49 protein-coding genes, 1 other RNA gene and 1 riboswitch (1 of these 51 running past the window's edge) are annotated in these 57,671 nt (G+C 43.2%); of the genes, 23 read left to right on the top strand and 27 right to left on the bottom strand.

What is annotated here, in order from left to right:
* A protein-coding gene (locus tag L990_RS19250) for an RDD family protein (protein WP_052180929.1) crosses the window boundary here: on the top strand, positions 1 to 395 show its 3' portion. Its footprint begins 1,357 nt before the window's first position; only the last 395 of its 1,752 coding nucleotides appear in the window; its start codon lies beyond the left edge, outside the window; it ends in the stop codon at positions 393 to 395.
* A 140-nt stretch (positions 396 to 535) separates the two neighbouring features.
* Here the strand turns inward: L990_RS19250 and L990_RS11165 are convergent, their stop codons facing one another.
* Positions 536 to 1,471: a carboxypeptidase-like regulatory domain-containing protein gene (locus L990_RS11165; RefSeq protein WP_047449038.1), complete on the bottom strand. Its 936-nt coding sequence runs from the start codon at positions 1,469 to 1,471 to the stop codon at positions 536 to 538.
* A 1,176-nt stretch (positions 1,472 to 2,647) separates the two neighbouring features.
* Here L990_RS11165 and nhaA point away from each other — a divergent pair.
* Positions 2,648 to 3,802, top strand: coding sequence for a Na+/H+ antiporter NhaA (gene nhaA, locus L990_RS11155; protein ID WP_047449032.1), 1,155 nt, complete (start codon positions 2,648 to 2,650; stop codon positions 3,800 to 3,802).
* 236 nt (positions 3,803 to 4,038) lie between these two features.
* Here nhaA and L990_RS11150 read toward each other — a convergent pair whose 3' ends face one another.
* Entirely contained in the window at positions 4,039 to 5,112 is a 1,074-nt protein-coding gene (locus tag L990_RS11150; protein ID WP_047449029.1) for a DUF5074 domain-containing protein, read from the bottom strand.
* 18 nt (positions 5,113 to 5,130) lie between these two features.
* Positions 5,131 to 7,020, bottom strand: a complete 1,890-nt coding sequence (locus L990_RS11145; RefSeq protein WP_047449025.1) for a TonB-dependent receptor plug domain-containing protein — start codon at positions 7,018 to 7,020, stop codon at positions 5,131 to 5,133.
* A gap of 112 nt (positions 7,021 to 7,132) precedes the next feature.
* A riboswitch (cobalamin riboswitch) is annotated at positions 7,133 to 7,327 on the bottom strand.
* Positions 7,328 to 7,746: 419 nt separating this feature from the next.
* Here L990_RS11145 and L990_RS19245 point away from each other — a divergent pair.
* The 4 genes from L990_RS19245 (at position 7,747) to L990_RS11125 (ending at position 11,789) form a co-directional block, all read left to right on the top strand.
* Positions 7,747 to 8,193 carry a S4 domain-containing protein gene (locus L990_RS19245; protein ID WP_052180928.1) on the top strand — a complete coding sequence of 149 codons (447 nt, stop codon included), beginning with the start codon at positions 7,747 to 7,749 and terminating at the stop codon, positions 8,191 to 8,193.
* A gap of 53 nt (positions 8,194 to 8,246) precedes the next feature.
* Positions 8,247 to 8,996, top strand: coding sequence for an adenosylcobinamide-GDP ribazoletransferase (locus L990_RS11135; protein WP_047449022.1), 750 nt, complete (start codon positions 8,247 to 8,249; stop codon positions 8,994 to 8,996).
* A gap of 79 nt (positions 8,997 to 9,075) precedes the next feature.
* Positions 9,076 to 9,414 (top strand): hypothetical protein, encoded by a 339-nt coding sequence (locus L990_RS11130; RefSeq protein ID WP_047449020.1) that lies wholly within the window; start codon positions 9,076 to 9,078, stop codon positions 9,412 to 9,414.
* A 137-nt stretch (positions 9,415 to 9,551) separates the two neighbouring features.
* Positions 9,552 to 11,789, top strand: coding sequence for a TonB-dependent receptor (locus tag L990_RS11125; RefSeq protein WP_047449018.1), 2,238 nt, complete (start codon positions 9,552 to 9,554; stop codon positions 11,787 to 11,789).
* Positions 11,790 to 11,883: 94 nt separating this feature from the next.
* On the opposite strand, the gene ffs is transcribed toward L990_RS11125, so the two are convergent.
* Positions 11,884 to 11,983, bottom strand: an RNA gene (gene ffs, locus L990_RS19700) — signal recognition particle sRNA small type.
* Between the two features lie 103 nt (positions 11,984 to 12,086).
* Between ffs and L990_RS11120 the strand changes: the two genes are divergently transcribed.
* The 3 genes from L990_RS11120 to gap all read left to right on the top strand — a co-directional run bounded on the left by L990_RS11120 (position 12,087) and on the right by gap (position 15,238).
* Positions 12,087 to 12,623, top strand: a complete 537-nt coding sequence (locus tag L990_RS11120) for a DUF4199 domain-containing protein (RefSeq protein ID WP_047449016.1) — start codon at positions 12,087 to 12,089, stop codon at positions 12,621 to 12,623.
* Between the two features lie 26 nt (positions 12,624 to 12,649).
* Positions 12,650 to 13,606, top strand: a complete 957-nt coding sequence (locus L990_RS11115) for a glycosyltransferase family 2 protein (protein WP_047449013.1) — start codon at positions 12,650 to 12,652, stop codon at positions 13,604 to 13,606.
* Positions 13,607 to 14,233: 627 nt separating this feature from the next.
* The gene (gene gap / locus L990_RS11110) at positions 14,234 to 15,238 is read left to right on the top strand and encodes a type I glyceraldehyde-3-phosphate dehydrogenase (RefSeq protein ID WP_047449009.1); all 1,005 of its coding nucleotides are present in this window, start codon (positions 14,234 to 14,236) and stop codon (positions 15,236 to 15,238) included.
* A gap of 56 nt (positions 15,239 to 15,294) precedes the next feature.
* Here gap and L990_RS11105 read toward each other — a convergent pair whose 3' ends face one another.
* Positions 15,295 to 16,545 carry an ABC transporter permease gene (locus L990_RS11105; RefSeq protein WP_047449006.1) on the bottom strand — a complete coding sequence of 417 codons (1,251 nt, stop codon included), beginning with the start codon at positions 16,543 to 16,545 and terminating at the stop codon, positions 15,295 to 15,297.
* Positions 16,546 to 16,680: 135 nt separating this feature from the next.
* Here L990_RS11105 and L990_RS11100 point away from each other — a divergent pair, with 135 nt between their 5' ends.
* The 8 genes from L990_RS11100 to L990_RS11065 all read left to right on the top strand — a co-directional run bounded on the left by L990_RS11100 (position 16,681) and on the right by L990_RS11065 (position 24,834).
* A complete protein-coding gene (locus L990_RS11100) occupies positions 16,681 to 17,199 on the top strand; it encodes an IS1096 element passenger TnpR family protein (RefSeq protein WP_047449003.1) in 519 nt (172 codons plus the stop codon).
* 5 nt (positions 17,200 to 17,204) lie between these two features.
* The gene (gene miaA / locus L990_RS11095; RefSeq protein ID WP_047448999.1) at positions 17,205 to 18,113 is read left to right on the top strand and encodes a tRNA (adenosine(37)-N6)-dimethylallyltransferase MiaA; all 909 of its coding nucleotides are present in this window, start codon (positions 17,205 to 17,207) and stop codon (positions 18,111 to 18,113) included.
* 60 nt (positions 18,114 to 18,173) lie between these two features.
* Complete coding sequence (locus L990_RS11090; protein WP_047448996.1) at positions 18,174 to 19,316, top strand: glycosyltransferase; 1,143 nt, start codon at positions 18,174 to 18,176, stop codon at positions 19,314 to 19,316.
* Positions 19,317 to 19,333: 17 nt separating this feature from the next.
* Entirely contained in the window at positions 19,334 to 20,080 is a 747-nt protein-coding gene (locus L990_RS11085) for a nitroreductase family protein (RefSeq protein WP_047448992.1), read from the top strand.
* Positions 20,081 to 20,170: 90 nt separating this feature from the next.
* Positions 20,171 to 20,605, top strand: a complete 435-nt coding sequence (locus tag L990_RS11080; protein WP_052180927.1) for a YybH family protein — start codon at positions 20,171 to 20,173, stop codon at positions 20,603 to 20,605.
* 200 nt (positions 20,606 to 20,805) lie between these two features.
* Positions 20,806 to 23,055, top strand: coding sequence for a glycogen debranching protein (locus L990_RS11075; protein WP_156121508.1), 2,250 nt, complete (start codon positions 20,806 to 20,808; stop codon positions 23,053 to 23,055).
* 258 nt (positions 23,056 to 23,313) lie between these two features.
* Positions 23,314 to 23,895 (top strand): hypothetical protein, encoded by a 582-nt coding sequence (locus L990_RS11070; protein WP_047448988.1) that lies wholly within the window; start codon positions 23,314 to 23,316, stop codon positions 23,893 to 23,895.
* Between the two features lie 216 nt (positions 23,896 to 24,111).
* Positions 24,112 to 24,834 (top strand): hypothetical protein, encoded by a 723-nt coding sequence (locus tag L990_RS11065; RefSeq protein ID WP_047448986.1) that lies wholly within the window; start codon positions 24,112 to 24,114, stop codon positions 24,832 to 24,834.
* A gap of 449 nt (positions 24,835 to 25,283) precedes the next feature.
* On the opposite strand, the gene L990_RS11055 is transcribed toward L990_RS11065, so the two are convergent.
* Positions 25,284 to 25,856: a hypothetical protein gene (locus L990_RS11055; protein ID WP_047448981.1), complete on the bottom strand. Its 573-nt coding sequence runs from the start codon at positions 25,854 to 25,856 to the stop codon at positions 25,284 to 25,286.
* A gap of 306 nt (positions 25,857 to 26,162) precedes the next feature.
* Here L990_RS11055 and galB point away from each other — a divergent pair, with 306 nt between their 5' ends.
* The gene (galB, locus tag L990_RS11050; RefSeq protein WP_081981686.1) at positions 26,163 to 28,763 is read left to right on the top strand and encodes a beta-galactosidase GalB; all 2,601 of its coding nucleotides are present in this window, start codon (positions 26,163 to 26,165) and stop codon (positions 28,761 to 28,763) included.
* Between the two features lie 83 nt (positions 28,764 to 28,846).
* Here the strand turns inward: galB and glpK are convergent, their stop codons facing one another.
* The 5 genes from glpK to L990_RS11025 all read right to left on the bottom strand — a co-directional run bounded on the left by glpK (position 28,847) and on the right by L990_RS11025 (position 36,433).
* Positions 28,847 to 30,358, bottom strand: coding sequence for a glycerol kinase GlpK (gene glpK / locus L990_RS11045; RefSeq protein WP_047449055.1), 1,512 nt, complete (start codon positions 30,356 to 30,358; stop codon positions 28,847 to 28,849).
* 255 nt (positions 30,359 to 30,613) lie between these two features.
* Positions 30,614 to 31,954, bottom strand: coding sequence for a porin (locus L990_RS11040; protein ID WP_047448979.1), 1,341 nt, complete (start codon positions 31,952 to 31,954; stop codon positions 30,614 to 30,616).
* Positions 31,955 to 32,033: 79 nt separating this feature from the next.
* Positions 32,034 to 33,326 carry a glycerophosphodiester phosphodiesterase family protein gene (locus tag L990_RS11035; protein ID WP_047448976.1) on the bottom strand — a complete coding sequence of 431 codons (1,293 nt, stop codon included), beginning with the start codon at positions 33,324 to 33,326 and terminating at the stop codon, positions 32,034 to 32,036.
* A 163-nt stretch (positions 33,327 to 33,489) separates the two neighbouring features.
* On the bottom strand, positions 33,490 to 34,833 hold the full coding sequence (gene glpT / locus L990_RS11030; RefSeq protein ID WP_047448973.1) for a glycerol-3-phosphate transporter: 1,344 nt from the start codon (positions 34,831 to 34,833) through the stop codon (positions 33,490 to 33,492).
* A 37-nt stretch (positions 34,834 to 34,870) separates the two neighbouring features.
* Entirely contained in the window at positions 34,871 to 36,433 is a 1,563-nt protein-coding gene (locus L990_RS11025; protein WP_047448970.1) for a glycerol-3-phosphate dehydrogenase/oxidase, read from the bottom strand.
* Between the two features lie 194 nt (positions 36,434 to 36,627).
* Between L990_RS11025 and L990_RS11020 the strand changes: the two genes are divergently transcribed.
* A complete protein-coding gene (locus tag L990_RS11020) occupies positions 36,628 to 37,389 on the top strand; it encodes a DeoR/GlpR family DNA-binding transcription regulator (RefSeq protein WP_047448967.1) in 762 nt (253 codons plus the stop codon).
* A gap of 64 nt (positions 37,390 to 37,453) precedes the next feature.
* Here the strand turns inward: L990_RS11020 and L990_RS11015 are convergent, their stop codons facing one another.
* Positions 37,454 to 38,152, bottom strand: coding sequence for an LrgB family protein (locus L990_RS11015; RefSeq protein WP_047448965.1), 699 nt, complete (start codon positions 38,150 to 38,152; stop codon positions 37,454 to 37,456).
* Entirely contained in the window at positions 38,140 to 38,481 is a 342-nt protein-coding gene (locus tag L990_RS11010) for a CidA/LrgA family protein (RefSeq protein ID WP_047448962.1), read from the bottom strand. Before L990_RS11010 ends, L990_RS11015 begins: the two co-directional genes overlap by 13 nt.
* A gap of 423 nt (positions 38,482 to 38,904) precedes the next feature.
* Here L990_RS11010 and L990_RS11005 point away from each other — a divergent pair, with 423 nt between their 5' ends.
* Both L990_RS11005 and L990_RS11000 read left to right on the top strand, forming a co-directional pair.
* Positions 38,905 to 39,279 (top strand): hypothetical protein, encoded by a 375-nt coding sequence (locus L990_RS11005; protein ID WP_047448960.1) that lies wholly within the window; start codon positions 38,905 to 38,907, stop codon positions 39,277 to 39,279.
* A gap of 71 nt (positions 39,280 to 39,350) precedes the next feature.
* A complete protein-coding gene (locus L990_RS11000; RefSeq protein ID WP_047448956.1) occupies positions 39,351 to 40,394 on the top strand; it encodes a radical SAM protein in 1,044 nt (347 codons plus the stop codon).
* A gap of 77 nt (positions 40,395 to 40,471) precedes the next feature.
* Here L990_RS11000 and L990_RS10995 read toward each other — a convergent pair whose 3' ends face one another.
* Positions 40,472 to 41,104: a cytochrome b/b6 domain-containing protein gene (locus L990_RS10995; RefSeq protein WP_047448954.1), complete on the bottom strand. Its 633-nt coding sequence runs from the start codon at positions 41,102 to 41,104 to the stop codon at positions 40,472 to 40,474.
* 236 nt (positions 41,105 to 41,340) lie between these two features.
* On the opposite strand from L990_RS10995, the gene L990_RS10990 reads away from it, so the two are divergent.
* Positions 41,341 to 41,715: a cyclic-phosphate processing receiver domain-containing protein gene (locus tag L990_RS10990; RefSeq protein WP_047448951.1), complete on the top strand. Its 375-nt coding sequence runs from the start codon at positions 41,341 to 41,343 to the stop codon at positions 41,713 to 41,715.
* 25 nt (positions 41,716 to 41,740) lie between these two features.
* Here L990_RS10990 and L990_RS10985 read toward each other — a convergent pair whose 3' ends face one another.
* The 12 genes from L990_RS10985 to L990_RS10930 all read right to left on the bottom strand — a co-directional run bounded on the left by L990_RS10985 (position 41,741) and on the right by L990_RS10930 (position 55,961).
* Positions 41,741 to 43,069 carry a sensor histidine kinase gene (locus L990_RS10985; protein ID WP_047448948.1) on the bottom strand — a complete coding sequence of 443 codons (1,329 nt, stop codon included), beginning with the start codon at positions 43,067 to 43,069 and terminating at the stop codon, positions 41,741 to 41,743.
* Positions 43,059 to 44,402, bottom strand: a complete 1,344-nt coding sequence (locus tag L990_RS10980) for a sigma-54-dependent transcriptional regulator (RefSeq protein ID WP_047448945.1) — start codon at positions 44,400 to 44,402, stop codon at positions 43,059 to 43,061. Before L990_RS10980 ends, L990_RS10985 begins: the two co-directional genes overlap by 11 nt.
* Positions 44,403 to 44,457: 55 nt before the next feature.
* Positions 44,458 to 46,791 carry an ABC transporter permease gene (locus tag L990_RS10975; protein WP_047448941.1) on the bottom strand — a complete coding sequence of 778 codons (2,334 nt, stop codon included), beginning with the start codon at positions 46,789 to 46,791 and terminating at the stop codon, positions 44,458 to 44,460.
* 30 nt (positions 46,792 to 46,821) lie between these two features.
* On the bottom strand, positions 46,822 to 47,517 hold the full coding sequence (locus L990_RS10970) for an ABC transporter ATP-binding protein (protein ID WP_047448938.1): 696 nt from the start codon (positions 47,515 to 47,517) through the stop codon (positions 46,822 to 46,824).
* A gap of 100 nt (positions 47,518 to 47,617) precedes the next feature.
* Positions 47,618 to 48,871 carry an efflux RND transporter periplasmic adaptor subunit gene (locus L990_RS10965; protein ID WP_047449052.1) on the bottom strand — a complete coding sequence of 418 codons (1,254 nt, stop codon included), beginning with the start codon at positions 48,869 to 48,871 and terminating at the stop codon, positions 47,618 to 47,620.
* A gap of 27 nt (positions 48,872 to 48,898) precedes the next feature.
* Positions 48,899 to 50,239: a TolC family protein gene (locus tag L990_RS10960; RefSeq protein WP_081981685.1), complete on the bottom strand. Its 1,341-nt coding sequence runs from the start codon at positions 50,237 to 50,239 to the stop codon at positions 48,899 to 48,901.
* Positions 50,240 to 50,475: 236 nt separating this feature from the next.
* Positions 50,476 to 51,084 carry a hypothetical protein gene (locus L990_RS10955; RefSeq protein WP_047448933.1) on the bottom strand — a complete coding sequence of 203 codons (609 nt, stop codon included), beginning with the start codon at positions 51,082 to 51,084 and terminating at the stop codon, positions 50,476 to 50,478.
* A 6-nt stretch (positions 51,085 to 51,090) separates the two neighbouring features.
* Positions 51,091 to 51,417 carry a PadR family transcriptional regulator gene (locus L990_RS10950; RefSeq protein WP_047448930.1) on the bottom strand — a complete coding sequence of 109 codons (327 nt, stop codon included), beginning with the start codon at positions 51,415 to 51,417 and terminating at the stop codon, positions 51,091 to 51,093.
* A gap of 110 nt (positions 51,418 to 51,527) precedes the next feature.
* Complete coding sequence (locus L990_RS10945; RefSeq protein ID WP_047448923.1) at positions 51,528 to 52,616, bottom strand: acyltransferase family protein; 1,089 nt, start codon at positions 52,614 to 52,616, stop codon at positions 51,528 to 51,530.
* Between the two features lie 160 nt (positions 52,617 to 52,776).
* Positions 52,777 to 53,232, bottom strand: a complete 456-nt coding sequence (locus L990_RS10940; protein ID WP_047448921.1) for a cupin domain-containing protein — start codon at positions 53,230 to 53,232, stop codon at positions 52,777 to 52,779.
* Between the two features lie 100 nt (positions 53,233 to 53,332).
* The gene (locus tag L990_RS10935) at positions 53,333 to 54,367 is read right to left on the bottom strand and encodes a hypothetical protein (protein ID WP_047448918.1); all 1,035 of its coding nucleotides are present in this window, start codon (positions 54,365 to 54,367) and stop codon (positions 53,333 to 53,335) included.
* A gap of 310 nt (positions 54,368 to 54,677) precedes the next feature.
* Positions 54,678 to 55,961: a hypothetical protein gene (locus L990_RS10930; RefSeq protein WP_047448915.1), complete on the bottom strand. Its 1,284-nt coding sequence runs from the start codon at positions 55,959 to 55,961 to the stop codon at positions 54,678 to 54,680.
* A 446-nt stretch (positions 55,962 to 56,407) separates the two neighbouring features.
* On the opposite strand from L990_RS10930, the gene L990_RS20010 reads away from it, so the two are divergent.
* Complete coding sequence (locus L990_RS20010) at positions 56,408 to 57,142, top strand: hypothetical protein (RefSeq protein ID WP_052180924.1); 735 nt, start codon at positions 56,408 to 56,410, stop codon at positions 57,140 to 57,142.
* Positions 57,143 to 57,388: 246 nt separating this feature from the next.
* Here L990_RS20010 and L990_RS20215 read toward each other — a convergent pair.
* A partial coding sequence (locus tag L990_RS20215; RefSeq protein WP_052180923.1) for a hypothetical protein occupies positions 57,389 to 57,671 on the bottom strand: 283 nt, incomplete at its 5' end.

Raw genomic sequence — 57,671 nt, 5'->3', positions numbered from 1 at the left:
ATAAAATTGTAGGATTTAGGCTTCCAAATGATAATCATCGGTATGCAATCTCTGATTTTGCGTTGCTTGATCGTCCTTTTTTGAGTGCTCGAGGAAAGGTGTTGTACGATAGCCAAATTATAACCTTTTATTTAGAAACAAAGGGGAGTGCTGCTGATTTGATTGCTGCAAAAAATATAGAGGGTGATATAAATTGGGCTGGCACGTTACCTCTTCAAATTAAATCGGCAGACTTAAATAGCTCTTATGAGAATGAAATTACAATGATTGCAAACAACTGTAGGAAAGATGAAAACATTAAAAGTATTCTTACTTTGAAAGATTCGCAGGGTTGCATATATCAGTTTATGCTTACTGTACAAGATAAGGAATGTAGTATTGAAAAGATAAATTAGCGGCGAATTTGAGTTGTCTATCTAGAATTAATATTGCTGCTAATCTCTTATTTTGGTAATATCAAATCTAAACAGAACAGGTTACCTTTAAAATATAAATCGACCTCCCCATTTTTACAGGGGAGGTCGATTTTTTAAGGCTAGCTCTTATTTAATGTAACTTTTACAAGCGTATTTTCTCCTTTTGTGATGTGGATGGTCATGGTTACGGTGGCGTATCCCGCTTTTTCGATGGTTATCGTATAGGTTCCTGGGGCTAGGTTTCTAACCCTAAAGCTTCCCTTTTCGGCGGTTTTCTTTATAAGAGGCTTTGCGGAAGCGCCGTTGGCGGTGGTGCCCTCTTTGGAAACAAGCGTGATGGTTGCCTTAGCACCCTTGATAGGATCGCCGCTAGCTCCGCACTGCACCTTGGTAATTAAGGATATGGTGGTGGTTCCCTTGTTGGGAATTATGCGGTTGATCTTGTATAATCGGTAAAATTCGGGCTGCGTATCGCGAAGTATCTCGATTACGGAGTCGAACTTGCCGAGTAATGCGTCGTTTGCCTTGAATAATTCTTCGATTTGCTTGGTGGTTTCCTTGTTCATGCTTTTTTCCATGCGAACGTTAGGAGCCATTGCGACATGCTTTGCGTTGAGGCTTCGGAGCGAAGCTATTGTTTCGGGAGTTACGCCGTAGGGATGCAGCAGCTCCAGAAGCGATTCGGCCTTGTTGCATATAAGATTTATCCGGCTGTTGAGCTCGTTGTCGTTGCCTCTATTTAAATCCGACTCGGTAAATCCAAATTCGTCTTTAAGAACCGTGTTGTTTGTGATGGTAGCGTAAGCGCAAATAAAGGAGCATAGGTTATACCCTTTTTTGGCTAACTCTTGGTGTAGATCGTGATTATGGTTGGCTAACCCGTGCTTTTTGATTGATTTTCCGCTTTGTAAATCGCTGATCTTGTTTAGATTCTCTTTGTATGGAGTGTAAATAGTGTCGAAGCCAGGAATTCGCTTGGTAATTTCGCGATTACTAACTAGCAGCTCGTCGATTGTTTGCTCCATTTCGAACTTGTTCTGTTGTACCTTTTTCATTTTACTATCAATTTATAGTTATTTTGGCTGTTACCTTAAGGCAAATTATGGCGATTTTGTTAAAAACTCAAGTCTTTAAAAGGTTTATCAAAATATTTACAAGCTAAAAAACACTAAAATACAAAGCAATACAAATTCTTTGTATTTATATTGGGGTTAAGATGCATTAAAACAGCGGTATACGTTGATGTTTTATTGAAGTTTGCTGATAAAAAAGAGAAATTAGATTACAAAACATGGAGTTCTTACGACAAAACATGGAGTTCTCATTACTTTGCAAGGCAAATAGTTTACATTGTATAGGAATCATGCATCAAAACATGCCTCTCTTCTTACAAAACATGGCGATTTCATTGCATAACATAGCAATCATATTGCATTGCAAGCCAATTTCATTACAAAACATGGCAATCATATTGCATATCATGCCAGTTATACTGCGAAATATGCCCATTATATTGTAAAACACAGCTATCAACTTATAAAATATTGCAGCTTGATTTTATTGCATGAGCATCAGGAAGGAAAGCACCAAAATCAAAAAGCAAAATATGGTAGCTTGCTTTTATTGTATGTACCTCTAATTGGCTTTTGGGGAGTCTTGCTGCTTTTTTACTTTATTCTGTGGGAGAAGTTGGGCCTTTAGCGTGGAATGGGAGATAGGCTAAAGAGTTTTTTTGAGTCTAGGAGGATGTTGTTGGAGGAGGTAACCTATTTAATAGGTATTGTGCCTACCTATAGAGGAGGGGTGCCTGCGATATAGGATCGCTTCCTAATAAATACGACCTGCTGAAGCCGCTTATTTGCGGGTCTGCTGCGCTTGAAGGCTACTATAAACGTGATTTGATCTGCTTGTCAGGAAAGTAGGGAGGCGATGCTACGCTGCGGCATGGGCCTGCTACGAATAGGGCTAGTGTAGCCATGTTTTTACTTTTTTTTAGAGGTTGCATAGCCTAACATGGTATGGTATACGAACATGTGGGCGAAATAATTGTTAGTTAACTGATTTTTGCTTCACAGCTAACGTTCTTTTATTAAATGCCGATATAGATGCGATGGGGCAATGTTGGCATTTTTTTTGGTAGGAGAAGATTAGGCTGCCGTTATCGCGTGCTGTATGTGGTGAAGGTGAAAATCGGATAAACTTAACAACAGAATAGACAAAGACGACTCTGCATGAAGGCGACAGTACTGTTTAAAGAATTTTTTAGCAGCGAAAAGGCGGGAGGCTTGATGCTTATCGGCTGTACCATAATATCGTTGATAGCTGCCAACACGGGGTGGGGGGATGCCTACACCGGATTTTGGGAAACCAACATTGGTGGACACTCGGTTGGGCATTGGATTAACGATGGGCTGATGGCGATTTTCTTTTTGCTGATAGGTTTAGAGCTAGAACGAGAAATATACAAGGGGGAGCTCTCGGATATTAAGGATGCGATGCTTCCTATTTTTGCGGCTATTGGCGGAATGCTGGTGCCTGCGGGTCTTTTCCTGATGCTTAACTACGGAACACCGGGTCAAGATGGGGCTGGAATCCCAATGGCCACCGATATTGCGTTTGCTTTGGGCGTTTTATCCCTTTTAGGGAAAAGAATACCGACCTCGCTAAAGGTGTTTTTGACGGCGCTGGCCGTTATCGACGATTTGGGAGCCATTTTGGTGATTGCCATCTTCTACTCGAAGACGTTGGTGTTGGCTAACCTGCTAACTTCGCTGGGAATATTTGCGGGACTCATTGTTTTGAACCGGTTGAAGGTGAAAAATCTGATTCCTTACCTTATAGGAGGGGTGGCCATGTGGTACTTTATGCTGAACTCGGGCGTACATGCGACGATTACGGGCGTACTGCTGGCGTTTGCCATCCCATTTGGCAGCGGCGATAAGAAATCGCCCTCGTACATCCTACAGCATATACTGCACAAGCCCGTTGCGTTTATGATACTTCCTGTTTTTGCGCTGGCCAATACGGCCATTAGCTTGGAATCGGGCGTTGTGGAGACGCTATCGCAGAGCTACAGCGTGGGTATTGCGCTGGGGCTGATTGTCGGTAAGCCGTTGGGTATTTTTCTGCTAACCTTGGCGGCGGTGAAGCTAGGCTTCTCGAAGCTTCCGAGCGATTTGAGCTGGAAGTCGATACTTGGGGTGGGGCTGCTTGGAGGAATCGGCTTTACGATGTCGATTTTTATAACGCTGCTGGCCTTCGACGATGCCACGATTGTAAATAATGCGAAGCTGGCGATTCTTTTATCGTCGCTAGCGGCAGGTGTTATTGGCTTTGTGGTACTTAGCCGCACGTTTAAGGAGGTTCAGCCGGAGGAGAACCTGTAAGGTTACTTAAGTAGAGCGTATTTTTTGTGTTAGATAAAAGCCATTTGCTGCTACAGGCGTAATCGCAAAGGCTATTAAGGGTAAAAGCGAGCCAGAAGCTACTTCGGGCTCGCTTTTTATGTTTTGCAGCCTTGTGCGACGATAAGCCTACAGGGCGCGACCATTTTGTGGCGGTGTGGTAAAAAGAAAGCCGAGCGTCCGCACGCTCGGCTTTGGGTATGTAAGGTTTGGGTGGGTTACTTTACGAAATAGCCTCCGTTGGGGGTTACACCAGCAGTATTATACTTGCTTTTCTCATTTAGAAGTACACCAGCAGTATTGTATTTAAACGCTTTGTTCGCTTTTTCTTTGATTCCAGCATTGGTAAATCCAAAAATTTCACCTGTAGATTGATTAACAGTGAACCCGTAGAAGTATTCATCAATAAATGGAGTGCTGGGGGCTTTGGTTGCTGTAATATCAATCTGGTAGATGCCCTTTACGCCATATCCTGCTCCATAATATAACTTGTTTTTGGCAGGGTTAGCGAAAAGTTGTGTTGGACGGAAATTTCCTAGATCTACTTTGGTGACAGCATAGGTGTTTTTATCAATTTTGCAAAGAGAAGAATTTGTGTTTTTGCTAGCATCGTTCCAGTCTTGGAATCCAGAGCAAATAACCCAGACATCACCATTAATGTCTTTTGCAAACATACGAGGGATATCTCCTACAGTTACAGTTTTTACAACTGTTTCTGTTTTAAGATCAACTATGGAAACGGTATTGTTGTTGCCTCCCATTCCACTACTGTTGGCAACAAACAATTTATCCCCAATAAGAAGAAGACCTTCTGGATCGACACCTACCTTTATGCTTTTAATAACCTTGTTTGAGGCTAAATCAATCACAACAATGGCATCATTATTCCATTCAGATACATATCCTTTCCCATTATAAACTTCCATATAACGAGGACTTCCTAGGTCTTCGATAGTTGCTTTTGATTTGAAGGTTTTAAGACTGGCAATTTCAATAGTTCCAGGGACATTCATGATGAAATATCCTAAACTATCAACAATTTTCATGCTCTGAAGAATATCTCCCATAGTACGTCCGTTTACCTTGGCGAATATGTCGTTTCCTACAGAATCTTTTTTCTCGAAATAGAGAGAAACACTAGCCGTTTTACTTCCCCAACTTCCTTCATTAGTTATAATCATGTCGTAAGGAAGATTAAACTTGATGGGCTCTGTAGATGGGCTATCCTTTTCGCAGCTGGTAAGCGAAGCTGCCGAAGCAAAAAGCAGGGCAGCAAACAAAAATTTTCTCATTGTTGTTGATTTATTTAGTTACTGATTTTCTCCAAGTTGAAGCGCTATCCCTATTTGGTAGGTTAGTAGCGGCATGGCATAGCTACGTTGCACCACGTAACTTCCGTTCCACACATTATCTATTCGTGCAAATGCGCGAATGGTGTATCCTTTTACTATTATGCTTTTTTCGGCTGAAATATTCGCTAGAGAGTAGGGGTTGAGCCATTCGCTACGATCATCCTTGTAAAACCTTCGGCCAACATAGCTTTGCGTGTACCTAATGCGAAAGTTTTGGTAGTCGGCATATATCGATGCTGCTGCTTTATAGCGAGGAACGTAGAAAAGTTGCTTCCCTTTATCTTGAGAATCATTGGTTTGGTCGGTTGTAAAGGTTATCGATCCAGATAAATCGGCTCCAACGGTAATTTTACTCCATCTTTTTTTGATTGTAGCAGCACCTTCTGCGCCTCTCGACCATACTTTTTTGTAGTTAACGGGACTCCAGAACCCATTTTCTTGTGGTTTCCACAAAATCCAGTTGCTTACCGTATTATTAAAGGCAGCAACCTTGATAGAGAAAAGGTAATCGTTCTTTACGAGGAGGTAATCAAGGTTTGCCTCTTGGCTATAGCCTGTTTCTGGCTTAAGATCGGGATTTCCGCCAGGTACCCAGTATAAATCGTTGAAGGAAGGTAGCCGATAGTTTCGAGAAGCGTTAGCCCTGAAGTAAAGACCCTTTAGTAGGCGAAGCTGTAGCCCTAATGAGCCTGTAATAGGCGTTGTTTCTCCTTTCACCGCTTCATATCTAACGCTTGCAAAAGCATCTAGGAGCTCATTTGGTGTTTTATACCTATAAACTGCGGACATTGCAGGGCGAAGTCGGCTCTTTGTATTCTTATAGTTTGTGGAATTTACCCTTTCTAGGTTGGTATAAATTCCACCTTCGATTGTTTGGTTGCTGTTTAAGCGAAAAATGGCTTCGCCTTCGAGCTGTGCTGTTAACGATCGGTGGTCGGAGTTGGCTCCATAGGGATCCCTGTAGGCTTGCCAATCATTAAATAGCGCAGATTTTATATTAAAATCAATGTTTTTTCTATTTGCCTGCCATTGTGTTGATATTCTAGAAAAAGTATAGTAGTCGTGCTGCTTACTTTTTGTCTGTCCAATGATGGGCGGATAGCGATTAAACGCATCTTGTCCCCAATAGGAGACTACCAGCTTATCTTTTTCGGTAAGCGCAAAGGTTGCTGTTTGCATTAAGCCTGCTTTGCGGTAGTTTGAGTTATTTTGGCGGAAGAGATTGTTTTGATCATCGCGGTACTTGTAGTTATTTTGGGCTTCTGTGTAGAATAGGCGGGAGGATAGAGCTACTTTTTTAGAACTGTAGCTGTATTTTGCCGCGGTGTAAGTTAGCCCATAGCTGCCAACCGATTGAAAAAATTCGCCACTATGGCCTCTTCCAAAATCTAACGTATTATCGAGATGGATTACACCTCCAATAGCACCACTTCCAAATAGGGCGCCATTCCCTCCCTGCTGAACGGCGATTTGATCGACAAAAAAGGTGGGGATATTTCCGAAATTTACACCACCATTCATGGTGCTTTGCAGGTTTATGCCATTCCAAAGTACGGCAGTGTGGGCAGCACTTAAGCCTCGCATAGAAACTGTTGAGGTAGCCCCCGGTCCGTAGGTATTTATGCTAATATTTGACTGGGACGAAAGCATATCAGAAAGAAGTAGGCTTTTCCCTTGCTGTATTTCGCCGGATGAAATTACCTTCATTGATAATCCAGACGAGTACCGTTTAAGTTTGGAGTTAACCACAACCTCTTTGAGGCGAACTGTGTCGGAAATGTTTGTTTTAGCAGGCGTGTTTTCGCCGGCTACGGAGAGAGCGCCTAAAAGCAGAAAGTTAAGCAGCATGCTTTACAAATGATTAAAATCGTTAGCGATTCAACCATTTATAAGCCAGCGGAAATAAAGAGAGAGCAGTAATATTTTTGAGGATATTACATCAAGCCTTTTATCCGAAAGCTATAAATGTTTGCATTCTGGCAGGTCTTCTGGCTTGTTCCCCTTTTGCTCGCCTTCCCATCATCAAGAAATGACAGTGGCCTGGATGGTTGCAAAAGGTTTGGATAGAACTTACAGCAGCGGTAACTGCTCGGGATTTACACCCGATTCCCTTTTCACTCCGTTTGAGGCGGAGACCAAAACTGGCGCAAATATAAATATTATTATAAAAGGGATATTCTGTTAAGCTGTTTTTTTAGAAGGATAGTCCGCTTTAACAGACGAAATGGACAAAAAAAAAGATCTTTTTCATACTTTTTTTGATTTGCTCTTTGATATGATATATAAGCGTTTATATTTGTAAGGCATTATTCAGAAACAGATGCAGGGTTTGAGGCGAAAGCCGAGAGCCTTGCATCTTTGTTTTTTGTGTAAGCCGCAATAGTATTAAATAATGTATAGCGGTTTTATTGCGGTTGTAAAGGGAAAACGGACAATTTAGTCCTGCTTATGGGACCTTTTGGTGGGGTTATAGGGCAGCCTGTGGGCGATGCTGCAGAGGTTAGGCTGAAATTATAACAATAATTCATTACCTTCGTGGCGTAATGTGCTCAATCACATTTGTAATATAAAGTTATGCGCCAAAGTAAAAAGGATGCAGTTCGTTTAAATAAGCTGATTAGCGAGGCTGGCTTTTGCTCTCGTCGTGAGGCCGATTTGCTTATAGAGCAGGAGAGGGTTACCGTAAACAGTCATACTGCAAAACCTGGGGATAGAGCGTTTAAGACGGATTTCATTAAGATAGACGGGGAGCCGCTTCGTTTTATTGAGAAAACCGTTTACGTAAAACCAAAACCTGAGTTTGCCTCGAAGCGAATTACCCGCAATTTGGGAAAGGCAAAGCCACAGCCCGAAAAGCAGGAGGAAAAAAAGGCTCGTAAGGAGCCACTATCAGCCGATAAGGCGCCCAAAAAGGAGAAACCACAAGCCTCTAAGGCTAAGCCCGCAGCGAAAACTGCCACTAAAGGGGAGCAACCTAAGAGTGGTGCGGCTAAGCTGTGGTTCTCGAGACGTAAAAAGTAACGGATACGTATAAATAACAAACAGCTGGGGTTAAGAAGTAACTGTCTTGCGAAATGTTCCGACGAATAGCAGCCGCAATATCGCTTTTTACTCGTATTCCTATCGCTCGATGGGCTACCATTTCGCATAGCGACTACGGACAAACGGCTCCCTACTATCCCATAACAGGATGGGTGGTAGGCGGGTTGACAGCTCTTGCCTTTTACCTTATAGACTACCTGTTTACGCAGCCTGTTACGGTAGCAATAACGCTAACATTCTCCGTTTTTTTGACGGGCGGATTGCAGGAAGGGGGGATAGCCTACTTTTTCGATAACTTAGGAGGACGACATGGCCAGCGCTTTTATAATCGCAACCGTTCTGATAAGTCTATCGGCATACAGGGGATTTTAGCCGTTGCGCTAAACCTGATTTTACAGTTTGCCATTCTTCAGGAGATGAGTCCTGCGCTTGTTCCTTGGGTTATACTGGTTGGCGATTCGTTGGCTAGGCTTTCTGCAATAACGCTTGTTGATACCAACCGATATTTTAGGCCTAAAGAAGGCTACAACACGGCTCCTGTTTTTCATAAGCTGGGGATTGACGGTTGGCTGGTGGCTTTGACGATAGGTCTGCTGCCATTTTTGCTGATCTTAAGACCAAAACTTTGGGTTGCGATTATCCCCGTAATAGCTGCGCGTATTGTTTTGGGATTCTTCTTTAAGAGAATACGAGGAGGTATTAACTTCGAGGAGTGTATGGCCACTCAGCAGTTTTGTTTGGTCTCCTTCTATCTGGGTATTTCTGCCATTCCGAACATTTAGCCCTTTTAATGGTTATAAGTGCCATCGATTGCTAATTCTTACTATCTTTAACGCTACATACATCAGCTGAAATTAAGGTATGTTTGCTACAGGAATTTTTGCACATAGCTTTTTGCTTCCATTTATCGGCATCTTGGTGCAGGTATTTGTGCTAAATTTCTGTGCCAAGCCATTATCTGAATTATCAGTACAGCCAGAATCTCATATTTCGGTTGTTTATAGCGCGGCTACCGTAGGCTCTTCTATGGATAGCCATTCCGTATACTTTTTTGGCGACCATCTGGCAGCGTGTTCTACGGAAGATAGCGTTGCTACCTACATAAATAAGGTACGAGTTGAGTATCCTCGATTGAATGAGGTATATGTAGGCTTGTTAGCCATTTCTATGCCCAGCTTACGGGCACCTCCCTTCTGTTAGCTTGTATTTTAAGGAGTCGCGAGGGCTAAAACCTTTGTCGACCTAGTTTTGTACAGTTAATTAAGATATAAACAATGCCGCATTGCACCCTTTAGAGGCAATCTTGCGGCTGTAATCCGTTAAATCGTAATATTCGGATGAAAAAAATGATGTTGCTACTGCTAAGCGCAGTAGCTTTTTGGGGGGGAGATGCATTTGGGAAGGATCGTGGTAAGGTTACCCCTTCGGATAGTGTTGAAATAACCAAGAGGCTGGAGCCTGTAATTGTTTACTCCCATCGTAGAGCCGAGGATTTGCACATTGTTCCGTTGTCTGTATCGGCATTTACGCCTTCTAAAATAGAGCGAGAGGGGATTGTTGGCATAAAAGATGTTACTGCCCGCATTCCAAACTTCTACATGCCCGATTATGGGAATAAAGTAAATTCTCCGATTTATATAAGGGGTATTGGGTCTAAGTTTAACACCCCTAGCGTTGCCTTTTATGTTGATAACGTTCCATACTTCGACAAATCAACTTTCGATTTTGACCTTTTTGATGTGAAAAGTATTGAAATCTTTAGAGGTCCACAGGGAACACTCTTTGGTCGGAACTCTATGGGAGGAACCGTTTCTGTTTATTCGAAAGAGCCAAGCTCTACAATGAGAAATAGGCTTGTTGCGTCTTATGGCGACTACAATTTTATGCGATTTCTCGCGTCACATTCTAATACCTATGGCAAAGTAGGTGTTGCTGCAGGAGTTTCGTATGCTAAAAGGGATGGTTTTTTTACGAACTCGTTTAATGGGAAGAAGGTTGATAACCTTGAGAATCTGAACACAAAATTTAGCGTTAGCTACAAGCCCAATGAGACATTCACCGTAAAGGTTATAGGTGGTTTTGGATTAAATAATGACGGAGGTAACCCTTTTAACGTTTATGATGCATCAACAGGGGCGTTTAAGGATGTGAATTTTAATGAGGAATCGTACTATACGCGGAATATGGTGAATGGTGCAGCTGTTTTAAGTAAGAAATTTGGTGACTTTGAATTGCGAAATGTAACCTCTTACCAGTATTTTCAAGATCATCAGCATCTGGATAATGACTACACCGCCGAAGATTTGTATACCAACGACTTCTTACAGTATCAAAACTTGATAACCGACGAGCTTGTCTTCCTTACGCCAAAGATTGGGAAATGGTCGAGCCAAACTGGAGCCTTTTTCTTTAGTCAGAAGATGGATAAAGGGTTTGATATAAAGAATGGGAATGATGTCTCTAGGTATATGGGCGTAAAAGATCCCTCTAAAACAAAGAATATTCCCAATGCAGCAGTAAACACGCAAACTGGCGAAAAATCAAATGGGATTGCATTCTTTCATCAGTCGCAATTTTCAGATGTTTTTATCAAAGGCTTGAATGTGTCGCTGGGTGGAAGGCTGGATTATGAGAATAAAAAGTTTGACTACTACAATGCCGTTAAGCTCCCTAATCCGATTGTAATTACTACACCTTCAGGGGTTATAAAAGTGCCTCTTCCTGCAAATGTTCCTAATCCAATGGTGACCACCAAGGACTATTCGAAAGATAAGCTGGTGTTCTTGCCTAAGGCAACTGTGTCTTATGATCTTTTAGGCCAAAATGTTTATGCCTCATGGGGCTTGGGATACAAAAGTGGTGGATTTAATACGTCGTACGATAAGAGTAATCCTAAAACCATTGCCTATAATCCTGAATTTGCCGAAAATGTAGAGATGGGTGTTAAAACTAAGTGGTTGGATAGCCGACTAATGGCGAATGTTTCTGTGTTTTATACAGATTGGCGCGATCAACAAATCAACGTATTCCTCCCTAGCGGAGAAGGTTTGATGATTACCAATGCGGGGCACTCGTTTACCAAGGGGGCTGAGCTAGAGGTTAATGCAATTCCTTTTACAAATGTTCAACTTTACGGTGCATACGGCTATACCGTTGCCAAATTTTTGGATTATAGAATGAATGACGCTACGGTATATGATGGAAACTACTTGCCATTTGTTCCGCGCTCTACGTTAAGTTTGGGTGGCTCGTACCGTATTAATCTTGATGATAGGGGAAATTCGACAATCGTGCTTGGAGTCGATTATGAAAGGGTTGGAAAGCATTATTGGAATGATGCTAACGCCTTTTCGAAGTTTGCTAATGCGCCTTCGTTTCAGAGACCTTGGTTTAATATAAATGCAACCGTGGGCTATACGTATAAAAATCTGAACTTGACATTGAGAGGAAAGAATCTAACGAATGAGCGTTACAATACGTATATGTATGAGTATGAAGTCGAGAAGTTTCAAAACCTTTATGCGCAAAAGGCAAAGCCACGAATGGTCTTTGTGGAATTAACTTATCGTTTTTAGAGAGGAAATAAAATAAAAGAGCTGCTTTATTAAGCAGCTCTTTTATTTTTGATTACTATCTGTTTCCCTTTTTTATTTGAGGTATAGACGCAAAAAAGGGTAAGCTACTTACATCGCACCGCTACAACCACCTACCCTTGCTACCTTCCGGTCCTGGGGGAGTTCAGCAGGAGCTGGTCGTGTAAGACTTACCCGGGCACAAAAGTACAATAATTTTATAAGTTCCAAAATTTATTCGCTGCACAATTACTTAATGTTTTATCTTTGGGTTTTATTAACCATTAATAGACTATTTGTATGGAAGATGCTGTGGAAAAGAAAATGTCTCCATTTAAGCATATGCTTAACACTGGATTGATCTTAGGTGTAGTTTCCATTCTTTTTACTGTTGTCACCTACCTTACAGGTGATATCTACAAACAAAATAACTGGGAGAATTGGGTCTCTTTGCTAGTTTCTTTCGTATTAGTATACTATTTCACGGTAAAATACAGAAAGGAAGAGTGCGAGAACTATCTTTCCTATGGGCAAGCCTTTAAATTTGGCTGGATTTCGATGATGATTAGTGCAGCTATATCTCTAGTATTCATAATGATCTTACAAAATGTAATAGAACCCGATTTTATGAGTAAGATGATGGATGTGCAACGAGAGGCAATGGCTGAGAAGGGAATGTCTGATGCCCAGATAGAGGCGGCGATTGCATTTGGAAAGAAGTTTCAATCTCCTGCAATAGTTATCATTGTTGGGCTGGTTTGGAGCATGATAATTAGTTTGGTTATTAGTTTAATTACTGCAATATTTGCCAAAAGAAACAGACCAGTTTTTGAATAGCCGGTCAAAACGGAAAATTCTGTTAGATGAGTAATTTAGATATATCGGTTGTAGTGCCGCTTTACAATGAGGAAGAGTCGCTTCCGGAGTTGGTTGATTGGATTGAAAAGGTGATGGTTGAGAATCGTTTCTCTTTTGAAGTTGTTCTAGTTGATGACGGAAGTACCGATCGATCGTGGGAGGTTGTTGAGGAACTTGCTTCTAAAAAGACGTTCATAAGGGGAATTAGTTTTCTTCGAAATTACGGTAAATCAGCCGCTTTGTATTCTGGATTTGATGCTGCTCAAGGGGAGGTGGTTGTTACAATGGATGCCGACTTGCAGGATAGTCCCAATGAAATTCCTGAGCTATACAGGATGATCATGGAGGATAAATACGACCTCGTTTCTGGATGGAAGCAAAAGCGGTACGATCCGATTGGCAAGCGTCTTCCTAGCAAGTTTTTCAACGCTACAGCTCGTTTTGTAAGCGGGATTAAACTCAATGACTTTAACTGTGGGCTAAAGGCCTACCGACGAAAGGTTATTAAAAGCGTGGAGGTTTACGGAGAAATGCATCGCTATATTCCTGTGCTGGCAAAGCAGGCTGGCTTTAGGAAAATAGGAGAGAAGGTCGTGGAACACCAAGCTCGCAAGTATGGCGTAACCAAGTTTGGATGGGAGCGATTTATTCACGGATTTCTAGATTTACTATCTGTGGTATTTGTTTCAAAGTTTGGTAAGAAACCAATGCACTTTTTTGGAACAATTGGCATTTTATCGTTTTTAGTAGGTGGAATTCTCTCCATTTACATGATTGCAGAGAAATTATACCTGCTGACAAACCACCTAAAAGTGCGCGAGGTGACCGATCAGCCCCTTTTCTATATATCTCTAACATTGGTGATAATAGGAGCTCAGCTGTTCTTAACAGGTTTTCTTGGAGAGCTTGTTGCGAGAAGTTCAACAGAGCGGAATCACTATCTAGTCGATAAAAAAATATAAAAGGCATTCCTAGAATGCCTTTTTTTTCATAGTTTGCCGATGGTTTTGAGCCGTTATTATTTAAATTAAGTTTAGGATGAGAAAGAGTTGTATTTCGTTGGTTTTTATTTTGTTGTCGATTATTGTGCTTACAACTTCTTGCCGTGAAGCAGTTCCATGCCCCGCGTATGCATCGGCTGCAGTGGTTAAATAGTAAGCTGTTGGAGAATTAGAGGGATACTTGGGAATTTGATTATCTGGGATTATTGTTTTTTGATAAACTTTTATAAAACGATTGTAATGAGAAAATTAGTCTTGTTGATGCTGGTGTTGACTTTACTTGTAGGGATTATCTCGTCTTGTACAACAACAAAAGATTGTCCTGCCTACCCACAGAAGCATACTAATAAGTAAAATTTAGGCTTAACGTAATTTAAACAAAACATAGACGGTCGTCTAATCGTTGTTTTATAACGTTTTTTGTGCTATTTTATGTAAATCAAAAGTTTGGTTGTTAGCGAATTACATTTGCTAATGTCTCTTTTTTTTGCTAAAATTGCGCAGCAATCGGAAAATTGATGTATCCCTCAATTTTTCTATTTTTGTGTATCGAAAACAGCAATTTATTTCTTTTATAACAATTAAGCTATGGCTAAAATTAAAGTTGGTATCAACGGATTCGGAAGAATCGGACGCTTGGCTTTCCGTGCCGCACAAAAGCGTAGTGATATGGAAGTTGTTGCAATCAACGACCTTATCGATGTTGAATACATGGCCTACATGCTAAAGTACGATTCAGTTCACGGTCGTTTTGATGGCACAGTAGAGGTGAAAGATGGACAGCTTATCGTTAACGGTAACGCTATTCGTGTAACAGCATGCAAGAATCCAGCAGACATCAACTGGGGTGCAGTAGGTGCTGAGTATGTTGTTGAGTCTACAGGTCTTTTCCTAACTAAGGAAGCTTGCGAGTCTCACATTGCAGGTGGTGCAAAGCGTGTAGTTATGTCTGCTCCATCTAAAGATGATACTCCAATGTTTGTAATGGGGGTTAACCACAAGAACTACAAAGGAGAGCAATTCGTTTCGAACGCATCTTGTACTACTAACTGTTTAGCTCCTCTAGTTAAGGTTATTAACGACAAGTTCGGTCTTGTAGAAGGTCTTATGACTACAGTTCACGCTACTACCAACACTCAAAAGACTGTTGATGCTCCATCTGCTAAGGATTGGAGAGGTGGACGTGCTGCTGCTGGCAATATCATTCCATCTTCAACTGGAGCTGCTAAGGCTGCTACTGTAGTTATCCCTGAACTTAAGGGTAAGCTTACTGGTATGTCTTTCCGCGTTCCTACTCTTGATGTTTCTGTAGTTGACCTAACTTGCCGTATCGAGAAGGCTGCTACTTATGACGAAATTAAGGCTGCCATTAAGGCTGCTTCTGAAAACGAATTGAAGGGTATCCTAGGATATACTGAAGATGCTGTTGTTTCTAGCGATTTCATTTCAGATCCTCGTACTTCTATTTTTGATGCAGAAGCAGGTATCATGCTTAACCCAAATTTTGTTAAGCTTGTATCTTGGTATGACAACGAGTGGGGTTACTCTAACAAGGTGTTAGACCTTATTGCTCACATGAACACTGTAAAATAGTCTACGCTATTATACGTTTAAGGCCGACATTTGTCGGCCTTTTTTATTTTAATCGGTTATTCGTACCTTAAAGATTCAATCGGATCGAGACGTGCTGCCTTTACTGCAGGGAAGTAGCCAGATGCAATTCCCACCAAGAAGCTAAGTAGCACCGCTACACCTATCCATGACCATGGAATTATAAATGGTGTATTTATCCCCATAGAAATAAGAAGCCCACCTAAAATTCCCAGTATGATGCCTAAAGCACCTCCTAACTGGCAAATCATAATTGATTCGAAAAGAAACTGCTGCTTTATATTACGAGATTTGGCTCCTATTGCCTTTCTAATCCCAACTTCTTGCGTTTTTTCGGCTACAGCAACTAGCATAATATTCATTAGCCCAACGGCAGCACCCAAAAGTGTTATAAAGCCGATGGCTGTTGCAACGTAGCTTACAATCGAAAGATTGTCTATCATAACTTTTACGATAGCGTCGCTTTTTATAATCTCAAAATCGGATGCATCCGTTGCTTTTAATTTTCTAATGGTTCTGAAAACTCCTTCTGCTTCAGTAGGTGCTTCTTTGGAGTGCATCGGATTGGTTGGAGTTACTAGTATGGAGAAGGTCGTTTTGCTCTTATCGCGAAGCGTTTTGCCTATAGAAACAGGTAGAATAACCATGCGGTCGGTTCCACCACCCATCATACCACCTTTGGACTTTAGTATCCCGATAATTCTATATTTGCCTCCTTCCGTGACGATAAATTCTCCTGTAGGGTCTTTTTTTTGTGGGTACAGTTTTTTTGCAATGTCCAAACCTATTATTGCTACGTGGTTGAGATTTTCTATTTCCGACTTCACAATATCTCGGCCTTTTTCTATTTCATACCCAGAGTTCCGGACAAAGTTCTCGTCTGCTGCAACAATGGAGTTGTTAGGATTTGTTTCCGTTCCGTTCCCTTTGACAATTTTGGCACCACCTAATCGCATATATATGCTTGTTGTTGCAGGAATCTTGAAGAGATCCTTAAACTTCAGCGCATCGTTGTAGGATATTATAGGGTTGTTTCTGATCCTTCCACGGGTGTTACCTCCCATTCTGATTTGAAAATCCCTGCTTTGAATGGTAAACGAGTTCGCTCCCATCATCGAAAAGGTGTTGCTAATTGAGCCTTTAATAGAGCTGATAGCCGTTGATATTCCAACCAAAGCCATTATTCCAATAGCAATAATGAGGATGGTTAGTATCGTTCTTAGAGGGTTGGACTTTATTGATAACCAAGAAATTCTAATGTTTTCTTTGAAAAAAGCACCTGCAAGCATAAGCGTATAGTTAATGCAGTTAGTATATCTTTATAAATGTACGAAAATGATTAATAAAACAAAGCTCTATAGGTGTGGTTTTCTTCCTGCATTATTTTATAATTTTGTCATTGAAAAATGTATAATAGAAGTTTTATGATATTTAAATTCAGGGCTTTGTCGGGGGAGGTTGAAGATTTCGCTCGCGACTATGAGATTTCAAGCGAAAGTACCCTTTTCGACCTTCATCAACTTATTCGGGAGGATTTGAACTACGACCCTGCTCAAATGGCTTCGTTTTTTACGGTAGACCACGATTGGAATAAGTTGCGTGAGTTTACGCTATTTGATATGGGCGATGAAAACGACAGCAATCACGAGGCTCCTGTTGCGATGGATGCTGTTACCCTTAACTCTATTATAGAGGAGAAGAATCAGAGATTGCTCTACGTCTTCGATATATTCAACGACAGGGGGCTTTTTATGGAAGTTCTTGATCGTAAAAATGCAGAGGAGGGGATGGAATCCCCAGCGGTTACCTTTTCTATTGGAGACGCTCCTTTTCAGATTGAGATTCCAAAAAGCAGCGGGTCTGTTTATGATGACGTGATGGATGATTTCAACGATTTTGAGTCGTACGAGGAGTATGATACCCGTTATGACGACGAATACTAGTACAAATGAGTAAAGGTACTCTAGTTGTACTAGTTGGTCCAACAGCCGTAGGGAAAACAGACTTAAGTATCTCCATCGCGAAGGCACTTGAAGCCCCTATTGTCTCTTCAGACTCTAGGCAGATATATCGTGAAATGAACATAGGAACAGCGGTGCCCGATAAGCAACAGCTGGCTGCTGTTCCTCACTATTTTATAGAATCTAGGTCTATATTTGAACCTTATACAGCAGGTATGTATGAGGTCGATGCAATTAATACCATTGATAAGCTCTTCGAAAAGCGCCATTTTGTTGTACTTACAGGAGGTTCCGGTCTTTATATCGATGCTGTTTGTTTGGGAATAGACGCCATTCCTGCAACTAATCCCGAAACAAGGGAGATGCTTAAGCTTCGTCTAAAAAATGAGGGGCTCACTTCTCTTTCAGATTGGCTTAAAAGGCTCGATGAAGAGTCCTATAATACTGTAGACATAAATAATCCGCAACGGGTTATCAGAGCATTAGAGGTGTGCATCATTTCGGGGATTCCGTATTCGTCTTTAAGGAAAAATTTTGAGAAAACGCGCAACTTTAAGATTATAAAAGTGGGCTTACAGCGCGATCGTGAAGAACTTTATGCGCGTATTAATTTGAGAGTTGACCTGATGATGGAGCAAGGGCTGCTCGATGAGGCTAAAAAGCTCTATCCAAACCGTCATTTAAACGCGTTGCAGACGGTGGGATACAGGGAACTATTCGATTACTTTGATGGCAAAATAACTTTGGAGGAGGCTGTTGAGCTAATTAAGCGCAACTCTCGTAGATATGCCAAACGTCAGATTACTTGGTTTAACCGTTATGATGATATTGCCTGGTTTTCGCCAGATAATTTTGATGGAATTGTAGCCCATGTGATGCAGAAGGAAAATGCTTAGCCTTGTTTCGTTTCATTTTTCCAATAATTTTTAGGACTTTAGCCAAAAATCTTCGAACTTATGTCGAAACCACTAGATATTGTTATTGTAGGACCTGCCCATCCCTTTCGAGGTGGGATTGCTGCTAATAACGACCGCCTTGCGCAGGAGTTTATGCGAATGGGGCACAGCGTTAAGATATATACGTTTAGCCTTCAGTATCCTTCGTTCCTTTTTCCTGGAAAAACGCAGTATACAACAGAACCTAAGCCCGAAGAGCTCGATGTGGAGGTTGCTGTTAACTCCATTAATCCCATAACATGGATAAACGTGGGGAGAAAGATACGTCAGCGTCGTCCCGATGTGCTGCTGATTCGCTACTGGCTGCCGTTTATGGCTCCCTGCTTTGGAACCATTGCCCGCATTGCGCGTGGAAATGGGCATACAAAGGTAATTTGTGTGGCCGACAACGTAATTCCTCACGAAAAACGCATTGGCGATCGATTCCTGTCGGAGTTTTGGGTGCACTCTACCAATGGTTTTGTGGTAATGTCGAAGAGCGTAGGCGAAGATTTGAAGACGTTTACCTACAACCATCCTGTTGGGTTTTGCCACCATCCTTTGTTCGACAACTTTGGTGCTTCAATACCTAAGGAGGAGGCAAAAACGCTGCTCAACCTTGATAAGGATACGAGCTACCTGCTTTTCTTTGGATTAATTAGGGATTATAAGGGGTTAGATTGGCTGCTTGAAGCGTTTGCCGACACTCGAATTCGAAACAAGAAGGTGAAATTGCTGGTAGCAGGCGAATTTTATGCTGACGCAAAGCCTTACTACGACCAAATAGAACGATTAGGGTTGGGAGATAGGATTCAGTTTTATCCCCAGTTTATTCCAGACCCCGAGGTTGCCCGTTATTTTTGTGCCGTTGATATGGTGGTGCAGCCCTATAAGCATGCCACCCAAAGTGGAGTTACCCAAATAGGCTACCATTTTAATAAGCCAATGCTGGTTACCAATGTTGGAGGGCTCTCGGAGATAATTCCTGATGGCAAGGTGGGTTATGTGGTGGAACCTTGCATTCCTGCAATAGCCGATGCCATTGTCGACTTTTACGACAACAACCGCGAGGCTGCGATGATGGCCAACGCGGAGCAGGAGAAGGGAAAATACTCGTGGAGCAAGATGGCCGACGAGATACTTAGAGTTTATGACCTTTCGTAACTAAAAGATATAAGATAATGGACGCTATATTTAATCACCGTTCGATAAGAAACTTTTCGGATAGAAAAGTGGAGAAGGAAACGCTAAACCGTATTCTAGAAGCGGGTGTTCGAGCCTCTACGACTGGAAATATGCAGGTTTATAGCATTGTTGTTACCACCGATAGCGAGGTTCGTACGGCTCTTAATGGATGTCACTTTAACCAGCCTGCTACTAAGGCGCCAGTTTTGATGACTTTTTGTGCCGACTTTAACCGTTTCAGCAAATGGTGCGAGCAGCGGAAGGCCACTCCTGGGTACGACAACTTCCATTCGTTTGTTGTGGGGGCCATTGACGCTCTTTTGGCTTCGCAGAATGTTGCTTTAGAGGCCGAGCATCTTGGTTTAGGCATCTGTTACCTTGGAACAACCACCTATACTGCCGATAAGATTATCGATTTGCTAAAATTACCACAAGGTGTTGTTCCTGTAACTACCATTGCCTTGGGATATGCAGCCGACGCGCCTGGATTAACAGATCGTCTGCCTTTAGATGCGGTAGTACATTGGGAAACCTATAAAGATTTCACCCCTGCCGATATCGATAGGATTTACGAGGAGCGCGATAGCCAGCCTTTGACAAAAAAGCTGCTCGAAGAGAATGGTAAGGAGACTTTAGCGCAGGTATTTACCGAAAACCGATACACCAAAAAGGATTTTGTAGCCATATCGAACCTGCTGTTAGAGGTTTTAAAGAGGCAAGGATTCATGAATAACGAAATGTAAGAATATTTGAAAAAGAGCGCTACGGCGCTCTTTTTTTTTATTGACAGCATTGGCAACTTTCCCTAAATTTAGGTCAACAAAACTATCGGTATGAGGAGATTATTTCTGCTAGTAATGCTTTTTTGCCTAACGGTTGCTGGTTTTGGGCAAGATGTGAGAAAGAAGGCGATATCGGAGATAGTGGCAGCCGAAGCTGCATTTCAGAAAATGGCGCTAGATAGCGGAGTAAGGGCCGCATTTGCCCATTTTGCGGCTCCAGATGCGGTGTTAAACCGCAACGATGTGCTGCTCGTTGGGCGCGATGCCATGATCGGATACATGAAGAAGAGCACGGCTATCAACGTTACCCTATTTTGGAAGCCCGATTTTGCCGATGCATCCAACGATGGGACATTGGGCTACACCTATGGCAAGTACAAATTTAGTGCAACCGACTCTACAGGTAAGAGGATAGAGTCGGAGGGGGTATTTCATACCGTGTGGCGCAGGCAACCCAATGGGGAGTGGCGCTTTGTTTGGGATTAGCCTCCTTTATGCATAAAGTAGACGGGCGTATGTAGTGCTTTTGGCCTCATTCGTCACAGGAAAAAGATATAGCCGTTTTGGTTGGGATAGTAACCGCAACCGATGTGCTAAATTTGTAGATAAAGCAATGTTTGGACGAGCTTGCTGCCATATGGAGCATTTATGCGGCAAGCGATATCAATAAAATACCTATTTGCCTAATGAAAAAGAAAAAAATAGCAGCTGCCGCCCTGGTGTTAGCGGGGTTGGCGGCTTCGGGACAACCTTCGCAGAAGGCAATTTTTACATCTACCAACTTTTCGATATTCCCCGATTTGGTAACATGGAAAAATGAGCGGGCCTTTATTAAAGGCGACACCCTCTTTTCCACCTTTAAGGGCAACGACGAGCCGTTATATAGCAGCACCGTTGAGGCCTACAAGCGCAGCATCGTATTAAAGAACAAGGCGTATCCTATTTTGCGGTCATCGGTTCCGATGGTTGATGCCCTCTACAATATGACGCTTAACGAGCTGGATTTACTCCGTACCAGCGATGGCTATTTTGATACCGGAAAGAGCTGGGGAGGCGTTTGGACCAGAGATTTGAGCTACGCAACCATTTTAGGCATTGCCATTGCCGATCCGGATGTGGCCAAAAAGGGCTTAATGCGCAAAACAAAGGATGGGCATATAATCCAAGATACCGGATCGGGAGGCTCGTGGCCCATTTCGTCGGATAGAATGACCTGGGTGCTGGCCGCTTGGGAAATTTACAAGTACACCGGCGACGAAAGCTGGCTAAAAACCATCTACCCAATAGTAAAAAACAGCGTAGAGGCCGATTTAAAGACGATATACTATCCCAATAGCCTTCCAACTGGCGAATCATCGTTCCTAGACTGGCGCGAGCAAACCTACCCGCAGTGGATGATGCCCGTAGATATCTACCGTTCCGAAAATTTGGGAACCGCGGTGGTGCACTACCAAACCTACAACATTTTGGGGATGATAGAGGGCGCTATGGGCGTAAAAAGCAGCAAGTACGCAAGGCTCGCCGAGAAGGTGAAGGTCCGCATCAACCAAAAGCTATGGATGAACGATAAGGGATACTACGCGCAGTATCTTTACGGAAAGCATTACCTATCGCTATCGCCACGTGCCGAGGCTTTGGGCGAGGCATTAGCCGTAATTTACGATGTTGCCGATAGCCATCGAGCCCGCACCGTGGTGGAGAGCACCCCTATTACCGAATATGGCATCACCTGCATATATCCGCAGATTCCAGAGGTTGGGCCCTACCACAACAACAGCGTTTGGCCATTTGTACAGGCTTTTTGGAACCTCGCAGCGGCCAAAGTGAAGAACGAAAAGGCGCTGGAGTACGGCATGGCCTCCATCTACCGTGCCGCATCGATGTATCTTACCAACAAGGAGAACTTTGTAGCCTCCACGGGCAATTGCCATGGAACCGCCATCAACTCCGACCGCCAGCTGTGGAGCGTTGGCGCCAACATTGGCATGACCTACAAGATAATATTTGGGATGAACTTCGAGCCTAAGGGTATCGTATTCTCCCCATCCATACCACAGGCGTACGCAGGCAGCTACACGCTTACCAACTTTAAGTACCGCAAGGCTACCGTAAATATTACCATTAGCGGTTTTGGCGACGAGGTGGCCTCGTTTAAGGTTAACGGGGTAGCGCAAAATCCGATGCTAGACGGTAACGTTGCAGGTGTACAGAATGTAGAAATTGTGATGAAGAACAAGCCTTTTGGATCGTCGAAGGTGAACCTACAGCCGGTAGCATACGCCCCAGCAACTCCTAAGCTGCAGCTGCAGGGAAGCATGCTACAGTGGGAGGCTAACGATGCCGCCCGCGAGTTTGTGGTATACCGTAATGGAGCAAAAGTAGGCACAACAAAGCAAAGCAGCTTCGAAATAAAGCCGATAGATGCCTACTCGGAGTACCAGGTAATGGCGGTTGATAAAAACGGCATGCAATCTTTCCTAAGTAATCCAATACAGGTGTTCCCCGCCGATAAAACCTACGTTGTTGAGGTCGAAAATTTCAACCGAAAGTCGGAATTACCCTACACCAGCTACGATGGTAGCGGCTTTGTAGAATCGTCGAAGAAGGTGAACCCAGCTATATCGTTCCCTGTAAATGTAGAGGCCGATGGCCAGTACCTTGTTTCGATCCGCTACTCGAATGGCACCGACAGAATGTGCTGCGGCAACAGCGCTGCGCTTCGAACCCTATCGGTTAACGGAAAAAGGCAGGGCACAATGGTATTCCCTATTGTAGAGCAGGATGCATGGAGCGACTGGAGGCCATCGAACCAGCTGGGGGTGACCTTAAAGAAGGGTGTAAACACCATACGGCTATCGCTCGAGAAGCATAACGAGAATATGAACGGCCAGGTAAACATGCTAATGGTTGACAGCTTTAAGGCCGTAAAGCTGTAGCAGCAGGTTTCGACTTTTTACATTCTTTATAGTACCTTTTTTTTGGCAGCACCACCCATTGGATGGTGCTGTCTGCATTTTTTTACGTACCGCGAAAGGGGGAGTGCCGCTGCCATATGTTGGTCTGCAGCGGTTTCCTGTTTATGGATGGTCGTAGCAGGTATTTATTCCTGTTTTCGAAAGTTTCGGTTTTTCACCTAAAATAAACCGTAAACAAACCTTAAATTTGTGCTGTGCGAATATGGAAATATTTTAATCATGAGTTCGATCTTTATAGCAAAAACGAAATTAAACGGCCATAGCTCATCAATAGTGGCCAAGGCGGGGGAAATATTAAAAAATGTTGAGCGGAAGTTTGGACCAAGAGATATGTCCTACACCCTACTAGGGGTAGAGATTAGTCCCAGTAGCACCCCCTTTCTGGTAGTATGCGAGGAGTCAAAGCATGTAATAATGCAGATAACCTCGGGTTGTATAATGGACTTCAACAGGGCTATTTTTCAGATTAGCCACGGGATGATCCATCTGCTTAACCCCACCGCACCATCGGAAAGAACCGTTTTGGAGGAAGGCTTAGCCGCCTACTACTCGCTAGAGTACTCGCACGAAAACGGATTGGTGGAGTGGATTATAACTGATGCCAAGCAAAAGGCGGTAGTTGGGGTTATGGAGGAGCTCATGAGCATCGATAAGGATATAATTAGGAAGCTAAGAAAAGAACAGCCAGTTCTTTCGAAGATAGATAAAAACCTTCTATTGAAGGTTAATCCAGCCATATCGACCGAGTTGGCCGATAGGCTTTGCGTTAGGTACGACAACTTTTCGGTTAAGAAGATGTAAGAAAGTGTCTACACTGTCAGTAGACAATTAATTAAGGGGAGGGTGGGCTGCAGCGATTGCAGCGCACCTTTATTTTTTTTAGGAAGAAAAAAATATCAAAATTTATTTGGAAATTAAAAATTTTGTAAATTTATACACGGAGAAGGGTGAGGTTGCTACTTCTTAAGCCGCCTCGATGTGCTGTAGTTTTTTATTAACATCAAAAAATAGTTGTCTATGGACAATAAAAAAGACTATGAAGATTGTGCAGCAGCGATAATGAGCATTGAAGATGCTGCCATTCCAAACATCCCTGTTCGTTACTTTATTCAGGAGGCCGAAGATCTTTACCTCTGGTGCCAAAAGGATAAGCAAGCCTTACTTAAGGCGGGTTTAAGCTGGGAATTTGTAACCTGTATTCCTCAAAGAGCTGGTGCTTTACGGTACGTTCAGTCGGAATTGTTGCAAAGTAGCGATGAGGCTAAGACGGAATGGAAGGAACGCTCGCCCTATGCTTATGGATTACGAGATGATCTAGTTCATGATTGTATGTATGCCTTCCGCAACATCCCCGAGGTGCTTGTAAAGGTGCAGGCTATTGCCGAAGGTACAGGTCATGTTGATATGATACAGGATTTAAGCGATTTGAGTGCGTTGGGTAAAACCTATTCAGTTCCTCTTATTGCAATTGGTGTTGATATGGCGCTTTTTGATGAGGCAGGTACGCTTTCGGCTGAGATGGCTGGGGTGTTGGCACGCCTAAACGGTTCGCGTAGGGGAACCAATGCCAATATTGATATTAGGAATAAGGCTTATACCTACCTAAAGCAGGTGGTAGACGAGGTTCGTCGCTGTGGACAGTACGTTTTTTGGAGAAACGAAGAGCGTAAGGTGGGGTATGTTAGCATCTATATGAAAAATAAGGTGGCAAAATCCAAGGGGAAGTCATCAGATAATTAAAGGTTTGGTATTCTGAAGAATCCTCGGCAGGTAGTTAGCACCTGAACCGAGGATTCTTTTTTTGTGCCCTCCGCATTCTATTTATATGGTGCTGGTTACCATTTATTAATGCCTACAGGTTATATTTTCGTGCCTAGTTACCCTTAAAATGGTGACAGTTACTACTTTTATTCCTATCGTAATGGATTTATAGCTGGCGGTTACCATTTTTTTGTAGCCGGTTACCATTACTGGCGCCTTGAAAACGGTAACCAATGCTGTAAAAACATTAACCACCGTATAGAATATGGTAACCAATGGAGTAAAACTCTTAACCAAAAGATAAAATATGGTAACCAGCTACACATAACTGATTACCTGCGAAATTTACTTAAAGATGTGGCAGGAATAAATGCTACCTAGGATTCAAAAAATAACATTGAGTAGGCTAATATGGTATACAGCCCTGCTTATACCTTTTCCATTATTAAGTGCATTTCTAAATAGGATATTTTATTTAGCAGCTCCTCTTCTGAAAAATCGAATATGGATTTTATGTGGGGTTCGGAGCCACTTTTAATTTCTTTTGTGTAGTCGTCGAGAATTGTTTCCTTGTAATAGTAGAAGAAGAATTTTTTATATCTCATTTCTATGTTGCCAGAGTAGTAAACGGTTTGATTATTACTGCCTACAAGCTTCATTACTATGGATAATTTGTTTCCTACAATCGTATAAATTCCTTTATACCTTAATACTTCGTTCCCGTTATCTTTTACGCCTGTACAGGTCATGTTATCATTAAAGGTAATGATAAGATCGATTAATGGTTTACGTATGGCGAGTGTTTCATACTTATCTGCGATTGCGACTTCTTCTTGTTTATAGGCATCTTCTATATGAATGGTAAAATAGTTTGCTAGATTAAATTTCCAAGTTCCAACTATTTCGGGATAAGGATGTGGAGTTACCTTTTCGTAATCGACTTTAGTGCACGAGGAGAATGATAGAGTGATAATTGTAAGCAGGAAAAGAAGCTTATTCATTGTTGGCTATAGATTTTAATTAATGCTTTTAGATGATTCGAAATGAGTATACTATTATTGGTTGTGGTGCATTTAAATTCTAGCTGCTTCGCTCATCTACTTATTATTGCCGTAAAAAGCCATTTTACGTTGGGGTGCAAAGTTAGAAAATTAACCCTTTAAACGAACCTGTATCATCACGGAGTGGGGAGTTAGCGTATAAATCGAGCTTTTGGCTCTTTTTTATTGCTGCTATTCTGATTAATGCCCATAAGTTTATACATTAGCCTATGCAAATACGCAGCTATCGACTAAACACTAGGTTCAATGATACTTTCTTTTGATAAAAAAATAAACCAACAACGGCTGCTTTTAGCCCTGTTGCTTTTGGTAGGGCTACCTGCCTTGGCTAGCAGCGCAGCAGTTGCTCCCAGCAAGGTGGCTGAGGGGCATAAATCGGCTAAGGTCATTCAGCGAATGGGATCGGCCTCGTACGAATCGTTTGATGGGGCTTGGCTTTTTTCACGTTTTGGGCTTCAGGCAAACGGAACTTCGCTTGCAGAGCCAAGGGGGCTCGAAAATCCGTTATTTGATGATGCCGACTGGAAAAAGCTGGATTTGCCTCACGATTGGGCCATTGATGGGCCATTTCGTATAGAGCTAACTGGCGAAACGGGCAAGCTACCCTTTAAGGGCATTGGCTCGTACCGTAAGCACTTTACCATGCCAGCTGCCGATGCTGGTAAGCGAATATTTCTTGATTTTGATGGGGCAATGGCCTATGCCGAAGTTTGGCTTAACGGTCATTACTTGGGAACTTGGCCCTACGGCTACAGCTCGTTTAGAATGGAGCTAACGCCGTACCTAAAATTTGGGGAGAAGAACGTGCTTGCTGTTAAATTGAACACCGAAAAGTGGGATTCGCGCTGGTACTCTGGAGCAGGCATCTACCGTCATGTATGGATGGTAAAAACTAATCCCGTACATGTTGGGCATTGGGGCACCTATATTACCACGCCATTAGTAACTAACGCTTCGGCATCGGTAAAAATGGATGTAACACTCGATAACCAAGGCCCTTTAACCGTTGAGGCTACTATTAAAACTACCATTTACGAGCTCGAAAGCGGTAACCGTATTGGTAAAAAGGTGTCGAGTTTTGGTAATGCTGTAATTAAGCTCGATGCTGGTAAAAGCGTTGCCACTACGGTTAATGCCGTTATTACCAATCCCAAGCGATGGGACATTATATCGCCCAACCGCTACCTTGCGCAAGCTACCGTTACCGTTAATGGGAAGGTGGTGGATACCTATAATACTCCTTTTGGTGTTCGGACGCTAGAGTTTACGCCTCGAAATGGATTTTTGCTCAATGGGCGTAGGGTGGCGATTCAGGGAACCTGCAACCACCATGATTTAGGTGCCTTGGGTGCTGCAATAAACACCAGCGCGCTGCGCCGTCAGCTTACCATTTTAAAGGAAATGGGATGCAACGCGCTTCGAACTTCGCACAATCCACCTGCACCCGAGCTGTTGGAGCTTGCCGACCAAATGGGTTTCCTTGTTTGGGACGAGGCCTTTGATACCTGGAAGGTTGGAAAGAAAAAGAATGACTACAATAAGCTATACGACGAATGGCACGAGCGAGATCTTAAAGCTTTGGTACGCCGAGATCGTAACCATCCATCGGTTTTTATATGGTCGATAGGTAATGAGGTAATGAACCAGCGCGATGTTGAGATGACAAAGCATTTGGCTGATATTGTTCGTATCGAAGATCCTACCCGTCCAGTTTCGAACGGTTACAACGACCCCGATGGTGCGCGCGAGGTAGGTGCGGTTGTGGGTATCGACCTTATGGGGGTTAACTACTTCTTCGACCAGCAACCCCGTTGGGATGTTGATCCACGCTATGCCAGTAAGCCTACCATGGGGAGCGAAACATCCTCGTGCGTATCGTCTCGCGGCGAATACTTCTTTGGTAAGGACTCCCTTTACCAGCATTGGCAGATTACCTCGTACGATTTAGCTAAGCCCGATTGGGGTTGCACGCCCGACCATCAGTTCCGAACTAACGCAAAGTTCCCCCATCTTTTGGGCGAGTTTGTTTGGACTGGGTTCGACTACCTTGGCGAGCCAACGCCCTACAATTCGGACGAAACGAATTTGCTTAACTTCCGTAATGACCCTGCCAAAAGAGCCGAACTGGAGGCTAAACTGGCTGAGTTGGGCAAAAATAGAGCTCCGTCGCGCAGCAGCTACTTTGGGATTGTAGATTTAGCCGGATTTCCTAAAGATAGATTCTACCTCTACCAGGCGCATTGGCGTCCGGACTATCCAATGGCGCATATTCTTCCGCATTGGAACTGGCCCGAGCGGGTAGGAATGGTAACGCCCGTTCATGTATACACCTCGGGCGACGAGGCGGAGCTATTTCTTAATGGGAAGAGCCTTGGGCGTAAGTATAAGGTAGCAGGGCAAGATTTTAGGCTGGTATGGGATAACGTTGCTTACCAACCGGGAGAACTTAAGGTGGTAACCTATAAAAATGGAAAGGAGTGGGCGTCCTCCACCACCAAAACTACCGGTGCTGCTACTAAGTTGGGCCTATCATCCGATCGTTCGGCCATTGCGTCAGATGGTGCGGATCTTGCATTTATTACTGTTAGCGTGCAGGATAGGGATGGGATTACCGTTCCACGTACGCATCCGCTTATAAAATTCGAAGTGGAGGGGGCAGGAGAGATTGTGGCCACTGATAACGGCGATGCTACCAGCTTTATTCCATTTAGTAGCCACGAAAAGGAAGCTTTTAATGGACTTGTATTGGTAGTTGTTAAGGCAAAAAAGGGTGCTAAAGGAACATTTAAGGTAAAGGCATCGAGCAATGGCTTAGCGGTTGGCGAAACAGTGGTAACTATTAGGTAGCATTTACTGTCCCTATATAAAAGGCAAGCCGATGGCCACCTAAAAGTGGTAACCATCGGCTTGCTCTACTATGTGGCTATGTCTTACTGCTCATCGTCGAGGTCTACCCAATCTTGGGCGCGCTCTACAGCCTTTCGCCACTTTAAAAGGTAGCGTTCGGCGCTTTGTCGCTCCATTTTGGGCTCAAAAATACGATCAACCTTTTGCTGCAGGCTTAGCTCCTCTGTATTTTTCCAGTAACCAACGGCTAGTCCTGCTAAGTATGCCGCGCCAAGTGCTGTCGATTCTAGAATAGCTGGTCGGATAACCTTTCCACCTAGTATATCGGACTGAAATTGCATTAAGAAGCTGTTGGCAACGGCACCGCCATCTACACGGAGCTCGTTGATAAGGCACCCAGAGTCTTCGCGCATGGCATCGAGCACGTCGTACACCTGATAGGCTATTGCTTCGAGGGTAGCGCGGGTAATGTGCGCTGCGGTTGTCCCTCGGGTTATGCCAATAATGGTTCCGCGCGCATACTGATCCCAGTAGGGGGCTCCTAAACCGGTAAGTGCCGGTACAAAGTACACGCCGCCGTTATTTTCCACGCTTAGGGCTAGGCTTTCGCTCTGCTCGGACGAGCTGATAATACCTGCGCCGTCTCTGAGCCACTGTATGGCGGCTCCTCCAACAAATACGCTGCCCTCTATGGCGTAGGTTGTTTCTCCATTTATTTGCCAGGCCACGGTGCTAAGCAGGTTATTCTCAGAGATTACGGGTTTGTTTCCTGTATTAACCATCATGAAGCAGCCTGTACCGTAGGTGCTTTTGGCCATTCCCTCGTGTAGGCACTGCTGCCCAAAAAGGGCGGCCTGCTGATCGCCAGCAACGCCACAAATTGGTATGTGGGTGGCAAAAAGTGTTGATGCCGTATCGCAAAAATGCTCGCTGCACGAGCGAACCTCTGGGAGCATTGCGCGGGGGATGTCGAAGAGCCTTAAAAGCTCCTCGTCCCACTCTAAGGTGGTAATGTTGAAGAGCATTGTTCTGCTGGCGTTGGTAACATCGGTAAGGTGATGCCTTCCGCGGGTAAACTTCCATATTAGCCAGCTATCTACCGTTCCAAAACAAAGCTCGCCGCGTTCTGCACGCGCTCTGGCGCCTTCTACATGGTCGAGTATCCACTTTATTTTGGTTGCGGAGAAGTATGCGTCAACAATTAACCCTGTTTTTTTGTGTATGGTTGTTGCGTGGTGCTCCCTTATGTCGTCGCAGATGCTGGCGGTTCGCCTATCCTGCCAAACGATGGCGTTGTAAATGGGGTTGCCCGTTTCTCTTTCCCACACGATGGTAGTTTCTCGCTGGTTGGTTATTCCAATGGCGGCAATGTCTAATCCAGAAAGCCCTGCTTGGGCAATAACCTCGGCTGCTACCGAGGCTTGGCTCGACCATATTTCGTTAGGATCGTGCTCTACCCATCCTGATTGCGGAAAGTGCTGCGTAAAGGTCTTTTGCGACGAGGCTATTGGCTTGCCGTCGTGGTTAAAGATGATGGCGCGCGAGCTGGTAGTCCCCTGATCGAGAGCCAGAATATATTTTTTTGATGTATCCATAGTTGGTGCCGTTAGGTTGTTATTAACTAATGCTGCAAGATACCTATTTGACCGTTTCGCCGCTAAATTTTTGCGGGTATTGTTTGTTGCTGCTTGTAGTAGGGTGGTGTTGGGAGGGATGCGATTGAAAAAATCCCCGTTGAAAAGCATGTCTCAACGGGGAATGTCAAAATTCAGAAATTTATGGTTTGCAGCTTCCTTAATAAATCAAGTAATTTCTGACTGGATATAGTGACAGCGTCTTTAATCCTTATTCTAGAACTTAAATTGTACGCGTAGCTGAAGCATACTTATGTTCTCGTCGTCGAATTTGTAGCTATCCACCTTCGATAAGGTGTAGTGAAGCATTGCTCGTACGTTAGAGGTGAAGTTATAGTTCAAACCAAGTGTAAAAGTTTGAAGCTTGCCACCGCCAATGCTAGGAGAGGATGCTGGATAGTCTGTAATACCTGTCGCAGCAGGGAAAAACTTGTTTTGAGCCTTCCAGTAGATGTCGCCATTCTTTACATCGTTAAGCGAAGTGTAGCTGTAGCGGCCTACAATTTCAAGAAGATTATCTCCAGAAAGAGCTTTAAGCAGCGCATTGTCGGTATCGTACTTGTAAGCCGCGTTGCCAGATAGAAGATATCCTAATTCTAGGTAAGCACCGTTAAAGTTGAGGCTTGTAAGTTCAGGATTACCTTTTTGCCAGCTAGCAAGAGAACCCCAACTCCAAAGTGAGCCTAGCTGATTTTCGAAAAGTAGCTTGTCGGGGCGGCTACGATCGATTCTAGATCCAATATATTCTCCTTGAGCAAAGAAACGAGGAGTTACAGCAAGAAACTCTGCACCATATTTGAACTCCTTGTCGGCCCACTGCACGTTGGCGTCAAGAAATTTTACGCTTGGGTCAACATTTGTTTCAAGGCCCGAGTTGATGTGGTAGTATTTGGTAAATACACCAGGGTTTCCTTCAACAACTCCAGTTTCGATCTTCTTAAAACGGGCAACCGCACCAACATGAATGGCTAGGTTGTCGTTGTTAACGGGTACGTACAGGTAACGTCCAGAAGCGGCAAAACCTTGGTCGCCTACTTCCTGCTTGTTATACATGTTTTCTGAGTAAATTCCAGTTTCGGTAAAGAAGGAATTGCCTCTGTGCTTGTAGGTAATGCCTAGGTTACGTCCTGGAGCCAACGCGTTTACAGCTGCCGAGCGGGTGATGAAGTGTAGATCCGATTGGCTGGTAAGCGAGCTGATAGAGAACGATTCGGTTGCATATCCTACTCTTAACGAATTCTTTTCGGTGAAGTTGTAGCGTAGGAAAACGTTCTTTTGGGTGTAAACGCCTTTGCCAAAATCGGCATCGAAGTAGGCATCCCACTTTCCGTGTTGGATGGTCATGCGAATGCGAGCATCTGGAATGGTAGCACCCGACTTTAGAGGGGTAACATCATCCATAAAGTAGGCTCCGTCCATAGAAACTCGAGTTCCGATGGTAATTTTTGTCTTAGAGAGCGAGTTGTTATCGCCTTCTCCAAACTTAACCTCCTGTGCTGATGCCGAAGTGATGAGTAATCCAGCGGCAATAGCTGTATATATCATTCTATTTTTCATACAAATAATATTTTAACAAATCGGGTGAATCTTTCCGTCCATATAGGTGGATGTCATCATCGAAATGGTTTGGGTTTTATTAGTAACCTAAGTCGTTAAGTACTTCAGTTGCCGACTTTTCTTTTCCAACAGGGCGAACCTTTTTGCCAAAGTAGTAGTCGAGAGTAATGTCTGCACGGTTGGTAAACATACCATCAACGTAAGGAAGGGTAATGCCGTCTACCACGGTGCCATAGTTGTATTCGCCGAAGAACTGAGCCATTTGCTCGTATGAGTCGAAAGAATATGCGTGAGTTCTCATTCCTGATTTGTGGATAAGACCTGCTTGCCAAGGTTTAAGAAGGTTTGGATAGTTGTTTGGCGCACCAGGAATGCTTGGTCCCATGAAGTGTGCTCCATTCTGAATTCCAAAATTGATGAATTCGGCGTAGTTGCGAGGTTCATCTTTAGGCATGTCGGTAGCACCGTTGCCCAACCAAAGTAGGTAGCAAGTAGGAACTTTACCCTTGAACACCTTGAATAGATTTCGTAGGCTCTCTTGAGAGAATGTTTGAAGGATAACCTTTCCGTTGGTATTTCCGATATTAACACGGTTAGTGCGGCCTTTGCTATCGGTAATAAAATGGTCAGTGCTAGTTGCTGGTTTGGTCGCAACATTCCATCCTAGCTTATCTAGTTCGTTGTAGGTTGCTTGCTCTATACCTGGATTTACCCAAGGCTCTTTTGTTTCAATGTAGATACCGGGGCGGTTTCCATTATCAGCCGGATCATCTTCATATTGGAAGGTGTAGGTAGCCTTACCGTTTACTTCTGTTTTTGTATAAAGGCGGTTTCCGTTTGCATCTCTCTTCATTCTTTTCCCTTGGGCGTACATAATGAGGTCTTCAAGAGTCGAGATGTACTGTTTTTGTGACTTAAACCCGGGGCGTGCTTGCTCTGGTTTTGCATCGTTAAACCAAGATCCAGCATCAAGTTTCATCAATTCTTCATAAGTGAAGGAACTTGCAGGTTGGTTTTCTCTTTCAGGATAGATGTTTTCGATGTTAGAGGTTCTTCTTAAATCGTAATCGTGTAGAGCCAAAATAACACCATCCTTAGTCATTTGAAGGTCGGCTTCGATGTAGTCGGCACCAACGTTTCTAGCCCAACGGAATGCGGCTTCTGTTTCTTCTGGAACCCAAAAGGTAGAACCGCGGTGGGCTATAACTGTGTTTACAGGCACATAGTCGCGTACTTTTTGCATCTCAGATGAAAGTTTTTGTACGCTAACATCCTTCCAATCTTGTGTTGGATCTGCGAATTTCTCGCTTTCGCACGAAACGAGGGCTAAGGAGCCTGCGAGAACGTACATGAATGCTAGATTCTTTTTCATGTTTTTTGATTTAAATTCGGTTATTAAAGATTTCGTTGAGGTTGCTTAAAACTAGGTGACGGTTTGTTTCTGTGAAGCAGTAACAGCAATTAGCATGTTGGGGGAAAATCGCTATTACTGCTTTTGTATACATAACCGCCTATTTTTAATCAACAGTTAGTTGCTATTTTTTACCATTGTTTATTTCGATCTCTTTTTTCCAAGAGAATCCCATAAAAATGATAGAGAGTATACATGCTCCGATTAGCATTATGAAACCACCGTTCCATCCAGTCGAGTCTACGATATATCCCATTGCGACGTTGGCAAGGAGCGATGTTCCAAGCATGTATCCAAAAAATCCGGTAAATCCGGCAGAGGTTCCTGCTGCTTTTTTGGGTGCAAGATCGAGAGCCTGTACCCCGATAAGCATTACTGGTCCGTATATCAAGAAGCCAATAGATATCAGCGCGATGCTATCTACCAATGGATGGCCAGCAGGATTTAGCCAGTAAACTAGAACGGCAATGGTAACCAAGAGCATGAAGATCATGGTAGTCATGGCTCGTTTTCCCTTAAAGAACTTGTCGCTGATATAGCCGCATACTAAGGTTCCTGGGATGGCTGCCCATTCGTAGGCGAAATACGCCCAGCCTATTTCCTTAATGGAATATCCTTTTACTTCGCTTAGGTAGGTTGGAGCCCAGTCTAAAACCCCATATCTAACCAAGTATACAAACGCATTTGCTAGTGCTACAAACCAAAGCACCTTGTTGTTTAATACGTAAGTAAAAAGGATCTCCTTGGTGGTTAACTCTTTTTCTGAGTTTTCGTTGTAGTAGGCAGGGTAGTCGTTTTTGTACTCCTCAATAGAGGGTAGTCCACACGACTGGGGTGTATCTCTTACCAAAATGAAGGAGATAAGAGCAATCACAATGGCTATGACTGCAGGAAAGACAAATGCGCCAGCCTGCCAAGTTCCAAACCAAAGAACACCAACGGCAAACATAGGTCCGATAATTCCTCCACCAACGTTATGAGCAACGTTCCAGATTGCCATCTTGGTTCCCCTTTCCTTGTGCGAGAACCAGTGGGTCATAACTCTACCGCATGGAGGCCATCCCATTCCTTGTGCCCATCCGTTTAGGAATTGGAGCGAAAACATGATCGCAATAGACGATAATCCAACCTTGGTTCCCATAAAAAGGGTGATTACCGCAGAAATTAATAGACCTAAAGAAAGAAATTTACGGGCATCACTACGGTCTGATATGCTGCCCATAAGGAATTTGCTTAACCCGTAAGCAATAGCAACACCAGACATGGCAAGGCCTAGATCGCCTTTGCTAAAGCCTTCCTTAACCAGCTCGGGCATGGCAAGCGAGAAGTTTTTCCGAACTAGGTAGTAACCTGCGTATCCGATAAAGATTCCGATAAAAACCTTTAGGCGATGCTGCCTGTATGTTCTGTCTATATCTGCTTCGTTTATCCTTGGCTTATGTGCCGCTGGCAGTAGAAACGATTTCATAGTTGGTTTTGGTTTGATAGTTAAACCTTGGGTTCATTTATGCTAGATATTGCTTAGCAAGCTTGGTGTAAGCAGTAACCTGATTCTCGACCCACTGCTCGTCTTGTCCAAGTTCTTTTGCTAGGACTTGAGCAACTTTAGGAGCCATGGCAATACTCGAACTTGCATCGAGGAATAAGACCCTCACACGACGTGCAAGTACATCTTCTACGGTTCTTGCCATTTCGGCACGAGCAGCCCATACGACCTCGGAAGCTTTATACTCGAAATTTGGATGCAGCTTCTCTCTATACTCAGGATGTTCGTTTTCGAGCTTTTGAATAAACTCAACGTCGGTTCCGTAAACGTATAGGTGGTTGTTTAGATCTGGATTTGGCTTGTAGCCGTGAATCTTCAGATTCTTAGTTTTACATTTCAGGTTGGCTAGGTTTCCAACTTTAATAGATTCATTGATGGTATCCTCCGCCATCTTTCTAAAGGTAGTCCACTTCCCTCCGGTGATGGTGATGAGACCGCTTTCCGAAGTGATGATTTTGTGGCTACGAGAAATTTCTTTGGTGCTTTTTCCTTCACCTTTAGGTGCAGCAAGAGGTCGTAAACCTGCGAAGATAGAGAGCACATCTTTGCGGGTTGGCTTTTTAGTAAGGTACCTTCCGGCTGTATTAAGGATAAATTCAATCTCTTTTTCGAGTGCTTGAGGCTCTAGCTCTGGCTTTTCGCGGAGGGTGTCGGTTGTTCCAACTACCACTTTGCTATGCCAAGGCACTGCAAATAGTACGCGACCATCGTCTGTTTTTGGAATCATAATCGCGTAATCGCTATCTAGGAACGACTTGTCGAGTACAAGGTGTACACCTTGGCTTGGGCGAACCATGTCGTGAGCTTCTGGTGTGTCCATTTGCATGATTGAGTCTACAAATACCCCAGTTGCATTAACAACAACCTTAGCCTTGATGTCTAAATTTTTGCCAGTTTCTAGATCGGTGGCTTTTACGCCAACAATTTTGCCTTTTCCATCTTTTAAAAGGCCTGTTGCCTTTACGTAGTTTGCAACGCAACCTCCATTTTCAACGCACGACTGTGCAACGTTTATAGCCAAGCGTGAGTCGTCAAATTGGCCATCGTGGTAGATAACTCCACCGTATAAGCTTTCGCTTTTTAGGTGTGGAAGTTTCGCTAATGTTTTCTTTTTACCGATATGTAACGATCTTCCTAAGCTTAGTCTTCCTGCTAGGAGGTCGTACATTGTTAGTCCGATAGTATAAAAAGCACCTTCCCACCAGCGGTAGTTAGGAATGATGAACGATTGGTTTTTTACAAGATGAGGGGCGTTTCTTAGTAGTAATCCTCTTTCGTGTAACGCTTCAAGAACCAAGGCTACATCTCCTTGCGCAAGATACCTTACACCTCCGTGTACCAGCTTTGTGCTGCGGCTTGAAGTCGCTTTGGTAAAGTCGTCTTGCTCAATAAGTGCAACTTTAAACCCTCTTGTTGCGGCATCCAATGCTACTCCTAGACCCGTTGCTCCACCTCCGATGACAACAACATCCCAGCTATTATTTGTTTCGCTAAGTTGTTTTAGTTGTTCTTCTCTTTTCATTGTATGCTAATTTTCTTGTTGTTTTTCGTGCTGCTTTCTAATTAGAAAGAAAACTTGTGCAATTAATGAAAAAATAATAATACAAACAAAACAAAACGAAAATAAAACGAAACTAAGTGAAAAATATTTTCAGATGCGGATTTGTAGTATTTTTTGCTATATTTGACTGGCTGTTAAAACTAAAACCATAAAAAATGACAATATCGGAGCGACATAAGTATATTTTAGATAAAGTTTCGAAGTATGGAATAGCGTATGTTAATGAGTTGAGCGAGGAACTGAATGTTTCATCCGTAACAATACGAAAGGATTTGAAGTTTCTTGAAGAAAAGAAACTGCTATTCAAAACACATGGCAGCGCTAGTTCTATTGATCCATATATCAACGACCGTTCGGTTGTTCTTAAAGAAGGTATGCAGGTTGAGCAAAAAGCAAGCATTGCCCGAAAGGCCGTAGACCTAGTTGCTGTTGACGATACCATTATAATAGCATCTGGAACAACAGTGCTTCAGCTGGCAAAATCCTTGGGCTCAATCGATCGCTTGACGGTAATTACCTCGTCTACCAATATAACCGTTGCGCTAACTAAATTTTCTAATATCGAAATTGTTCAGTTGGGAGGAATTGTTCGCCGATCGTCAACATCGGTTATAGGGCACTACGCAGAGCAGATGCTGTCCAATTTTGCTTGCAGTAAGCTTTTTTTGGGGGTTGACGGTATTGATATTGATTTTGGCCTTACCACCACCAATATGCAGGAGGCGCATCTTAATCAAATAATGATGACCGCGGCGCAAAAGACAATTGTTTTAGCAGATTCAACTAAATTTGGGAGAAAGGGATTTGGAAAAATTTGTGATATAGATATGGTTGACATTATTATTACCGATAGCAACGTGAATAGAGGCTTGGTGGAGAAAATAGAGGAGCGAGGTGTGAAAGTTTTGATTGTATGATACGCTTATGATATGAGAAAAGCGACAAGGGCTAAAGCCAGTGTCGCTTTTTTTTATCTTATTATTATAGAAATAATCTTACAAGCGGCATCATTAGTGCGGTTGCAGCTCCCATTAGGCCAATCGCAAGTCCGCTGATGGCTCCTTCAATTGCTCCTAACTCCATTGCTCTGGCGGTTCCCATGCCGTGAGCGGCCGCTCCAAGTGCTAAACCACGGGCAATCTTGCTTGTGATGCCTAGCTTGTCAAGAATAAAGGGGCCAACAATTCCACCAAATATTCCTACGGCAACAACAATAACGGCTGTAAGCGAAGGTATACCCCCAAATTTCTGGGAGATGCCCATTGCAATAGGTGTTGTAACAGATTTAGGTTGTAGCGTTGCAACGAGCATTTCGTTAGCTCCCATTGCGTGTAGCACCCAAGTTACACTCACAATGCCTACCACTGCTCCAACAAAAACGGCGGTAAGTATGGATGCTAGATTGCCTTTTATATGGGTAACTTGGTCGTAAAGGGTTACTCCAAGCGCAACAACTGATGGTCCGAGAAGGAAACTTATAACATGGCTGCTGTTGTCGAATGTCGTATACTCTACCTTAAAAATCTCCAATACAGCAATGGTGACAAATATGCTAGTAAGCAAAGGGTGTAGCAAGCTGATTTTTGTTTTCTTAAAGAGCCAAACAGAAGCGGTGTAGGTTCCAAAGATAAAGGCAAGGACAAAAGCTTGCGATTCAAATAAATTTTTTACTGTCTCCATTTTTCCATTTTTTGTTGAATCCAAGCAACTGCTACAATAATTAGGACGGTACTAATTATGCTTGAAATAAGGATTGATGCCCAAAACTTTTCGAGGATGGCGGTAGCCGTAATGACCCCAACTCCAGCAGGCAAAAAGAATAACGCCATATTGCTTGTAAGCGTGGTGGCGCTTGGTCTGATATCATCAGCCTTTACAATTTTAAGTAAAAGCGATGCAAAAAGGAGGAGCATTCCGATAACACTTCCTGGGATAAAGCCTCCAATGAGGTCGCTGAGTAGGTTACCAATGGTTAAGAACAAAAAAATTACAAAAAGTCCGTAAATCATATTTGGTCGATTAATCCTCACAAAGTTAGCGTTGATCTAACAAGGATGTTATTGCTCTTTAAATTGATTAACAAACTGCTGGGAAGAGACTCGTATTTTAACTGTTTACATTGGTTTCTTCATTTTAATACTGTCTTTATTAGTTTTTTTGCATAAATAGTTAGTTTGTGGATAAATGTTTTGGTTAAAACTAAAAATAAGCTATTATTGTAATACTCTATACATTGAAACAAATACTTGAATAGTTAAGTTTTACGCTGATTTACTGCCGCTGTGTTTGATGTCTAAAATCTTCTTGTTGGGAATTTTTTATTTGTTGTTTTAATATTGTGTGCAGCAGCTGTTGCTGTTGACCTATTTATATGCAATAAATGGAGAAGCCGAAAACCATAGAGAGTAGGCAGCATTTTAACGAGAAGTGATATGGACAATTTAAAAGCAAACATTGTAATTAATGCGCGTATTTTAGACAAGTTCAAAGGTTCTGTTCGTATTGTAGACAAAAGGTATTGGGCAGGAATTCCGGCTATTGATGCTAAGATTCTTGAAAAGCTTAGGGCTAAACTTCCAGAGATTGTAGGGGACAAGGAGATTGCAGAAATGTACGATTTCGCAGTTGTTGCTCCTACTCGAGAATTTTCAAAAGATTTTAAGGATTTGGGTATTAAGGAATTTTCTGTACGCATTAAGGAACTTAAAAGCGTGCGGGGGATTCCAGTGCCTTGGCATCTGTTAAAGAACGCAGGGCTAGATTACAATAAGATTAACGTTGTGTTGGTGCCTAAGGCTGTTCGGTAAGAATGGATTAAAAAGGAGCCAGCATATCGATGGCTCCTTTTCTTGGTTTCATAATCTTAATATCTAGGTAAATGGAAGATCAAGGATTTGAGGATATTCCGTTTCTCAGTAATGTAGGAATGATGCTTACGTACAAATGTACAATAGCATGCTCTCATTGCATTGTTAAGGCAGGTCCGAACAGGAAGGAGGAGATGTTGCTGGAGGATGCCTTTAGGTGGATTGATGAGCTTCGATCGTATAGGAATGGTTATATTAGGGGAATCTCGTTAACAGGAGGTGAACCTTTTTACAATGTAGAAAACCTTGCTGCCATTTCATCCTATGCTGCTAATCGACGATTTGTTGTGTCGGTGGTGAGTAATGCCTATTGGGCCGAAACTCGGGAAGAGGCCTTGAGGGTGCTTTCTCGTTGTAGCTCCATTCAAATGCTTTCGGTAAGTGCCGATGTTGGTCATCAAACTTTTATTCCTCTTGCCAATGTTCGTAATGCTATTTGGGCCGCCAAAAAAAGGGGGATACTATATGATATAGCAGTTGCTACTCCATCAGAAGCAGATGTGGAGTATCTTAGGCTTAGGGATGAACTTCTTGATTTTGTGGATGAAGATCAAATTCATGTGACGGTGACACTCCCAGTTGGGCGTGCTTCCGAAACGATGGATGATGGCCAGCTTGTGCTATCGTCAGAGCCTTCAAAGGCGGCCTGCTCGATGGCCAGCTACCCAATCATTTTCCCAAATGGGAATGTGATTGCGTGTATAGGACCTCCAATAACCCTACCTGCTGGGCATCCGTTGTTTTTAGGGAATCTAAAAAAGGAATCGTTGGCAGCGTTGTTTGACAGGTCAGAAACAAATATAATACTCCATGCTATTCGCACCTTTGGACCAAGGGTGTTGGTTAATCTTTTATTGGAAAGCCGTTATGCTCATTTGCTACCTCGGCAGTATGTGGAGGATGCAACTTGCGATGTTTGTTTCCGGCTGTTTAGTAGTAGGCATATAGTGGAGGCATTAACAAGCCTGATAGCAGATCCTGAATTTATTAATAATGTAGCCTACGGACGGAACTATTTTTTGGGAGAGAAGGAGATGCTTGGTTTGATACAATAGCATAATCGTTAGCCAAAAAGCGCATTGATGAGGAAATTTCGTCAATGCGCTTTTTGTATTGTTAGGGTAGATGCTGGTTATTGGATTAGGACTACCGTCAAAGTTGCTATTGTTGTAAGCGCTGCAGCTAGTGCAATTATCTTTTGTAGTAATGTAAGGTTTGCATTTATTCCGTGCATGCGCTTGAATCCGGTAAACATAGATTTGCTTACTTCCATCTCTCGATTGTGTAGGTGGCTGGCTCCAAGCCCCAAAAGGTGGGAGATGGCCAGTACGATAAGTAGGTTTACTAAAAGTTCATGCGTTTCTTTATGCCCTTCATAGTTGCTGAATAGGGCGGTCCCAAAAAATGCGCTATCATCCGAGAGTGCGGTAACTAGACCTGTTATGGCTACAGCGATGCCATCAGCAATTAGAAGAAGCATAACTAGTGCTGCTAGCGGGTTGTGTCCCGTATATTTACGTTCTTCTTCCTTTGGATTTAAAACTAGCGCTTTAATTCTTCTCAGCGATATTGGGAAATCGGTAAAGCGCGAATACCGAGGTCCCATTACGCCCCAAATGATGCGAAAAAGAAGAATTACTCCAACGCTAAGCCCTATGGCAGCATGTACTTGTATGTAGTCGCTGAGGCTGTAGGCCAATACAAACCCTGTAGCGATGTACCAGTGAAAGATTCGGCTGGGTTGTGTCCAAACAATCGTTTTCATCAGCAAAAAATTAGGAAGATGAATAAATAGGGGCCAGATGATGTTATATTTTAATTTATTTAAAAATAGTTAAAATAAATCAATTTTAAACGATATGGTTTAAAATATTGATGGGGTTCTCCTAAATATCTTCAAAAAGAGAATGGAGATTATTAAGATAAAAAGGAATGTTACCTTTGCCGCTCCTCAATGTGATGCATGCATTGGCACGACTTTGACGGTAATAAGCTAATGCAATGAAGACATATAAAGTTTTTTTAGACGACTATAGAGACCCTCGTGACTTATATCCTCAAATGGATAACGAAATTTACCTAGAGCAAAATTGGCTGGTTGTTCGTAGTTACGAAGAGTTTACCACTTATATTGAAGAGTACCATCGCCGAGGAGCCTTTCCTCGTTTTATTTCATTTGATAGCCGTATTGCAACATTGCAGTTTGTTGATGTTGATGCCGATTCTGTCGAGTTGTTTGTGGAGCGTACAGGTGCTGATTGTGCAGGTTGGCTTGCTGATTTTGCTGCCAGACATCGGCTAAGTTTACCTCTATATGCTGTTCACTCTGCTAGCGAGGAGGGAGAGCAGGCAATTGCATCGAAGCTAAGATTGTAAATAGGTCAAATGATTTCGTTTTACATTATATTTCAATAGTGAATCGGGTATTTCCATGGCTTGAGGTAAAGTTTAGGCAGCCCTTGTGTGCCCGAATAATTTGTTTCGAGTAGCTTAATCCAATACCAGAACCGAAATCTTTTGTTGTAAAGAATGGGGTGAAGATTTCGTCAGCAATTCCTTGCGGTATTCCTGCTCCATTATCTTCGACAGTAATCGCTACTTTACCATTCTGAGGGTAAGCGTTTATTTTTATAGCACCACCTTTCGAGCCAATAGCTTCGATTCCGTTTTTTATTAGGTTAAGCATAACTTGTACGAGCATCGACTCATCTGCTACGAATTTGAATGTTGATGTTGGAGGCTCTACGGTAATTGATATTGTGCTGGAACGATATGGCGATGCTAGGATGCTAATTCGGCTCATGAAATCTTCAATGGCAATCTCATGGAGTTCCAACTTTGGTATTTTGGTAAGCATTCGGTAGGAGTTTACAAAGCTAACAAGCGAGCGGCTTCGTTCTTCTATAACATTAAGTCCTTTGATTGTGGTCTCTATAAGTGGCTGGTCGGGCTTTTCCTGATTTTGCTTCCATGACGTATAGAGTGACTCCGATAGGGAAGTAACGGGGGTAAGCGAATTTGTTATTTCGTGATTTAGTACTCGAATAAGCTTAACCCATGCTTCAATTTCTTTACGTTCGAGTTCCCCTCTAATATCCTGAAGCGTTAGCAGGTAGAACGGAGTGTTGGAAATAAGGATAGGTGTTTTTTGTAGCACTATTTGTACGCTTACCTCTTTTATTGTGATGGATAGAAGCTGCTTGCTACTTTCAGGTAGCAACAGAAGTTGTGTTGACAGCTCATTGTAAACCTTATCTAGCTGATGGAGGTGGGTAAGCACCGGTATTTGAAATAGTCGAAGTGCTGCTGCGTTTGCTTGGCGGACAATTCCTTTTTTGCTAAAAAGAATTACGCCAACTTCAACCTGCGATAGAATGTGCTCAAAGTACTTTTCTTGGAGTTGGCTATCGACTTTCACTCGGTTAAGATGTTTATTTAATCGGTTTAAGGCTTCGTAAAGTTTATCAACCGTAGGATTTCCAATTTTAGAGGGAAATAGAATGCTGGTGTCGTTATTTTCTACCGCTTTAACAAAATAAAATACCTGTTCGTTTATCTGCTGTATAAATCGGCAGAGTTTTAGGATTGACAGGATTAGAAGCAGCAACAGTAGCCCTATAGGCACTATACCCCAATGTAAAACTATTGCTGTAGTTGTACATGCAGACGTGATTGTTGTTGCTCCAACATAATATAGTACTTGAAAGTTGTAGTTCTTGCTAAAGCTCATATTTCTTTACTTTATTGTAGAGCGTTTGTCTTGTAATGCCTAATTCTGCAGCTACAGCCGACATGTTGCCTGCATTGCGTTCGATAGCGTTTCGTATAAGCCGTTTTTCCATATCTTCCAGTGTCCCAGTAAAAGATGTTGGGAGTGTTGCTGGTGTTGTGAGGGTAAATTCATCTCCTGTAATAACATCCTCCTTCGAGAGAATTACCGCTTTTTCAACGGCATGCTGTAGCTCTCTAATGTTTCCCGGCCAGCCGTATTGCGTCAGCTTCTGTAATGCATCTCGCGAGAAGGTGAGGTTATTCTTTTCATATTTCTGACAGTATTGCTGCAAAAAGTGGAGAGCAAGAGGTTCTATGTCTTCTCGTCGCTCTCTTAGCGGAGGTATTTCTAGGTGGATTGTATTTATGCGGTAAAGTAAATCTTCGCGAAAGGAACCTTCGCCGACCATGTTCCATAGGTTACTATTTGTAGCACATACTAATCGCATATTTACAGGAATCGGCGCATTGTCTCCTACGCGAACTATTGTTCTATTTTGAAGCGCGGAAAGTAGCTTGGATTGTGCCGATTTTGAGAGATTTCCAATCTCGTCGAGAAACAGGGTAGAATTCGATGCTGTTTCAATTTTCCCAACCCTATCGGTATGGGCATCGGTAAAGGCTCCCTTTTTATGCCCAAAAAGTTCGCTCTCGAATAGGGTTTCGGGGATGGCTCCCATATCTACGCTTACCATTGGTTTTTCTGATCGAGCCGATTGTCGATGGATTTCGCGGGCGACAACTTCCTTGCCCGTTCCATTTTCACCTGTAATTAGCACGTTGGCCTCTGTTGCTGCAATTTTTGCAATTAAATTAAGCACTCGGGAGAATGACATGGAGCGTGCAACAAGAAGAGGGAGTTCCTTACCTGTATCCCTATTTTGAACTTTGATTTTCTGCTTCGATTGGCTCAGTCTTGCTGCAGACTTCAGCGTTTCGATTAGCTTTTGGTTGCTCCATGGTTTTACGATGAAATCGATAGCCCCTTGGCGAATAGCTTTTACTGCAAGCTCCACATCTCCGTAGGCCGTCATCATAACAACCGAAGATGATGGCGAGTATTTTAGTATCTGGTTAAGCCAAAAAAGCCCTTCGTTTCCGTTGTTTATTCCAGCCTTAAAGTTCATGTCAAGGAGAATCACATCAGCATGATGCCGATGAAGGGTCGAATGTAGCTCCTCTGGATTGAAAAGAGTTTTTATTGTAGCAAAGTGAGGTTTTAGAAGCAACGAAAGTGCTTCTAAAACGCTCTTGCTATCATCAACAATTAGTATTGTTTCGGTGGTTGCCATTTGTTTCTGGTGAGGTTCGAATCTAGCTAAAAGATTGCGATGTATTTTCTCTTTGCTACTCTTTTCGGAGAATGGATGATGGGTTAACCATGGCCGTCCTAAAAGTTTGTAGAATAATGATTGTTAGCCCAAGTAGAAGAGTTATGGTGATGGCTGCTGCAAACATCCAAATTTTCATCTCTATTCGGAAGGTAAAATCCATTAGCCAGCTGCGCATTGCGAAATAGGCAACTATGCCTCCAAGCGGAATTGCGGGGATTATTCTTACCATTATGTAACGGCTCATTGCCCAAATATTCTCAAACAGGGTAGCGCCAATCACTTTTCGAACAGCCATTTCCTTTTCCTTCTGTTTGGCTACGAAGCGACTTAAAGCGATAAGTCCCATTAGAGCTAAAAGAATTGCCATTCCTGCTCCCGATGCAATAATGTTGAACATGCTTTGGTCATTGTTGTAGAACTTAGAGATGTAGTCCGACGCCCTTTCTAGGGAAACGGGGGCTCCCCCAAAGTGGCGGGTAAGGGTTGCCTTTATGTAGCTTGGAGCATTATCCATTTGCCCTTTGCTCACAAGGATGGACAGCTTGTTGAATGAGCCCCATCCGTTATTGTAGATGTCGACACCGGGGCCGGATCTTGCCGAGCCGTATCGAATGTCCTTAGTAATTCCGATCACCTGCATTGACTTATCGTTTAGTAAGATGGTTGTGCCAATCGGATTTTTGAGATTTAGAGTTTTTACCGCATTTTGAGATAGTATTATGGAGGTGCTGTCGGCTGCTTCGTTGCCGGTAAATGTTCGTCCCTCTATGATCTTGATTTTATACGTATCAAAATAGGAGGCATCGCAGCGGCGTTCATCTACCGAGTAGCAGGTACTTTCTCCTAACTTTTTTACGCCTTGTCCGCTACATCCTGTAAAGGGGAAGTGGTCTGATGCGCTTGCCGATACAATAGCTGGATTTTTGGTTAGATCCTGAATTATTGTTTTTAGGCGGGCTTGATCTATTTTCTCTGGTAGCTCTACGGTGTATACATTATCTGCAGCGTATCCTAGGGGTAACGTTTTTTCGAACTGCAGCTGTGTAGCAACTACAATGATCGATATCAGACAGAATACAACGGCTGTAAACTGGAGCACAACAGAGCTTATGGTTAGCCGATGCCTTCGTTTTACAGAATTCCGGAGAAGTTCTATGGGGCTAGATTTTGATAGGTATAAGGATGGATATACGGATGAGGTTGCAACAACAAACAGAAATACGGCTGCAATCCAAGGGTAGAAGGTTGGGTTAAGCAAAAAATTAGGTGGAAGCTTAATGTTTAAAAAGGATGAAATATAATCGCCAAGAAGATGTAACAATACAAATGCGATTAAAAAGGATATCAATGTAACAACAAACGACTCTACAAGTAGCATTCTTACAATGTTGGCACGGTTGGCACCGTTGGCTTTACGTATGCTAATCTCTTTTGCTCTACGTTCCCCTTTTATAATGCTTAGGTTAATGAAGTTTGTTATTGCAATACCAAGAATAAATAGAACTACAATCATCAAGAAGAGGAGGTTTAAACGATTTACCTTTTTAATCAGATCGTAGCCCGCTTTAGTTTTAATATGAACGCTAGAGAAGGGTTCTACTTCACTGGAAAATTTGGCGTTAGCATCCTCAAAGCGAGCTGTAAGTAGTGCCGTATTTATTTTGTTACACTTTTTTATGGCTTCTGGTATGTTTACTCCTTTTTTAAATAGTACATAGGTTGGTAATTCTAACCCTTGCATGTAGTTGATTTTTTCTGGATGCATTCCGAATAGGACCTTGTACCTAAACATGGTATTTATTGGCTGATCTTCAACTACCGCTGTAATAGTACATGTTTTTTTATCTATCACTAGCGTTTTTCCAATAGGGTTTTGTCGTCCAAATAGCTTTTCTGCTTCAGATTTTACGAGGACAACGGTATTGGGTTGAAGTGTTTTTCCAGATAGCTCTCCAGCCACTAGTTTAGCATCAAAGATGGCGTAGAAGGATGGATCTACCATCATTGTTCTGCCTAACTCTACCATTTCTCCATTTGCCTTTGTGGCAATCGGGGTTCCGTAATCGTACAGTTGAGAAACTTTCTCAACTTCGGGTAAAACTTCTAACTTTTCTTTTAACGCTCGGAGGTTAATTGAGAGATAGTTGTCGTCTTGGCCAACCTCTTTCCAAACGGATAACGTTCTGTATATTCGATCTATTTTGCTATGATGCTTGTCGTACGAGTGCTCAAATACGAGATGGGTTAGCAGGAACATGGCCGCTGCAAGACCTATTGCTAGTCCCGCAATGCTGGTAATGGTGAGCTCCTTTTCTTTGAATGCGGCTCTAAAAATATGTTTTATCATGGCTTATCTGATAATCGGGGTTATGGTAGATTATAGTAAAGCCGTTGAGGTGGCTGTTTTATGCTGCATGATAATCTCGCCGTCGAGAAGGTTTACCACCCGGTGAGCATAGGAGGCATCTCTGTCGGAGTGGGTTACCATAACTATGGTGGCTCCATCATGGTTAAGCTCGGTGAGTAAGTTCATAACCTCTAACCCATTTTTGGAGTCGAGGTTTCCTGTTGGCTCGTCGGCAAGTATTAGCGAAGGGTTGGTAACTACCGCTCTGGCTATGGCAACGCGCTGCTGCTGCCCACCCGACAGCTGGTTGGGGAAGTGGTTGGCTCTATGCCCTATCGACATTCTATCTAAAACAGTTTCCACCATGCTACGACGTTCGGAGGCTTTGTAGTTGAGGTAGGTGAGGGGAAGCTCCACATTTTCGTACACGTTAAGTTCATCAATTAGGTTAAAACTTTGGAAGATGAAGCCGATGTTGCCTTTTCTGAAGGATGTACGTTCGCGCTCCTTTAAACGAGATACCTCCTTCTCCTTAAATAGATAACTTCCAGAGGTGGGGCTATCTAACAGGCCAAGTATGTTGAGTAGCGTTGACTTACCGCATCCCGATGGACCCATAATGGCAACAAATTCCCCTGCACTAATGGTCAACGATACCTCCTTTAAGGCGGTTGTTTCTACATCTTCGGTGCTAAATACTTTTGATAGTTTTTCGGTTCTTATCATTGTAGTTCTTTTTTATATTTAGTAGGCGGGGATTGCCGCTGCAAAAATGGGCAATCCCTCTGCTTTTTTCGCGCTACTTTTGGGTTAACTTCAATAAATTTTACTTTTTGATTAGCAAGGTTCGGCAGCTCTCATAGAGCTCGTAGCTCGAGGTGATTACCTTTTCTCCTGGTTTAAGGCCCTCTAGCACTTCGTAGTATTGGGCGTTTTGTCGACCAATCTTGATGTTTCTTCGGATGGCCTCCTTGCCGCTATTATCCACAACAAACATCCATTGCCCCCCTGTTTGCTCATAGAATCCACCACGAGGTATGAGTGTGGCCATAGATGGTTGCCCCAGTTGAATATCTATCTGGTATGACTGTCCGGTTCGGAGGTCGGCAGGACGGGAGCCTTCAAATACCAGCTCTATTCTGAATTGTCCGGATCGAACCTCTGGGAATACCTTCCGTACGCGTAGCTGGTACGTTTTTCCTTGGCTTTCTAGCGAGGCTCGCAATTCGGGTCTTATTCGGTCTATGTAGTGCTCGTCTACCTTCGATTCAATTTTGAAATCGGACAGCACGTTTATTTGCCCAATTTTTTGTCCTACTGCAATGGATTGTCCTATCTCTGCTTCGAGTAGGCCTAGCTGACCTGCAAGAGGAGCCTTTACAATTAGGTTATCTATGCGCTGGCGTATTAGCGCAAGGTTTCGTCTCATATTCGAAAGGCTTTCCTCCATTTGATGTACCTGAACGCCCCGAAACAGGGAATCCTGCCGTTGTCGCTCTACCACCAGCTCGCGGTTTCGAAGGGCGTACTCGTAATCTTCTTTGGCTTGCAGGTATTCTTCTTTTGAGGATAGCTGCTCAGCATACAATTTGGATAGCTGCTGATGCTTTCGGCTTTTGCGCTCTATATCCAAGTCGAGCTGCAACTTTTCTTTTTTTAGGCTTAGCCTTTCCTGCTCCATCTGTACTAGGGTATTTCGAAGGAAGTTTGATTTCTCGGCTAGCTGCGCTTCGCTTTCCAGTATATTGAGGTTTAGCATGGGGTTGCTTAGGCGGAGTATGGCATCTCCTGTATTAACCATCGCTCCTTCCTCTACCATTTTAGATTGCACCATACCACCTTCAATGGCGCTGAGCTGTATGGTGGTAATAGGCTGTACCTGTCCCATCAGCTTAATGTAGTCGTTAAATACGCCTTTGGTTACCGTTTCTATGGTAAGCCTATCTGCCCTTACTCTCGATGTGCTGCTGTAGTCCTTTCCTACTAGCAGGTATATAACGATAGCAAGAAGAACTGCTGCTGATGCGTAGGTTACTGTCTTGCGGTTGAATTTCGATTTGTTTTCAATCTTTTTATCCATCGACATGGCTTTTCGTTTTATGTGGTGCTATAGTTTATCTACAAATAGGTTTCCTTCGAAGTAGGATATTATGCGTGCGCTAAAGGCGTATAGCGCTTGAGCCTTTAGCGTTTCTACTTTTGCTTTAAGTAGGTTGTTGGCGCTGCTATGCAGCTCTATTATGCCAATCAGCCCATCGGTATACTTACGCTGGTTGGTTTGGTAGGCAACATCTTGGGCTTCCTGCTGGCGTAGAGCCTGCGTTACTGCCTCTGTGGCTCCTTCGTATTCGGCAACGGCCTTGCTAACCTCGGCGTAGAGTTGCTGCATGGTCTCCTCGTAGTTGGCCTTTTCTATGAGGTTTTCCAGCTGGCTGCGCCTAATGTCCGAGCGGTGCTTTAGCCCAGTAAATAGAGGAATTCGAAGGTTAAGTTCCACGTAGTGACTTGCCAAATCTTTCAGCTGGCGGGTGTAGGCATCATCACCTCCTTTTATTAAATTTTTGGAGTAGGAGGTGGCATAGCCTCCCGATGCTGTGAGGGTTGGTAGCAGCATTCCCTTGGCTACGTAAACGCTTAGAAGGCTTTTGCGCAGCTTATACTCGGCTTCCTTTACGCGAGGCTGTGTGGTTGCTGCCTTTTCGAAAAGGAGTTGAGGAGTAACCTCTCCTGCTATGTTGCTGGTTAGATTTTGTGGCAGAGTAAGGGTGTCGGTTTGTGGATACGACATTGCCTGCTTTAGGTTTACCATTGCGAGTAGGTAGTCGTTGGTGGCTTGCGTTAGGTTGTAGCTGTCCGAAGCGTGCTTAGCTCTTATTTCTGCAACATCCGATTTCGATTTCATGCCCAGCTCCGACATGCGCGTTAGCTGCTTAAGCTGCTGCTCGCTTTGCGAAAGCTGCTCGGAGGCAAGAGCCATCAGTCCCTGCTTAAATAGGGTGTTGTAGTAGGCCGTTGCAATGGTTACACCGTGACTATTGGCCGTCTGCAGCTGGTGCTCTAGCCCTGCCAGCTGGTTTACGTAGGCCATTCTGCTGCTATTGGTTAGGCTAAAACCCGAGAATATGGTCATCTCGGCTCCTATGCTCATGCGGTTGCCAAATATTCTACTCTCGTTAATGTACTCGTTGGTTTTGGGGTCGGGTAGGCGTCCTATGGTCCACCCCACCGAAGCGTTGGCGTTAACCGAGGGGAGCTGCTGTGCAATGGATTCCTTTAGGTTTTGCTGGTATATGCCTGCCTGTGCAGCATCGCGGGCAGTTATGGGACTGTGCTTAATGCCGTACTCTACGCATTGGTCTAAGCTCCACGTATCTGCTTGGGCCATTCCTTTCGATGCTCCCATGGACAAAAGAACTGCTAGTACGGCTATTTTTCCTTGCTGTATCATTCCTAATATATCGTTCTTCGTTTCGATGTAGGAATGCCAACAGCGTGCCTAATGGTGCATGTTACTATTTATCAGTATAGAGATGGATGAGGAAGGCCGTTTTTGTGTCAAAGAATTAGACAACGGTGGATGATTTTTTGACACGATGAAAGAGTCAAATTATAGTGTAACCCAGTTTAGAAGGGGGAATAAAATAAGGGAGCGTAATTGCTCCCTTATTATGTATGCTTGTTGCATTATGCCACCTTATGGTATCTTTTGAAGAGAACGATAGGGAGGAGCGCAAAGTTGGTTACCGATAATGCTGCTATTAGCATGGAAACAGTTCCAGGCCAGTGGAAAATATGAGCTAATGATGCCATACAAAAAAATGTAAGCGCCATAAATCCGAGGATGTACATAGCCCTGCTTCCCGCCGATTTGTTGATCTCCCGTCGGTATAGATAGGTGAATAGCGAAGGTAGGAAGAGGAGAATGATGGTAAGCCCGGTTAATAGCACTCCAATACTTCCTCCTGGAAGATGGAGAAGCTTTAGTACAGCCGAGATTGTCGCAAGGAAAAGCGACATGTAGCCCGAAACGTAAAGAAGCCTTTTCATAGAGCTAATTTTTTTAGATGTTAGTAAGTAAATTGTTTCCCGCTCGATTTCGTCAAATCCGTCGGGTGCGATATTATGATAGGCCAAATCATACGCTGTTTCAAAACTTTTTCCTCTTGCCAGCTGCTCCTCTATGGCGCAGCAAAAGTGGTCTACTAAATCCTCCTTGATTTCCGAAGAGGCTATTTTACTTCTTTCAACAACTGTTGCTATGAAGTCGATTTGTTGATCGGTTAGGTGGTTCATAATTATCTATTTTAATGAGATAATTTTACTGATGGTTTCTATGAAATCTTTTAGCTCGGCCTCGCGCTGCTCCTTCTCCTGTACGCCTTTGGGGGTAAGCGAGTAGTAGTGCCTAACCCGCTTACCGATATTTTCGGTCTCCACCTCAATAAATCCTTCATCCTTTAGCTTGTGCAGCGCAGGGTAGAGCGAGCCTTCTTTTAGCAGAATTTTATCGTCGGAGAGCTCTTTCACCCGCTGGGTTATCTGGTATCCGTACATTCTGCTATGTTCGGCAAGCAGCTTTAGCAGTATTGCCGACATGGTTCCTTTTAGTAGTTCTTTTGAATACATAGAACAAAAATACATAGAATTACGATGTATGCAAATTTTTGGTTTGTTTTATATAAAAAAGGCATCAAGTTTTTTACCTGATGCCTTTCTAGTATGGTGGAAGCCTGTTTTTATTTTTTAGCCATGCGCCTTTTTGTTAGATACTTTCTGATAGGCGCATCGTAAGCAATTAGAGCTAAGTAGGCCAAACCTACAAGCAGTAGGGTACTTACAGAAATGATCGCAAATTGTTCTCCAGTGGTCGTAGAGTGGCTGGTAAAGTAGCTGGCAAAAATCCATATAAAGAAGTAGTGCGTCATGTAAAGCGGGTACGATATCCGCCCAGAAAAGTTGCAAATCCCTTCGCTCTTACCTGAAAGAACCGACCCTGCACCCAGCGCAACTATCAAAGGAAAGTATAGCAGCACCAGTAGCGCTTCTACAATCCAGTTAAAGGAAAAGTATGGCAGCAAAAAGGCTACCGAAAGGAGTAGAGCCAGACCAATGAACCCTATCCGATTTTTTATAATCCAGCTGTAGCGATAAATCAGCAGACCTGCCAAAAAGGAGAAGGAGACGCGAATGGAGCCATCCCAGAAGCTCGCCTTTCCCCATCCGCCTGATAGCGTTCCGCTTCGGTACGCAACGTAGCAAATTGCCAGCGCTGCTGCGGCGGTTAGCATGGCAATAACCTTACGGTTTAGCCTACAAAGTACCAGCGCGTAAACGATGTTGGCTACGTATTCCCAAAATAGCGACCATGCCGGAGCGTTAAGTCCAAAGAGGTTAAAGTAGCGATCTTCCATTACAGGAAAGGGGATTAGTAGCAGGGTGCAGGCAAAAATAAGGGCAAGTCTTCCTGCGCTATAAATTCCGGTGTGGTCGGCAAACGGGTCGAAAAGAAAGCCAAGGATGCCCAGTACCGCTCCAAGTACAACTAGCGGATGTAGCCTTATCAGCCTCGACTTGAAAAATTCCTTTATCCCCATCTCCTTTATGCGGCTGTCGTATGCGTAGCCGATAACAAACCCCGAAAGGCAGAAGAAGAAATCTACGGCTAGGTAGCCGTGTCCAATAAAGTTTTTGCTGTAGTCGGGCGAAACCCACTCCATGAAATGAAAGATAACGACTGCCAGCGCGGCAACGCCTCTAAGCCCATCGAGGATGGCAAAGTGCTTTTTAGGCTGTAGTAGCTCAGCGGTTAAGGTGTTTGGGTGCATCTTTAGATTATTTGGGTTGAGCCTGCAATATTAAGCAGTTTTTGCCCATGTTAAAAGCAACCACCACCTTTTGTTCCGCTTGCATTGATGTTATTAGAACTTGCGTAGCCCTAACTTCAGGATCGCTACTTTCCTATACTTGGTATTGTTACCTTACGCTTTACCTCCATTTGGGCTCAACGGGAATTCGCTCCCCATCAGCCGTAGTGTGCTCTTCGAGCGAGTTCTCCTTCGACTGTATTACGATGTAGGTCATTATCTCGTCCGAGGTGTTGGTTAGCCCACGCTTGCCTTGAGGCGACACCCGAATAACGCTCCCTTCTTTAATGCTAAAGCAATCCTCATCAACCTGAAAGTAGCCGCAGCCCTTTAGGATGATGTACGTCTCCTCGTTTTTTCGGTGTATGTGAAAGTAGGGTACCTCCGATCGTGGAGCAATTGAGTTAAACGAGATCTCGGTGCCTGTCGACTTGGTGGCCTCCTTCAGGAACACTTTGCCTTCTATTTCTCGCTTGCTAATAGGATGCACCAGCGAGTAGTCGAGCCATCCGTTCAGGGAACCTAAATCTACGGCGGAGTAGGCATCGCCCTCCGATATAACCTCTATATTTTTCATGCTTACGTTGTTTCAGAACCATCCGCTAGCGATGGTGCTACTGTTTTAGATGCCGCTAAAAGTAGCGATTTTTCATTTGGTAGGGAGGTAGAGGCGTAGATTACTCCGTTCCCTCCGTTCCCTCCTGCTCCTGTTTCTCTTGATGAAGTATCAGATGCCAGTTTTTCTTTAGCGTCTCAATCAGGAGCTTTACGTTTTTATTGTCATCCTTGGTCGTATAGCTATCCAGCACCTCGTTCATATTTTCTATCGTATCGGGATCGTGTAGTATTGCAGGAGGGTCGTTCTTCCAGAAAGCCTCTTCGCGAGGCATCGAGCTGGCAATGCAGTACACTAGGCAGTCTAGCGCAATTATGCCTAGAGGCGGCCCCATGCTTATCCATTTCTTTACCCTAGCCCAATCCAGCTGAGACACCGCAGCCGCAAGGCTCCATCTCGAGATGTCTTTCTCATCCTTGGGGACATTGTTTTCAATCCAATCAAGCGTTCCCTTGTATTGAAAAACACGAAGGCTACTGATGTTTCCGAAGTAGAAATCATCTTTCTCAGACTCGTGGATGGCCTCGGTAAAGTAGTAAAAGCCCTCGCTTACGGGTAGACAGCGCGCTAGGGCCTCGGCATACACGTAAAAGTACTTTTTATCCCTAAGCCGCCATTCGGCTCTAATCCAGTCGTCGGCATACGGGCCCAGCACTATCGAGGCCAGATCGTAGATCTTATCGCTAAGCTCCCTGTTTTCGTTGATTCGTCTATTTAGCGAGAAGAGAATCTCGGCCTTATCGAACTTCTCGAGGGCGTAAATCGCCTCCTCGTCCCAGTTCCAGCGCAGAATCGAGTAGCTGATAAGCATCTCGTAGTCATCCTTAATGTTCTCCAGCTTGGGGAAGGCCAGGCTATCCTTCTGCACCACCTCTTCCGAAGGCTTTAAGGCTACCCCATTCTCGTCGTATAGGTACTCGCTTAGCGATGGCGTATCCCCATGTATCGCCTTTAGGTTAAAGTATTCCAGTGGGCGTAGAGTTGTGTTGATAAGCCGATTGTAGCACGACGAGCATAGCACGTATGGGTGGCTTTCGCTCTCGTCGCTCTCTACAATTTCGGCAAATCTTGTTCTACAAGCTTGACATTTTACCATTTTACGATGCTATTTAATGTATAGTAAAATATGGCAGCAGGTTGATAGGTGCCTAAGTGGCCTTTTATACCCCTTTCCTGACGTTTGATGCCTAAATATATTTATATTTTTTCTGTCCGATGCAATTTTGACTCGCATTTTTAGCTAGCAGCCTTTTGTGGGATAAAATTCAGGTAATGTTTCTATCTCAAAAAAATGCTATTTGCAGTATGCCATGCATTATCTATATTTACTATAAGGGACTCAGTTTGGATTAAGGTGTCTATTGAGAACCATCTCCCTTGCATATCTACAGATATTATTGGATCTATTATTTCGATTCTATTTCAAATTGGTGATTGATGAAATTTTCAATTAATGTGGGGTTTGTTTTAATTGTTGATAAAATTGTATTGATATTGTAGTGTAGAGGAACGGATACTGCTTTGTTATTTAGTAAATCTTTAAGTAGTGTCTCAAATTCTTGTAATGTCCCAAAATTATTGTTGAGAGATGTTTTTTTTATATGCATATTTGGTTCCATTACTTCATTAATATTAGCTCTTAAATTAGTGATGTAAATATTTAATTTTGTAATTCCAACAAATTCGGGTTTTCCACCTTTGTCTAGCCAACGGAAAAAACCTGTGATTAAGGTTTTACTTTCTATTTTATTATTATTTCTTTTGTGCATGCTTTCTTCTATTAATTCCCTTTTCATTGCATTTTTTATTGTTTTAATAAAGTCGTCGGCAATAAAATCTTTCCAGTCGCAAGATCCACTTCCTGATGGTGCTATAAGCCCAATTGAAGACATTGATTTGTCGTTTTGTATCCATAAGAAGATATAATTGTCTTTTGTGATCGCAATTGTACTAACCCCAATGTGATTATTTAATTTTGTGCATGTAATTGATTTAATCTTATTGTTTTCTAAATAAGCATTTTCTGGATGTTTGAAAATTATTTCTCTATTATTGCTTTTTGTTAGTTGTTTGTTTACAGTCATGTTGGTAACAATGGAGTCGTAATAACTGTTTTTGTAGCAATAAACGGAGTCATTCATTTTGATATCCTTGGATAAGCAAAGTTTTGATTCATTGTAAATATTTCTATTGGTTGTCAAACTTTCAGCACAGTATGATTTTATGAATAAAAAAAGATGTTTGAAATTTTTTTTTATGAATTCATGTATGCTTTTTTTCTTATCGTTGTCAATTTTTATTTTTATTGTTCTATTATTGCATTCGATTAATTCTTGGTTTAATATATCTGAATAGGTAATATAGTTAATGCCATTGTTTGTTTTGTATCCTTCGATTTTGTAATTAGTTTCAGGGATTGTTTTTTTATAATCAATAGGTATGTTCGTTATGACGTATCCATTTGTTTTGTTTTTATGTGACTTGTAAATCCAATTAATAAAATTAGTAACAAATATTGCTCCTGTAATTATAATCTTAATCCATTTTTGACCATCTTTGTTTATAGAAATTATATAATCTAATATGCTATAGAATAAAGCTAATGTGCTTAGAATAAATATCAATGTTTCTACCTTGTTGTATCGGAGGTAATATAAAACAACGCTTGTGTAGTTTTTTAAATTTGACATGGTATAACTGGTTTTTATTTAGTTAATAATACAGTTTTTTAGACTCCTGTTCTATTCTCTGTAGTCTAATGCTGTTTTCTGGAGGTTTGTCTTTTGTTTGAAAACTTCGTCCTTCTTTATATATTGGTATTTTGCATGTCTTAACATATAGCCAGTTGGCATTTCCGATTTTGGTTATAGTTTAGGTACTTTCAGTCGAAACTTCCTGTTTTATTATGCTTTTAGGGATCTATTTAGATGTAAATATACCCATTTTCCCCTTCCCACACCCCTCTATGGTTAAAAAAAAACAACATCAAAATCATTCTACACGCATTATGAGGGTGGTAGCATAAAAAAAAATGCGGGTGTAGCTAAAAAAAGTCATAAAAACACTTGCGCATGTTAATATGTGTTTTTAATTTTAAGGCCAATAACCTTAATTCTAACAATTAATCTTATCAAACATGGCAACTTTTTCAGAGACTGGTCATGCAAAAAACGTCGACAACTTTTCTTCTTTAATAGCCAATGCAACCAGCATGGGCGAGAAGTACAATCCAACCAATCCCTCCATAGCGCTAACGGCGCTCTCCCTAAAGGAGAAGACAGCCCGTGCCGCCGTCGATGCGGTAAACGTGGCCATGCCCGCCTATGCTAAGGCCTGCGAGGAGCGCGACAGCTCCTTCTCCGAGATGGATGGGCTCGTTACCCGCGTTTACAACGGATTGTGCGCCTCCTCCTCCTCCGATACCACCGATGCCTCGGCAGCCTCCATCGTTCGTAAAATTAGGGGTACGCGCAGCTCCTCCTCCAAGGCAGCCTCCAAGGCGACCGCTGCCGCCAGCGCCCCTAAAACGGTTTCGGTATCGCAGCGCAGCTTCGATAGCCAGGTCGATAACTTCGACAGGCTGGTGGAGTTCCTAGCGGCCACCCCCGAGTACGCACCCAACGAGCCGGAGCTCAAGCTTACCGCGCTACGCACCGTGGCCACCAATCTCAGAACCAAAAATAACGCCTGCAATGCAGCAAAAATATCGCTCGATAGCGCCCGCGATGCTCGCAACGCCGAGCTGTACGAGCCAACAACCGGCTTGGTCGATGTGGCGCTTACCGTAAAGGCGTACGTTAAATCCCTTTACGGCACCGCAAGCCCCGAGTATAAGCGGGTTGGCGCCATCGAGTTTAGGAAAGCAAAGTGACCATATAAAAGATCATGAACAATTTTTTTTGCGGGTAAGGTTCTTGTGTAAGCCCCTTACCCGATTTTTTTATGTCGCCCCTTCCGCCATCGCCTGCCACCATGCTTCTTTTTGGGGTCGATGGCTCCCCCTGCCACCTTGCCGCTCTCCGCTGGCTCCCCACGCCCTGCAGCCCCTTCCAACCTCCTCCACGGCCGACGCGCCTCCTTCGTTACTCGTCTCAGCATCGATGGTGCTGGCTCATGCCTAGCCCCAGCTGCCGCTTTCGCTAGGGTAGGGGATGGATATCGCTTGGTTGCCGAGTGCGCCGCCCTCGTTGCTGAGTGCGGAGCCTTCGTTGTTTAGTGCGCTGGCTTGGTTGCCGAGTGCGGAGGCTTCGTAGTTTAGTGCGGAGGCTTGGTTGCTGAGTGCGGAGCCTTCGTTGTTTAGTGCGGAGCCCTCGTTGCTGAGTGCGGAGGCTTGGTTGCCGAGTGCGCCGCCTTCGTTGTTTAGTGCGGAGGCTTGGTTGCCGAGTGCGCCGCCTTCGTTG

The organism is Alistipes sp. ZOR0009, assembly GCF_000798815.1.
Lineage (GTDB): Bacteria > Bacteroidota > Bacteroidia > Bacteroidales > ZOR0009 > Acetobacteroides.
The sequence above is the reverse complement of the archived record's forward strand: the minus strand, read 5'-3'. Positions and strand labels throughout refer to the sequence as shown.

What these genes read in the sequence shown, in the direction of transcription:
- gap (WP_047449009.1), top strand. Translation starts at nt 14,234, where the DNA reads ATGGCTAAAATTAAAGTTGGTATCAACGGATTCGGAAGAATCGGACGC.
- L990_RS10985 (WP_047448948.1), bottom strand. Translation starts at nt 43,069, where the DNA reads ATGAGCTTTAGCAAGAACTACAACTTTCAAGTACTATATTATGTTGGA.
- glpT (WP_047448973.1), bottom strand. Translation starts at nt 34,833, where the DNA reads ATGAAATCGTTTCTACTGCCAGCGGCACATAAGCCAAGGATAAACGAA.
- L990_RS10940 (WP_047448921.1), bottom strand. Translation starts at nt 53,232, where the DNA reads ATGAAAAATATAGAGGTTATATCGGAGGGCGATGCCTACTCCGCCGTA.
- L990_RS11000 (WP_047448956.1), top strand. Translation starts at nt 39,351, where the DNA reads ATGGAAGATCAAGGATTTGAGGATATTCCGTTTCTCAGTAATGTAGGA.
- L990_RS20010 (WP_052180924.1), top strand. Translation starts at nt 56,408, where the DNA reads ATGGCAACTTTTTCAGAGACTGGTCATGCAAAAAACGTCGACAACTTT.
- L990_RS10970 (WP_047448938.1), bottom strand. Translation starts at nt 47,517, where the DNA reads ATGATAAGAACCGAAAAACTATCAAAAGTATTTAGCACCGAAGATGTA.
- L990_RS10950 (WP_047448930.1), bottom strand. Translation starts at nt 51,417, where the DNA reads ATGTATTCAAAAGAACTACTAAAAGGAACCATGTCGGCAATACTGCTA.
- L990_RS11080 (WP_052180927.1), top strand. Translation starts at nt 20,171, where the DNA reads ATGAGGAGATTATTTCTGCTAGTAATGCTTTTTTGCCTAACGGTTGCT.
- L990_RS11145 (WP_047449025.1), bottom strand. Translation starts at nt 7,020, where the DNA reads ATGCTGCTTAACTTTCTGCTTTTAGGCGCTCTCTCCGTAGCCGGCGAA.
- L990_RS10990 (WP_047448951.1), top strand. Translation starts at nt 41,341, where the DNA reads ATGAAGACATATAAAGTTTTTTTAGACGACTATAGAGACCCTCGTGAC.
- L990_RS11005 (WP_047448960.1), top strand. Translation starts at nt 38,905, where the DNA reads ATGGACAATTTAAAAGCAAACATTGTAATTAATGCGCGTATTTTAGAC.
- L990_RS11040 (WP_047448979.1), bottom strand. Translation starts at nt 31,954, where the DNA reads ATGAAAAATAGAATGATATATACAGCTATTGCCGCTGGATTACTCATC.
- L990_RS19245 (WP_052180928.1), top strand. Translation starts at nt 7,747, where the DNA reads ATGCGCCAAAGTAAAAAGGATGCAGTTCGTTTAAATAAGCTGATTAGC.
- L990_RS11135 (WP_047449022.1), top strand. Translation starts at nt 8,247, where the DNA reads ATGTTCCGACGAATAGCAGCCGCAATATCGCTTTTTACTCGTATTCCT.
- L990_RS11065 (WP_047448986.1), top strand. Translation starts at nt 24,112, where the DNA reads ATGGACAATAAAAAAGACTATGAAGATTGTGCAGCAGCGATAATGAGC.
- L990_RS11130 (WP_047449020.1), top strand. Translation starts at nt 9,076, where the DNA reads ATGTTTGCTACAGGAATTTTTGCACATAGCTTTTTGCTTCCATTTATC.
- L990_RS10960 (WP_081981685.1), bottom strand. Translation starts at nt 50,239, where the DNA reads ATGATACAGCAAGGAAAAATAGCCGTACTAGCAGTTCTTTTGTCCATG.
- L990_RS11025 (WP_047448970.1), bottom strand. Translation starts at nt 36,433, where the DNA reads ATGAAAAGAGAAGAACAACTAAAACAACTTAGCGAAACAAATAATAGC.
- L990_RS10930 (WP_047448915.1), bottom strand. Translation starts at nt 55,961, where the DNA reads ATGTCAAATTTAAAAAACTACACAAGCGTTGTTTTATATTACCTCCGA.
- galB (WP_081981686.1), top strand. Translation starts at nt 26,163, where the DNA reads ATGATACTTTCTTTTGATAAAAAAATAAACCAACAACGGCTGCTTTTA.
- L990_RS11165 (WP_047449038.1), bottom strand. Translation starts at nt 1,471, where the DNA reads ATGAAAAAGGTACAACAGAACAAGTTCGAAATGGAGCAAACAATCGAC.
- L990_RS11035 (WP_047448976.1), bottom strand. Translation starts at nt 33,326, where the DNA reads ATGAAAAAGAATCTAGCATTCATGTACGTTCTCGCAGGCTCCTTAGCC.
- glpK (WP_047449055.1), bottom strand. Translation starts at nt 30,358, where the DNA reads ATGGATACATCAAAAAAATATATTCTGGCTCTCGATCAGGGGACTACC.
- L990_RS11070 (WP_047448988.1), top strand. Translation starts at nt 23,314, where the DNA reads ATGAGTTCGATCTTTATAGCAAAAACGAAATTAAACGGCCATAGCTCA.
- L990_RS10935 (WP_047448918.1), bottom strand. Translation starts at nt 54,367, where the DNA reads ATGGTAAAATGTCAAGCTTGTAGAACAAGATTTGCCGAAATTGTAGAG.
- L990_RS11085 (WP_047448992.1), top strand. Translation starts at nt 19,334, where the DNA reads ATGGACGCTATATTTAATCACCGTTCGATAAGAAACTTTTCGGATAGA.
- L990_RS11105 (WP_047449006.1), bottom strand. Translation starts at nt 16,545, where the DNA reads ATGCTTGCAGGTGCTTTTTTCAAAGAAAACATTAGAATTTCTTGGTTA.
- L990_RS11115 (WP_047449013.1), top strand. Translation starts at nt 12,650, where the DNA reads ATGAGTAATTTAGATATATCGGTTGTAGTGCCGCTTTACAATGAGGAA.
- L990_RS11150 (WP_047449029.1), bottom strand. Translation starts at nt 5,112, where the DNA reads ATGAGAAAATTTTTGTTTGCTGCCCTGCTTTTTGCTTCGGCAGCTTCG.
- L990_RS11120 (WP_047449016.1), top strand. Translation starts at nt 12,087, where the DNA reads ATGGAAGATGCTGTGGAAAAGAAAATGTCTCCATTTAAGCATATGCTT.
- L990_RS10965 (WP_047449052.1), bottom strand. Translation starts at nt 48,871, where the DNA reads ATGGATAAAAAGATTGAAAACAAATCGAAATTCAACCGCAAGACAGTA.
- L990_RS10945 (WP_047448923.1), bottom strand. Translation starts at nt 52,616, where the DNA reads ATGCACCCAAACACCTTAACCGCTGAGCTACTACAGCCTAAAAAGCAC.
- L990_RS10975 (WP_047448941.1), bottom strand. Translation starts at nt 46,791, where the DNA reads ATGATAAAACATATTTTTAGAGCCGCATTCAAAGAAAAGGAGCTCACC.
- L990_RS11075 (WP_156121508.1), top strand. Translation starts at nt 20,806, where the DNA reads ATGAAAAAGAAAAAAATAGCAGCTGCCGCCCTGGTGTTAGCGGGGTTG.
- L990_RS11020 (WP_047448967.1), top strand. Translation starts at nt 36,628, where the DNA reads ATGACAATATCGGAGCGACATAAGTATATTTTAGATAAAGTTTCGAAG.
- L990_RS10995 (WP_047448954.1), bottom strand. Translation starts at nt 41,104, where the DNA reads ATGAAAACGATTGTTTGGACACAACCCAGCCGAATCTTTCACTGGTAC.
- L990_RS11015 (WP_047448965.1), bottom strand. Translation starts at nt 38,152, where the DNA reads ATGGAGACAGTAAAAAATTTATTTGAATCGCAAGCTTTTGTCCTTGCC.
- L990_RS11055 (WP_047448981.1), bottom strand. Translation starts at nt 25,856, where the DNA reads ATGAATAAGCTTCTTTTCCTGCTTACAATTATCACTCTATCATTCTCC.
- L990_RS11090 (WP_047448996.1), top strand. Translation starts at nt 18,174, where the DNA reads ATGTCGAAACCACTAGATATTGTTATTGTAGGACCTGCCCATCCCTTT.
- L990_RS11010 (WP_047448962.1), bottom strand. Translation starts at nt 38,481, where the DNA reads ATGATTTACGGACTTTTTGTAATTTTTTTGTTCTTAACCATTGGTAAC.
- L990_RS11100 (WP_047449003.1), top strand. Translation starts at nt 16,681, where the DNA reads ATGATATTTAAATTCAGGGCTTTGTCGGGGGAGGTTGAAGATTTCGCT.
- L990_RS10980 (WP_047448945.1), bottom strand. Translation starts at nt 44,402, where the DNA reads ATGGCAACCACCGAAACAATACTAATTGTTGATGATAGCAAGAGCGTT.
- L990_RS11125 (WP_047449018.1), top strand. Translation starts at nt 9,552, where the DNA reads ATGAAAAAAATGATGTTGCTACTGCTAAGCGCAGTAGCTTTTTGGGGG.
- miaA (WP_047448999.1), top strand. Translation starts at nt 17,205, where the DNA reads ATGAGTAAAGGTACTCTAGTTGTACTAGTTGGTCCAACAGCCGTAGGG.
- L990_RS10955 (WP_047448933.1), bottom strand. Translation starts at nt 51,084, where the DNA reads ATGAACCACCTAACCGATCAACAAATCGACTTCATAGCAACAGTTGTT.
- nhaA (WP_047449032.1), top strand. Translation starts at nt 2,648, where the DNA reads ATGAAGGCGACAGTACTGTTTAAAGAATTTTTTAGCAGCGAAAAGGCG.